Below are 54,969 nucleotides of genomic sequence, written 5' to 3' on the forward strand. Positions count from 1 at the left end.
GTGCCAGGTGCCATGGCCGAGCAGCGGGAAGATGACGACGAGGCCGAGGAACCCCGTCGCGATGGCGACGACGGTGAGCGCCAGCACGATGGCGCCCCAGGCGAGCATGACCGGCAGATTGCGGAAGGTGAGCGAAATGCTCGTGCCCATCGCGGTGAAGGCGTCCGTCTTTTCCGCCAGCAGCATAGGAATGGCAAAGGTGCTGATGGCGAAGGAGAAGGCGGCGAAAAGCCCGCCGACCGCCGTGCCGACGACGATCATGCCGAGCCCTTCCGGCGTGGAGACCAGCATGGCGACGACATGGTCGAGGCCGGGAAAGGGCCTCAGCCCGACGAAGAGCGCGTAGATGATGACGGCGGCGCGCATCCAGACCAGCATCAGCAGGCAGAGGATCGCGCCCGTATACCAGACCTGCGCGCCGGATTCGGCTTTCACGAAGATCATGCGTGCAAGGCTCGGCGTCACGCCCTCCTCGAGGTCCCGGCTCTTGCGGTAGAGGCCAATCGCCACCAGCGGGCCGACCACCATGAAGCCGGCAAGCGCGGGGAAGAGGATATAGTCGAGCTCCAGGCGGAAGAGGCCCCAGACCACCGCCAGCGACAGGAGGAAGACGGCGAAGCCATAGGCGAGACTCGGCAGCGGATTGCGCCAGAGGTCGCGCCAGCCGGCGGTGAGCCAGCCGAGCGCCGCGCCGGCCGGCAGGTTACGGCGGCGCTGTTCGGCGAGCGGCACGGGCGCGCCACCGGTCTTGTCGGTCGTTCCCATGATATTCCTTCCTCTCTCAGCAGGAGGGCCGCGCGGCGCGATACGCGCCGTCCCGGCCTTCCGTCTTCAGGTGTTGCACGCAATCGGGCTGGGACGTCAGCGCGACATGGACGAGATGCGCATTGGCGCCGGCAAAGAGCGCAAGGCCCGCCGCGACGATGAGGAACGCGGCGATCCGCCAGTTGATGCGGCCGGGCGGACGCGTCTCGCTTGCCGCGCCGTTCATCGCCCGTCCTCCGCCAGCGTGCCGACATAGAGCGCCAGCAGCTTGATATCGACCGGCGAAAGGCGGCCTTCCCAGTGGGGCATGTGGCCCTGCCGGCCGGAATAGATCGAGGTGAAGACGCTCTGCGCGTCGCTGCCGTAGATCCAGGCGGCGTCGGTGAGGTCGGGCGCGCCGGCCTCCGTGCTGCCGCGGCCGTCCTCGCCGTGGCAGGCGACGCAGTTGGCGGCGAACACCTCTCTGCCGGCCTCGACCTCAGCGGTGTTGGCCGCGCCCATCGGCAGGGCGGAGAGCGAGCGCACATAGGCGGCGACGGCCCGCACCTGCCTGTCGTCGAGGATGCCGTCGCGGCCGAAGGCCATCATCTGCGAGACGCGCGTCTCCTCGTTGGCGGCGTTGATGCCGATGCGGATCGTCTCGGCGATGGTCTCCGGTTCGCCGCCCCACAGCCAGGCCTTCGCCGCAAGGTTCGGGAAGCCCGGCCCGCCGGTGCCGCGCGTGCCGTGGCAGGCGGCGCAATTGTCGATGAAGAGCGTGCGGCCGGTCTCGCGCACATGCTGCATCAGGGTGTCGTCCGCGGCGATCTCCTGCAGGCTTGCCCCGGCGATGCGGCCGGTCCAGGCGGCGCGGGCCGCGGCGGCGTCCTCCACCTGCCGCGTCACGACATCGCGTTGGTCGATGCCGAGCAGGCCCTTGGTATAGGTGACGCCGAGCGGCCAGGCCGGCATCAGGATCCAGTAGCCGATGGCAAAGAGCGTGGTGACGGTGAGGAAGAAGACGACGACGCGCGGGATCGGCGTTTCCAGCTCCTCGATGCCGTTCCATTCGTGCCCGGTGGTGACCCGTCCGGTGGCGGGATCGTGTCTTTCGGTTGCCATGCCCTAGTCCCCCGGCCGGTCGTCTTTGTCGAGAATGCTCTTCTTGGCGCGATCGAAACGCTTCCGGTTGCCCGGCCAGAGCGCGTAGACGACGACGGCCCCGGCAAGCAGGATCAGGTAGAACAGCCCCCAGCTCTTGGCGAAGGCGACGACGCTGTTGTGATCGATCTCCATCGCCTCACTCCGCCTTTGCCGTCTGCTGCTGCGCCGCCTGCGTCAACTGGCCGACGATCTGGAGATAGGCGACCAGCGCGTCCATCTCGGTCAGGAGACCGGGATTGCCGTCGAAGGCGCGCACATTGGTCGCCTCGCCGTAGCGCTCGCTGACGCCGGAGGCGCCGGCATCGTCGGGGTTGGCCTGCGCGCGGGCGTCGGCGGTGGCGTTCTCGATCATCGCATCCGTATAGGGAACGCCGACGGCGCGCTGGGCGGCAAGGTGCGCGCTAAGATCGTCGATCCTCAGCGCATTGCGCTTCAGCCAGCCGTAGCGCGGCATGACCGATTCCGGCACCACGTCGCGCGGATTGACGAGATGGGCGACATGCCAGGCGTCGGAATACTTGCCGCCGAGGCGGGCGAGGTCCGGGCCGGTGCGCTTGGAGCCCCAGAGCATCGGGTGGTCGTATTTCGATTCCACGGCCAGCGAATAGGGGCCGTAGCGCTCCACCTCGTCGCGCAGCGTGCGGATCATCTGCGAATGGCAGGCGTAACAGCCCTCGCGGATGTAGAGGTTGCGGCCGGCGAGCTCCAGCGGCGTGTAGAGCCGCATGTCTGGCGCCTCCTCCACCGTCTCGTGGATGGTGAAGAGCGGGGCGATCTCGACGAGGCCGCCGATGGAGGCGACGCCGACGATGGCCAGCACGAAGCCGATGGCGTTGCGCTCGAGCTTGCGGTGGAAGAACTCCTTCATCGTCATTCTCCTGCCGGGGCCGCGCCGGCCTTGCCGTAGAGGGGAACGTCGCCGGCGGGCTCTGCGGCGCGCGCCCTTCGCGCCATGCGGATCGTCATCCAGACGTTGAACGCGCAGACGACGGCGCCGGCAAGGAACAGCAGTCCCCCGAAGGCGCGGGCGATGTAATAGGGATGCATGGCGACGAGGCTGTCGATGAAGGAATAGGCGAGCGTGCCGCTGTCGTTGTAGGTGCGCCACATCAGGCCCTGGATGATGCCCGAATTCCACATGGCGAAGACGTAGACGACGGTGCCGGCAAGCGCGAGCCAGAAATGTACCTCGATCAGCTTGGGCGAATACATGCGCTCCTGCTTCCACATCCACGGCACGAGGGCGTAGAGCGAGCCGAAGGTGATCATCGCCACCCAGCCGAGCGCGCCGGCATGCACATGGCCGACGGTCCAGTCGGTATAGTGCGAGAGCGAGTTGACGGCGCGGATCGCCATGAAGGAGCCTTCGAAGGTGGAGAGCCCGTAGAACACGGCCGCGACCATCATGAAGCGCAGGGTCGCATCGTCGCGCACCTTGTGCCAGGCGCCGTTGAGCGTGGCGAGCGCGTTGCCGGCGGACGCCCAGGACGGCACAAGCAGCACGATCGAGAAGGTCATGCCGAGGGTCTGCACCCATTGCGGCAGGGCGGTGTAGTGCAGGTGGTGCGCGCCCGCCCACATATACATGAAGGTGATGCCCCAGAAGCTGATGATGGAGAGGCGGTAGGAGAAGATCGGCCGCTCGGCGCGCTTCGGCAGGTAATAGTACATCATGCCGAGGAAGCCGGCGGTCAGGAAGAAGGCGACGGCGTTGTGGCCGTACCACCATTGCGTCATCGCATCCTGCACGCCGGAAAACAGCGAATAGCTCTTGGCATGGCCGAAGGAAACGGGCACGGCGAGGTTGTTGACGATGTGCAGCACCGCCACGACCAGGATGAAGGCCATGTAGTACCAGTTGGCGACGTAGATATGCGGTTCCTTGCGGCGCTGCAGCGTGCGGATGTAGATGAGGAAATAGACGACCCAGACGACGACCAGCCAGATATCGGCATACCATTCCGGCTCGGCATATTCCTTCGACTGGGTCATGCCCATCAGGTAGCCGGTCGCGGCGATCAGACAGAAGAGATTGTAGCCGATCAGCACGAACCACGGGGCGAACTGGCCGGGCAGTCGCGCGCGACAGGTGCGCTGGAGCACATGGAAGGAGGTGGCGATCAGCGCATTGCCGCCGAAGCCGAAGATGACGCCCGACGTGTGCACGGGCCTGAGGCGCCCGAAGCTCGCCCAGGCGCTGTCGACGAAGGTCAGTTCCGGCCAAGCGAGCAGCGCGGCCACCCAGACGCCGACGAACATGCCGGCCACCGCCCAGGCGAGCGACAGGATGATGCCGGCCCGCGTCGGATCGTCGTAATATTCGGAAAGCCTTTCTTCCGGCGGCTCCGGGTCAAACAGCGCGGACAGCACAACGAAGCCGAGGCCGAGGCTGAAGACCAGCACGATATAGCCGTGCACGGCCAGCGGATCTCCCCGCCCGGCCACCGCCATGGCAAGCCCCGTCAGGGCGAGCGCGCCGAGCACGAAGAGGGCCAGATGGCGCTCCGAAACTGTCAATCCCGATATCATCGATCTCTCCCCTCCGTGTCTCACGCCGCTTCGGCAATGCCAAGCAGAGGCCCGAGCGCGGCCCTGTTGCGGACAATATCCTCAAGCGTGTATTTATCGAGAACTGCAAGGAATGCGGCGAGCGCCTCGTGCAGCATACCCTTCAGCCGACAGGCCGGCGAGATGGCGCAGGTCCGCCCGCCCGCCTGCATGCATTCGGCCAGCGAGAATTCCTCTTCCGTCGCCCGGACCAGCGCGCCGACGGCGATCTTGGCGGGCGCCTTCGCCAGCTTGATCCCGCCCGCCCGCCCGCGCGTCGTCTCGACGAGGCCGAGATCGCGCAGGGTCTGCGCCACTTTCAGGAGGTGGTTGCGCGAAAGCCCGTAGGCCTCGGCCACGTCGTTCACCGTGCACACGCGGTCCGGCCGCGTCGCCACGTAGATCAGCATGCGCAGGGCATAGTCCGTGTGAAGCGTCATCCGCATGGCGTCGTCTCCCGGCCGGGGTCAAAAAAGTATTCTGGATACCACTTTAGCGCAAGCCCCGCCCGGTCGAAAGTGCAATAGCGTCGCAGGTGCCGGGATATTGTGTGATCCAACGCCGAAGCGTTGCCGCTCCGCAGCGGCGCTGCGGGATGTCAGCCGGCGCCGGTGAGGCGCTTCGTCCAGTCCTCGACCCGGTTGCTTTCCAGCCGTCGGGCGGCATGGGCGCGCCAGCCGTCGGCAAGGCGCCCGAGCGCGGCGATGCCGGCCAGTTCCGCGCGGTTGAGCGGATCGATGTAGAAGGCGCGCCAGATGCGTGCCAGCGTCCATTCCGGCGCGCGGCGCTCGCGCAGGGCGAGGCGGTCGGCGGGCGAGACGGTGCCGGGCGTGAGCACCCGGTAGTACCAGCCGGTCCGCCCGCTCGATTGCACCAGGCGTGCCATCTCCGTCCGGCCGAAGCGCTCGTTCAGCTTCCAGCAGGGCTGCCGTCCCTGGCTGACCTCGATGACCGCGGTGCCGAGCTGGAAGACGTCGCCGATCGCCACCGTGCGCTCCGTCAGCCCGGCCGTCGAGAGGTTCTCGCCGAAGGCGCCGGGGCCGGCAAGAAGCGGATGCGGCCCGAGATCGCGGGCCCAGTCGGCATAGTGCTCGAAAGGATAGTGGTACACGGCCTTTTCCGGCCCGCCATGCCGCACCGTATCGCCCTGCCTGTCGCCGGCAAAACCGGTTTCGCGAAGATGGAGCGCATGGTGGACCGGCGCCTTCACGATGCCGCTCGGCACGCCGCGCGCGCCGAGCGGTGCGACGCCGCCGATGCGCAGGCTGAGCAATGCGACCGCCGTCATGGTTCGACGACCGGAGGCATCGGTGCCGCGCAGCGGCCGTCGGCGCAGGCGCCGTCCCCGGCCGTGGCGGAAAGCGCCATGGCGATCCGCGCCCCGACGGCGATGTCGTCCTCCACGCCGAAGGCCTGGTGCAGGATGGTACCGTCCCGCCCGATCAGCACGGAGGAGGGCGTTCCGCGCAGCCTGAAACGCTGCATCGTCACCGGGATATCCGATCCTTCTTCCGCGAGGTCGACGGCGACGGGGGATTTCAGCCGGTATTCGTGGAGGAATGCCCCGAGGGTGACCGGCGACATGGCCGCATGGTGCTCGAAGACCGTGTGGATGCCGATGACCTGCAGGTCGGTATGGGCGAAGACGCGCTCGATGCGCTGGACCTGCGGAAGGGCCTGCGCCACGCAGCCGGGGCACAGAAGCTGGAAACTGTGCAGGAAGACCGGGCGGCCGCGCAGGCCGGCGAGCGTCAGCGGGGCCGGCGTGTTGAACCATTCGCTGACGGCCAGTTCCGGGGCAAGCGGCGTCTCAGGCGCGGTCATCGTCGCCTCCCTGCCGGCAGGCCTCGGCCGGGCCCGTTGCATCGCGGGGGCCAGTGGGGGTAAATCTCGGCACGTTCTTTCCTTTCATTTGCCTGGAGGGGAGGAATGGCCGGTCCGGCAATGGCAGTTGCCGGACCGGCGCCGGATCATTCGGCCGGCACGACCTTACCGGGCAGGCTGAGATCGCCCGAGGCGACCTTGAACACGTTGCTGACGCACAGCAGCGGCGCATGCAGGTTGCCGTTGACCTTCAGCCCTGCCGTCACGCCGTCGAAGGCGGCGCCCTTAATGCCGCCGATCAGCGACAGGGGAATGGCGACGTCCACCGTGTCGCCCTTGAAGCTGGTCGGGTATTGCGGGCTGTCGATGAGGAGCGGCACGCCGGGCCAGGTCTCCGGCACCTTCGGCGTGGTGCCTTCCGGGATGTCGATGACCTTGAGCCCGCCGCCGCAGGCCTTGTCCTCGGCCAGCACCACCCAGTGCGGATGCCAGACATGGCGGTTCTTGCCGCCCTTGGCCGCATCGTCGAAATCCGGATGGAAGGTGACGGCGAGCGCGACAATGCCCTGGCCCGCGTCGAAGCCGATCGCGCCGCTGTCGAGGCTCGTCGGCCAGACGTAGGCATAGACGCTGGAGCCTTCGAACCTGCCCGTCGCGTCGGGCTTGTCCTTACCGGCCTCGCCGCGCACGCGGGTGGTGAAGATCGCGCTGTCGCCCCGTGTGACGATCATCGTCTCGATGATGTCGAAGGCGGCCTCTACCGCTTCCGCAGGCTCCGCCTTGATGGAATGGGCCGAGGCTGTCGTCAGCCAGAACAGGGCCGTTCCGGCGGCGAGCGCGCCGGTTGCAAATCTGCCGAGCATGATGGTCTTCCTTTCGTTTGCCTGGAGGGTGGAACTATCCCGCTTGGAATGCATCCCAGGTGGCAGCCCGGGATGCGGGATCGGCTTCATCGTGATCGCGGCAATCGACGCGCAGGTCGCGCTGGCCGAAGGCGGCATCGACGAAATGGCAATGATGGGGGCGCGCGGCATCCGCATGCGCGAAGGGGGAGAAGTGGCGACAGGTCACGCACATGCGCTGGACGGGGATCGCCTCCGCCACCTGCAGGCGGCGGATCATCTTGACCAGCGTGAGGAGCAGGTCCTCCTGCTCGCGGTCATCGAGTGCGCCGAGGGCCGTGGCGGCAAGGCCGTCGCCGGTATCCGAGGCCTTGAGAATCGCAAGACCTTCCGCCGTCGGCACCACGCGCACCGCGCGCCGGTCGCCCGCTTCCGGCCGCTTCTCCAGACAGGCCTTGCGCTCCAGCGCATTGATCGAATCCGTCGCCGTCGGCTGCGAGACGCCGAGATGGGCGGCGATCTCGCGCACGCCGAGGCCATCCGCCCCGCGCCCTTCCAGCAGCGTCAGGATGGCAAGCTGCGTCGGGTTGAGCCCGCTCGCCTTCGAGCGGTTCCACTCGTCGATGCGCATGGCCATGCCGACGCGGGAAAGGCCTTCGCGAAGGCGCTCGGTGATCGCATGGGGGTTCCTGGGCGTTTCCATGCGGAGATTATATAGGAGTCCTATATATCTTCAAGGGTGCAGGGAAGATCGAGCCGCCCAGGGACGGGCGGCGGCCTGACACAGGAATGAGGGAAGGGGCTGCCGTGGGACGGTGCCCCGTGGTTCCGCCCGGAGCATTGCGTTTCGAGCCTTGCGCCGCGGCGGGCGCGGCGCCTGGAAGGCGTCAGAACGACGCCTTCAGTTGGCCGCCGATGTTCCAGTCCGGCTTGTCGTTTTCACGGAAGGTGGCGGAAACCGCGGTGTCGAGCTGCCAGCGTTCGTCGAACTTCCAGCCGACGCGCCCGCCGAGCGTCGCGAAGTTCTGGTCGTCTGCCTTGCCCCTGGCATCGCCCACCCAGTCGACCGAGGCCTTTGCGCCATCCTTGCCGGCAAAGGTGCGGCCGACCGCGCCGAGGATCGTGTAGTCCAGCTTCTCGTCCAGCCTGCGGCTCCAGGCGAATTCTGCGCTCACCGTATCCGAGGCCGAGCGGCCGCCCTTGATATGGCCGGCAAAGAGGTTCTTGCCGGAGGCATCCTCGTCATAGCCGTCGAGGTCGAGCCAGGCGCGGGTGAAGCGGGTGGAGAGCGCGAATTCGTTCGCCGCGTCCGGCGCATAGATCACGCCGGCCCGGCCATAGGCGCTGAACAGCGAGCCGGAGGCGTTGCCGCTGGCAAGGACGATCGAATCGAGGTTCTGGTAGCTGCGCGAGAACGAGGCCGAGATGTCGGGCGATCCCCAGGCGCCGACTTCGCCGAAGGCGCGCCAGGTGGCCGGCGCGCTCGTATAGCGCACCGCGCCGGCGAAAAGGCCAAGCGTGTCGAGCGCGACATCGGTGCGGTTCGCATGAACCACGGCCGCGCCGCCGAGAACGCTGATGCCGCTGCCGGCCTCCCAGCGTCCGTTGAAGCCGGCCGCCGCATCGGAGCTCGCGAAGGCGGCGACATAGCTGCCCTCGTCGAACCGGCTCTGCTGGCCGAGCAGGTTCTGCGCGGTGTCCATGAGGTCGAGTGCGATGGACTGCCGCTGGCGGGCGATCTGGTCGAGCGAGGCGACCACCGAGGCCGTGGTGGTGTAGCCGATGCGGGCGAAATCGATGGAATCGATCGCCAGCGTGGATTCGAAGCCGTTTTCGTCGAGCGGCCCGGTCGCGCCGAGGATCACGGCGAGATCGAGCGTCTCCGAACCCGAAACGCCCACCCTGTCGGAAATGGCGACATCGTCCTGCAGCGGGCCCTTGATCTCGTATTGCAGGATCTGCTTGCCGTCCTGCACGGTGCGCAGCGAGGCGGTCTGGCCGTCCTCGGTCGTGGCGAAGCCGCGATAGTCCACGGCATAGACCGTGTGCCCGCCCGGCTGGGTGACGGGTACGGAAAGCTTGCAGGTGGTGGTCGCGCGCCTCTTGCCCGATGCGCCGCCCGCCATCGCGGAAAAATCGTCGAAGAGAATGCTCGTCGCATTGCCGTCGGGCGAATGCGTTGCGGAAAACGTTCCGTCCGCACAGCCGTTCGCCGCATGGGCAAGCCCCGGAAGCGGGACCGAGGCGGCGGCGAGGAGGGCGAGGCGGATCGTAAGACGCATACGAAAATTCCCTGATGGAGGCCGGGCGGCGAGGGCGCCGCCCGGTTCATGAAGGTGAAGGATAGGGCGTTTTCCCCTTCAGGAAACGCGCCACGCCGGATTTAGCGGCACGTACGCCACTGCAGGCGATAGATGATCGCGGCCTTCACGTCCTGCGTATCGACCGTCGCCATGGCTTCCTGGCCGCGCGTGGTGTTGACGCGGATGCTGGAATTGGTGCGCAGGTTGATGTCCTCGCCGCAGGCCGACCAGATCAGCGATTCCGCCGTCAGCTTGTTGGAGATCAGGTAGTCCTTCTCCTGCGGGCCGGTAAAGGTCTGGCGGAACGCCGGGCCGCGCGTACCGGCGAAGAAATATTCGACGTTGAACTGCGAGCGGGCGCCGCGCGGCAGCTGGTTGAAGCCGCGATAGTCGATGGCGAGCACCGAGACGCTGCGGCCCTGCGGCACATGGACCGGGATCGCGACGTTGCAGGTCTTGCGGTCGAAGGACTTTCCGGTCTCGCCGCCGGCTTCCACGACATATTCGTCGAACAGCAGGCTGAGCGCCTTGCCGTCGGGGCTCAGCGTCGCCGAGACGCTGTTGGCCGGGCAGCCGCTGCCGCCGTAGCCGGGCTTGCCGAGCGAAATGTCGTCTGCCTGGGCAGCCGTGGCGAGAAGGAGGGATGCAAGCAGGATACCAGCGGTTTTCATGGGATTTCCTCGATTTCGAACCGAACCTGACGTTCGTTCAAGATATGACAGCGGCGACCTGAACCGTCCCTGAGCGATACGTTCATTCTGGAGTCATCCGGCTTGTGCCAATCTGTACGCTGCGCAGTTAACAGCGTTTTAAAGAAAAATGTCCGTAAACGAGCCTTTAAAGGGCAAAACCGTGGCAGCCATCCGCCCGGCCGGCCCGGAGGCGAGGAGAGCCAGATGCGTATTGTCCCCGTCATTCCAGGAATGTTCGTGATCGCTCTGGCAGGCGCCGTGCTTGCCGGCTGCACCACGGAGCGCGCGGCGGATGTCCGCCCCGGCTATTCCGGCGCGGTCTCGCCGGCCATGCGCGCGCACCAGCGGCGGCAGGCGATCCGCGCCGAGGAGGGCGGCTACCGGCGGCTCTATCGGCCGCGCGACTGCCGCTACGGCGCGCGCAATTGCGGCGGCTATTCGACGTTCGACCCGTCCTGATCCGCAAGGTCAGGCATAGACCGCTTCCGCAAGACGCCGGCAGCCGTCGATAAGGTTCGGCTCCTGCAGCAGCGCGCCGCCGACGAGATACATGACGTCCTTGCCGTAGACCGCGCGCATCTCCGGCACGCGGGCGAAATTCACGCCGCCGCCCGGCGCCGGGACGCCCGCCTTCGGCCCGCCCATCTCCGCCGAGCAGGCCTCCGCGATCGATCGGCATTCCTCGCGGGTGAAGCCGAAGCGACCGCCGAAATTCGGAAAGACCACAGCGTCCGCGCCCATCAGCCGGTGCAGCACGCCGTAGAAGGCGCGGTGCGAGAAACCGCAATCGGGCGAAACGACATTCGCGCCGGAAAAGGCGGGATGCGCGACGATGGGCAGGGAAAAATCCGGATCGGCGGCCAGCGTGCGCGCCACGTCGTAGCCGGCAAGCGCCGGGGCGATCATGACGGCGCCCGCGCCGGCGGCCTCCGCTTCCTTCGCCCTTTCGAGGATGGCGTCGGCCGGGCCGGTGATGTTGGGCACGAAGCTGGTCCGCCCGCCGCTCTTCGCATTCGCCTCGCCGACGGCCTCGACGCAGGCCTTCAGCCGCTCGGAGAAGGGCGCGGTCCTCTGGTCGACCAGTCCGTGGTCGTCCTTCACATAATGCATGCCGCCGAGCGCGAAATCATGGGCGAGGCGGGCCAGCGCGGCCGTGGAAAGGCCGACGGGCTTGATCGCCGACATGAGGAGCGGGATATCGCCGATGCCCGCGCGGGCACGGAGCCCCGTGATGCCATGGCGCGGCCCCTTGCAGAGCGAAAGAATGCCCGGCGAAAGGCCGATGTCCTCTACCTTGAGGCCCGGCTTGATCGAGCTGTTGCCGAAGACGATGTTGAGGAACTGCAGGAAGTCGCCGCCGACATCGTCTTCGGAATAGGAGATCGTCGCGAGAAAGCCCGCCCGTTCGTCCGGGGCCTGCTCCAGCGTTTCCAGCCTGCCGAGGATCTCGTCCTCCACATAGCCCTTCGGCACCACGTCGCGCGGGATCTCGACCGTCTGCTCCAGCGCGATGTCGAGCGCCCGGGCCCGGGCCTCCGCCGCATCGGCCGCGCGGACGAAGTAGCGGACGGTGAAGCGCGGCGTCATCAGAGCGCCTCGGCCTTCTGGGCCGAATGCACGTGATCGAGACGCACCTCCGCCAGTTCCTCCTCGCCGATACCAAGCGTCTTGCCGAGCAGCGCCTCGATGGCGGTGACGAGCGCCCCGGCGTCGAGCCCGTATTTCTTCATGAGATAGGGCTTCGATGCGCCATGCGCGAAGGTGTCGTCGAGGCCGAGGCGCCTGAGGCGGATGCCCAGCCCCTCCTCGGCGAGGATTTCCGCCACCAGCGAGCCGAGGCCGCCGACGATCGTGTGGTTCTCCAGCGTCACGATGCCCTTCTTGCCGCGGGCGGCCTTCAGGAGGCCGTCCCGGTCGAAGGGCTTCAGCGTCGAGGCGTGCAGGTGGTGCACGCCGACGCCGCGCGTCTTCAGCGGCTGGATCGCACGCAAGGCCTCCTCCGTGCAGACGCCCGAGGAGACGACGAGAATGTCGTCGCCCTCCGAAAGCGTGCGCAGCCGGTTGAATTCGAAGGGCGTCGAGAAGAGGCGGGGCACCTCGCCGCGCAGGACGCGCACATAGACCGGCCCGTCGATGCTGTCGGCGACGTTGAGCACGGTCTCGACTTCCGTCGCATCCCCCGTCTCGAGGATCGTCATGTTCGGCACGGCACGCAGCACGGCGATGTCCTCGATCGCCTGGTGCGTGATGCCGCCGGGCGTGGTGATGCCGGGCAGGAAGCCCATCAGCCGCACCTTGCGGTTGGAATAGGCGATGGAATTGATGAGCTGGTCATAGGGCCGGCGATAGAGGAAGACCGAGAAGGTGTGCAGGAACGGCCGGAACCCCTGCATGGCGAGGCCGCCGGCGAAGGAGAGCATGTTCTGCTCCGCCATGCCGAGCGACAGGAATTGGTCCGGATGCCGGTCGCGGAAGCCGTCGACCTCGCAGGACGAGGTGAGGTCGGCGGAAAGGCACAGAACCTCCGGCCGCGCGCTGGCGAAGGCCTCGAACGCCCTGGCATAGGGACGGTTGACGATCTCGACCATGGTCAGGCCCCTTCCATCGCGTTCACGTCGACGCCGAGTTCGGCGGCAAGTGCCGCCTGCATTTCCAGCCGCTCCTCGACGCTCTTGAAGCGGACATAGTGGAGGCGCGGAAAACGCTTCTTCAGAAAATCCATGCCCTGATAGGGCGAGGTGTTGGCGAGAATGACAAGCGGCTTGCCGACCTCGGCGCTCTTCGCCGCAGCGCGGAGCGCTTGAAGATCGTGCCCGTCCACCGCGCGGCAGGTGACGCCGAAGGCGGCGACGCGGGCGGCAAGATCGCCGAGGTCGAGCACAGAGGACATCGCCCCGTCGCATTGCTGGCGGTTCACGTCGACGATAACGCGGATATTGTCGATCCCGTGATGGCTCATCGCCGCAAGGCATTCCCAGGTCTGGCCCTCCTGGAACTCGCCGTCGGACATGTAGACCCAGACCTTGCCGGGCTCCTTCTTGCGCAGCCGCGCCCAGGCGACGCCGGAGGCCATGGAAAGGCCCTGCGCCAGCGAGCCCGTCGTCACCTCCATGCCGGGGCTGTGCTCGGCGCCGATCATCTCGACCGAACCGCCGTCCTTGTTGAAATGGTCGAGCGCATGCTCGTCCATGCGGCCCGTCTCGATCAGCGCGGAATAGATGACGAGCGCATAATGGGCGGGCGAGATGAAGAAGCGGTCGAAGTCCGGTCCGGCCGGGCCATGGTAGCCCGCGCCGGTGAAGGCGTCGGGATTGTGCGCCGAGGGCACGCCGCGAAAGGGCAAGGGCACCTTGGGCAGCGTGGGTTCGCCGAGCGTCAGAAGTTCGTTGTAGAGCAGCGCCAGGCTCTCGGCGGCCGAGCAGGCCTGGCTGAGATAGCCGCCATTGTTCTTCATCGTGTGGAAGAAGACGCGCCGGCGGATGCCGAGCGCGATGTCCTCGGTGGATTTTTCGTTCGCAAGGCTCATCGTCTCAGCTCCGTTCGGGAAAGAGCGCCTTCAGGCCTTCGGGCGAGGGCGTGGCGATGCCGCGTTCCGTGATGAGGCCGGTGATGAGGCGCGCGGGCGTGACGTCGAAGGCGGGGTTCGCCGCCGGGCTGCCCTCCGGCGAGATGCGCACGCTGGCGATGGAACCATCCGCTGCGCGGCCCTGCACGAAGCTCACCTCGTCGCCGGCCCGCTCCTCGATCGGGATGTCCCTGATGCCGTCCTCCACCGTCCAGTCGATGGTGGGCGAGGGGAGCGCCACATAGAAGGGCACGTTGTTGTCGCGCGCGGCGAGCGCCTTCAGGTAGGTGCCGATCTTGTTGCAGACGTCGCCGTTCGCCGTGGTGCGGTCGGTGCCGACGATCACCAGGTCGACGTCGCCATGCTGCATGAGATGGCCGCCGGCATTGTCGACGATCAGCGTGTGCGGCACGCCATGGCCGTTCATCTCCCAGGCGGTGAGGTAGGCCCCCTGGTTGCGTGGCCGCGTCTCGTCGACATAGACATGGACGGGAATGCCTTCCTCGACGGCCATGTAGATCGGCGCGGTTGCGGTGCCGTAGTCGACGGTCGCCAGCCAGCCGGCATTGCAATGGGTGAGGATGCGCACCGGCTCGCCCGGCTTTTTCTTCGCCGCGATCCCGCGGATCACGTCGAGGCCGTTCGCGCCGATGGCGCGGTTGAGCTCGACGTCCTCTTCCGCGATCTCCGCGGCGCGCGTATAGGCGGCGGCCGCGCGCTCGCCTTCCGGCAGCGGGCGAAGGTGCTCGCGCATCGCGTTCAGCGCCCAGCGCAGGTTGATGGCGGTCGGGCGCGTTTCGTTGAGCTCTTCCCAGACGGCGTCGAGATGCGCATCCGACGGGTCCTTCGCCATGGCGATGGCGACGCCATAGGCGGCGGTGACGCCGATCAGCGGCGCGCCGCGCACCCACATGTCGCGGATCGCGGTGGCGATGTCGGCGACGGTCGTGAGCGTCACGACGCGGAACTCATGCGGCAGCCAGCGCTGGTCGATGATGTCGACCGAGCGGCCGTCCTCGTTCAGCCAGATCGTATGGTAGTGGCGTTCTCCGACTTTCACGCGAGGATCTCCTTTTCAAGCCGCTCCACGGTCTCGCGGATGTCGCGGAGACTGTGGATGCGCTGCCGGTTGACGGCGAGGTGACGCCCGAGCTTCAGCGCCTTGGTCTCGCAGGGCGCGCGGCGGTCGGGGTCGGCGATGGTTTCGAAATCGGCGTTGTGGGCAAGGCCCAGGATGCGGCGATGGATCTCGATGCCGGCGAAACCCAGCATCTCGCGCCAGATCTCGTCGATGACGATGGCGAGCGCCTGCTCGGCGGCGAGCGGGTCGCCACGATCCTCGAAGAGGCTCGCCTGATAGAGGATGCCCTTGCGCTCCGTGCGCCAGAGATGGGCGAATTCGGCCCGGAACGTTTCCCAGAGCGTCTCGATCGTATCGAGCAGATAGGCGCGCATGCCGTCGCGCGCGCCGGGCGCCGTCTCATGGCCGGCTTGCGAAAAATAGCTCATCCAGAAATTGGCGATCAGCATGCCGACGTCGAAGCTGATCGGGCCGTAGAAGGCGAATTCCGGGTCGATGACGCGCGTTTCGTCGTCCGTCACCATGACGGAGCCGGTGTGCAGGTCGCCGTGGCAGAGCGTCTCGGCCTTGGCGGAGAAGAGGTGCTTCAGCCGCTGCGCCTCCACCTTGAGGTCGCGGTCGGCGCGCAGCTCCGCCACGATCGGGTCGAGCTGCGGCGTGGTGTGGCGGTTGAGCGCCGCCTCGAAATAGGGATCGGAAAAGACGAGGTTTTCCGTGATGTCGCAGAGCTCGACATTGTCGGCGAAGAGCGCGAGATCCGCCTTCTTCTCCCGCGTTGCCATGGAAAGGTCCGAGCCGCGGAACAGCGTGCGGGCGGCAAAGAGCCCGAGGTCGCGGCCGATCCTCGGCAGTTCGCGCCCGTCGATCAGCGCGCGGCGCAGGATGACGTGCGGCGTCAGATATTCCATGACGATGAGCGCCTGCGCCTCATCGAAGACGTAGATCTCCGGCACCATGCCCGGATCGCGCGCGGCCTGCCGCGTCAGCGCGTGATATTCGAAGAAGGAGCGCTTCAGCGGCAGCGGCCAGCTTTCGCCGACGAGCCGCACATAGGGCAGCGCCTGCTTGACGATCGCCGCGCCCCGATCCCCCGTCACGATGAAGACGAGGTTGAGGTTGCCGTCGCCGACCTCCCTGACGCTCCAATGGGACGAATCCGCCCCGATTTTCGCCTTCAGGACGGCGTTGCCGCCCAGCCGATCCGGCAATTTCTCGACGCTCAGCGCCGCGAAGACCTGGCTTTCCATATGCTTCTCCTCCTCGACGGGACGCGGCCTCCGCCGCCAGTCGTCCCACCATCCTTGCGCACAGCTAAGGCGGCATTCTGTCAAATGTCAATGGCCTTGACATTTGATGAGAGCCTATCCTAACCTGCCGTCATCGGGAGGAAAGAATGAGCGGTGAGGCGGTGTTTCGCATCGAGGGCGTGCGCAAGTCCTTTGGGCCGGTGACGGTACTCCAGGGGGTGGACCTCGACCTCCGGGCCGGCGCGGTGACGGTTCTGATGGGCGCGAACGGCGCCGGCAAATCCACGCTCGTGCGCATCCTCTCCGGCGTCTACACGCGCGATGCCGGCGCCATCACGCTCGCCGGCAGGTCCTTCGAGCCGGGAATGCCCGCCGAGGCGATCCGCGCCGGCGTCGTCACCGTGCACCAGAACATCAATGACGGCGTCGTCGCCGATCTCGACGTCGCCACCAACCTCACGCTCGACCGGCTGAACGGGCGCGGCGCGAAACTGTTCTTCAATCCGCGCCGGGTGCGCCGCGAGGCCGCCGCGGTGGCCGCCCGCATGGGCCTTGCCATCGATCTTGCCGCCAATATCAACGACCTGACGCTCGCCGACCGCCAGATGGTGGCGATCGCGCGGGCCATGGCGCACGAGCCGAAGGTGCTGATCCTCGACGAGCCGACCTCCTCGCTCTCCAGCGCCGAGGCCGACCGCCTGTTCGATCTCGTCGACCGGCTGAAGGCGCGCGGCGTCGCCATTCTCTATATCTCGCACCGCATGTCGGATATCCGGCGCCTTGCCGACAGCATCCTCTCGCTGCGCGACGGCCGCATCACCGGCCGTTTCGAAGGGCCGGAGCTCGATTACGAGGGGGCGGTCAACGCCATGCTCGGCCGCAAGGTCTCGGCCGGCGCGGTCGCCGTGCGCGAGGCGGGCGCTCCGGTCTTCAGCGTGCGGGGCCTGAAGCTCTCCGAGCAGGCGCGGCCGTTCGATTTCGACCTCGGCGACGGCGAGATCGTCGCCGTCACCGGCCTCGTCGGCGTCGGCAAGACGGCGCTCGCCGAAACGCTCTTCGGCGCCCGCGCGCCGGCGGCGGGCGAAATGACGCTCGACGGCCGGCGCTATGCGCCGAAAAGCACGGGCCAGGCGATCGCCCGCGGCGTCTTCCTCGTCGCCAAGGACCGCGCGATCAGCGGCATCGTGCCGGATTTCAACATCTACGAGAATATCAGCCTGCCGTTCCTGCGCCGGCTCTCGGCCTTCGGCGTCGCGAGCAGGCGGGCGGAGAGGGCGAAGGCGCGCCGGCAGATCGACGCGCTCGGCGTCGTCTGCCGCAGCGAGCGCGACGAGATGCAGACGCTGTCGGGCGGCAACCAGCAGAAGGTCATGGTCGGCCGCTGGCTTTCCGAGCCCGCGCGCCTCCTCATCCTCGACGAACCGTTCCAGGGCGTCGACATCGCCGCCCGCCGCGACATCGGCGAGAAGCTGCGCGCCTCGGCCGCCGGCCGCTCCACCATCCTCTTCCTGACCGAACTCGACGAAGCCTTCGAGGTCGCCGACCGCATCCTCGTGATGTCGGAGCAGACCATCGTCGGCGCGCACCGCAACGCCGATATCGACGTCGAGCGGCTGCTCTCCGAGATCGCCGGGCAATTCTATCAACAGGTCCATGCATCATGAGCAGCGAACAGAGCAAACAGGCGGCCGCCGGCCCCGTCCCGCCGCCGGCCCTCAATGTCAGGGAAGCCGCCATCAAATACGGCTTCCTCGTGCTGCTCGCCGGCATGGTGCTCTATTTCTCGCTGGTGACGGGCGGTTTCGCCTCGCCGCAGAGCGCCGTCTTCATCCTGCAGTCCGTCTCGATCACCGGCATCCTCGCGCTCGGCGTCACGGCGACGCTGGTCGTCGGCGGCTTCGACCTTTCCATCGGCTCCGTCGCCACCACGGCGATGATGGCCTCGTCCTATGTCATGGTGGTGATGGGCGGCGACGCGCTGACGGCGACGCTGGTCTGCCTTGCCGTCGGCGTGCTCGTCGGCCTCGTCAACGGCATCATCATCGTCTACATGCGCGTGCCGGATCTTCTCGCCACGCTCGGCATGATGTTCCTCCTGCTCGGCCTCCAGCGCATCCCGACCGAGGGCCGCTCCATCGCGACCGGCATGACGCTGCCGGACGGCTCGACGGCGACGGGCGCCTTCAGCCCCGCCTTCCTCGCGCTCGGCCGCCACCGCTTCGATCTGGTCCTGCCCAATCTCGTGCCGGTCTCGGTCGTCGTGCTGATCGTGCTCGCCATCGTCATCTGGTTCTTCCTGGAATACACCCGCTTCGGCCGCATGATGTACGCCGTCGGCTCGAACGAGCGGGCGGCGAGCCTCGCCGGCGCCCCCGTCAACGCCTACAAGATCTCGGCCTACATCATCTCCGGCGTCTTCGCCTCGATCGGCGGCATCCTGCTCGCCGCCCGTCTCGGCCGCGGCGACATCGCCTCCGGCAACAATCTGCTTCTCGACGCCGTCGCCGCCGCGCTGATCGGCTTCGCCGTGCTGGGCGCCGCCAAGCCGAACGCCTTCGGCACCGCCGTCGGCGCGCTCTTCGTCGGCATCCTCCTGCAGGGCCTGACGATGATGAACGCGCCCTATTACACGCAGGATTTCATCAAGGGCGCCGTGCTCGTCATCGCCCTGATCTTCACCTTTGCGCTCTCGAAAAGAGGCAAACGCTGAGACCGCTCAGCGGACAACCAAACGTTCACCAGTGGAGGAGACTGACATGAACCTTACTCGCAGAACCCTGGGCAGGATAACGCTCGGGCTGATGGGCGCGGCGGCCTTCGCCGTGCCGTCCTTCGCCGCCGACATGCCGGCGCCCTTCGACAAGCCCGGCGACGTGAAGATCGCGCTCGTGCGCTACCTTTCGACCGGCGACTTCTTCCAGTCCTACCTCGCCGGCGTCGAGGCGCAGGCGAAAGCCATCGGCGTGGAGTTGCAGGTCTTCGACAGCCGTCAGGACGCGGCCCTCCAGGCCGACATGGTCGACCAGGCGATCGCGCTCGGCGTTCAGGGCATCATCATCCAGCACGGCCTGACGGAATCCATGAAGGAGGCCGCCCAGCGCGCGGTCGACGCCGGCATCAAGGTCGTCGCCTTCGACGTCAACGTCGAGAACGAGAAGATCCCGCAGATCGAGCAGTCCGACCGCGACCTCGCGCGCCTGGCCCTCGAACAGGCGATCAAGGACAATGGCGAGAGCTTCAAGGCCGGCTATGTCTACGTCGCCGGCATCGCGCCGCTCGACCGCCGCGACGAGACCTGGAAGGAATTCAAGGCAAAATATCCGGGCATCAACGAGGCCGCCCAGTTCGGCACGATGGACAACCCGATCGCCAATTCGGTCGCCAACCAGGCCCGTTCGGTGATCTCGGCCAATCCGGACATCACCGTGATGTTCGCCCCCTATGACGAATTCGCCAAGGGCGTGAAGATCGCCGTCGACGAGGCGGGCCTCACCTCCAGCGTGAAGATCTACTCCGCGGACATCTCGACCTCCGATATCGCCGCCATGCGCGAATCCGGCTCCGCCTGGGTGGCGACGGCCGCGACGAACCCGGCCGTGGTCGGCCAGGTCTCCGTCCGCTCGCTGGCCATGCTGCTCGCCGGCGAGGATCCCGGCAAGCAGGTCATCGTCCCGCCGACGCTGATCACCCAGCAGGACCTCAACGACCAGGACATCAAGAACATGGAGGAGCTCGGCGCCAAGCTGCCGCAGTTCGCCCATGCGGACGTCGCCATGCCGGCCTGGATGCCGAAGCCCTGATTGCTGACCAGGAGAATGAAAAAAGGGGGCGGTCCACAGGCCGCCCCTTTTGCATATATATTGAGGAGGGGCGGAGCAGACTGTGTGCCCCGCTCGAAACTCAGCGCATCGCCGCCGCGATATTGCCGCCGTCGACGGTGGTCACGTCGGCGGTCGTGCGTTCGGCGAGCGCGTGGTGCACGAAGGCGCGGGCGACGTCCTCGGCGGTCACTTCGAGGCCGAGCAGGTTGCCGCCCATATAGTCCTTGACGGAAAGGCCGCGGGCCGCGGCGCGGCGCTCGATCATCTCGTCGTTGAGCAGGCCCGAGCGGATGCGGTCGGCGTTGACGGCGTTGACGCGGATATGGTCGGCGCCGTGCTCCAGCGCGTATTGCCGCGAGAGGAACAGCGTCGCGGCCTTGGGCAGGCCGTAGGCGCCGAATTTCGCCCCCGGATTGACCGCCTGCTTGGAGGCGTTGAAGAGCAGCACGCCGCCGGTCTTCTGCGCCTTCATGATGCGCACGGCGTTCTGCGCGACGCTCTGGTGGGCGAAGAAGTTCAGTTCGAAGCTCTTGCGCAGCAGCGCGTCGTCCATCGTGGCGATCGGGCTTTCCCATGCCGCGCCCGCATTGGAGACGACGATGTCGACGCCGCCGAAGGTGGCGACGGCCTGATCGAAGGCGGCGCGCACGGAGGCGGGATCGGTGATGTCGGCGGCGATGCCGATCGAATGGTTGCCGGCGGCCTTCGCCACCGCGGCCGCCTTCCCGCCGTCGAGGTCGAGCACGACGGCATGCGCGCCTTCCGCCACGAAGGCCTTGACGATCGCCGCGCCGATGGCGCCCGCGCCGCCGGTGACGAGCACGACCTGGCCGGTGAACGGCTTCGGCCTGGCGCCCGCCAGCTTCGCCTGCTCCAGCGACCAGTATTCGAGGTCGAAGAGGTCCGGCCGGCTGACCGGCTCGAAGCGGCCGACGGCTTCCGCGTCGCGCGCCGCCTCGATCCACATCTCTCCGACATCGACGGCGATCGTGGCGTCCTTGTAGGTGCGGCCATGGCCGAACATGCCGAGGCCGGGCACCAGCGTCAGGCGCGGCATCGGATCGAGCATGACGCGCTTGACGTCGTCGCGGGCGTCGTTGCTGCGGAAATAGTCGGTGTAGTCGGCCGCGAAGGCGGCGACCCGTTCGTCGATCACGGCGCGATAGAAGGCAAGGTCGTCCTTCGCCGGGGCCGGCAGCACCATCGGCCCCGTCTTGATGCGGATCGAGAGGTCGGGCGTCGAGACGCCGCGGGCGGCCATGTCCGCGACTTGCGCCGCGTTGACGAAATCAAGGATCGCCGGGGAGGCGCGGAAGACGCTGACCATGCGGTCGTAGCGGCCTTCGCCCCTGTCGACGGCGACGGCGCCGCGCAGCATCGGCGCGATGTCGCCGGGGTCGGCGAGCGCGGCGGGAAGGGCGGCCGGCGTAAACGGGTTGCGGCCGTTCCGCTTCACATGATCCTCGGCCAGCGTGACATGGTGGATCATCCGGTCATAGGCTTCCTTCGCCGTCTCGCCGAAGGTGAAGATGCCGTGCTTGTCGAGGATCAGGCCCTCGACCGTCGGATCCCGGTCGAACACCTCGGCGGCCGCCTTGGCGAGGGCGAAGCCGGGCATGATATAGGGCACGAAGCCCATCTTCCTGCCGAAGAGCTCGGCGCACATGCTTGCGCTCTCCGCCTGGTCGGCGATGGCGAGGATGGCGGTCGAATGGGTGTGGTCGACGAACTTGTGCGGCAGGAAGGCGTGCAGCAGCGCCTCGACGGACGGGTTCGGCGCGCCGGGATCGATGAGGTTGGCGCGCAGCAACGTCACCATGTCCTCGTCCGAGAGTTTGGCGAGCTTGCGGCTCTTCAGCAGCGGGCCGATCTTCACCGCAGGCAGGCCCGGCGGCTCGATCGTGCCCATGTCCCAGCCGCTGCCCTTGACGCAGAGCACGGCATGCACGTCGCCGACGAGGTCGGTCATCTCCGTCTTCACCGAGGTGTTGCCGCCGCCATGCAGCACGAGCCGCGGCTCGCCGCCGAGAAGCCGCGTCGTATAGGTGCGCAGCGCCAGGTCCCGGTTGACGCCCTTCGCCGCATAGCCGGCGACGACCTGTTCCGCCTCGTCGTCGCGCCAGAGATTTTCCATCGTGTTCAGCCTCCCGATAAACCGGCCCGGCCGGCATCGGCGGACCGCATATTTTCCTGGCTCAGCGCCCGGCCTTGCCGAGCCCCTCGCGGTTCCAGCGGTCCAGCACCCGCCGCGCCATCGATGCCGTGACGATGAGATGCGAGGCGAAGCCGCCCTTCAGCGCCGCCATCAGCGGTTCGAACTTGCTGTCCTCCTGCACGACGAGCATGCGCTTGCGGATCGCGCGGATGGAGGCGAGGTCGGCGGAGATGCAGCGCCGGTTGTGCTCGCAGTCCATCCACTGGCCATCGTGGTCGATGAGCTGCCCGGCGATGACGCCGGCCGCGCCCCGCTCGCCCATCGCGTGCATGTCGGCGGCCGAGAGCGCACCGCATTTGACGAGATGGCTGTCATCCTCGATGCCACCGACGGAATAGAGCGCGAGCTGGCAGTCGGAAATCGTCGCGAGCTGTTCCCGGATGACCGGCTCGCCGCGCAGCTCCTCGGCCAGCCGCTCGGAGGACAGCACGAGCGGCGCGTAGAAATTGATGCCCTCCGCATTGAGGCGGCGGGCGATTTCCGTGGTGCACTGGTCGGGACGATAGGAATAGGGCGCGCCGAGATTGCCGCAGAGTTGCACGACGGTGACGCCGCTGAGATCGGCGAAGGGCATGACATCGGCGATGTGGTAGACGGTGCGGCCCCAGGCGACGCCGATCCGGTCGCCCTTGTTGATGAGTTCGAGGAAGACCGAGGCGGCGACGACCGGCATTTCGGCGGCCGGGTCCATGGCCTGCCGGTCCTCCGGCACCAGCCAGGCCGTGGTCAGCCCCGTGGCGTCCTCCAGTTCGCGGGCGAGAACGTCGTCGGAAAAGAGGTCCGTCGAGGTGGTGATGGTGACGATGCCCATCTCGCGCGCCTTGCGCAGATACATGGCGATGGAGGCGCGGGAGATTTCCAGCTTCTGCGCCACTTCATCCTGCCGCAGCCCATGCGTATAATAGAGCCAGGCGGCCTTGTGGATGATCTGGTCGTTGGCGCGGATGGGCATTGAGGGTCTCTCGCGAAGGGGTTCTGACATTATTCATTGTCGCTGACAAAAGTCAATGCGCCGGAAACGCGCTGCCCGGAAGCCTCACGGCTATGCGTTTTCCTTCACACGAAAACAGCGGAAGGGCATCGGCCACTTCCGCTGTCCGGGTCTTCCATGAAAGGCGCGCCGCGCGTCCTATGCGTTGGTGCCGCCGTCGATGACGTGTTCGGCGCCCGTCACGAAGCGGGCCTCTGGCCCTGCCAGCCAGGCGACGAATGCCGCGATGTCGTCCGGGCTGCCGAAGCGCGGGATCGCCATCGTCGCGCGCTGCATGTCCGCCGTCTCCCCTTTTGCCGGGTTCATGTCCGTGTCGGTGGAGCCCGGATGGATGATGTTGGCGGTGATCCCTCTTGGCCCGAGGTCGCGGGCGATGCCGCGCGTGAAGCCTGACAGCGCCGCCTTGCTCAGCGCATAGAGGCTGATGCCCGGCCAGGGCACGCGCTGCGCCAGGTTGCTGCCGATGGTGATGATCCGGCCGCCATCGGGCATGTGGGCGATGGCCTGCCGGGTGGCGACGAAGACGGCGCGCACATTGACGTCGATCGTGCGGTCGAAATCCTCCAGCGTCAGGTCGGAGAGCGGCGCGGCATGGAAGATGCCGGCATTGTTGACGAGGATGTCGATGCGGCCCTCGGCCTTCGCCGTTGCGTCGACGGCCGCCGCAAGGGCCGCGGCGTCGCGATTGTCGGCCTTGATGGCGACGGCCTTCCCGCCGGCGGCCTCGATGGCCGCAACGGTGGCCGCGGCTGCCGCCTCCGCGCTGGCATAGGTGAGAGTGACGCGCGCGCCTTCCTGCGCCAGCCGCCGGGCGATCGCCGCGCCCATGCCCCTGCTGCCGCCGGTGACGAGGGCGGTTTTTCCGTCGAGATTTGCCATGTCCTATCTTTCTGTATTGATCGATACATAATTACTGGTCGTCTTGCCGAAGCGCGTCAAGTGAATTATTTATCGGTCGATACAAAAAGGAGGCGAGAATGGCGCCACGCGGCCGACCCCGGGCGTTCGACAGGGATGCGGCCCTGCGCAAGGCCATGGAGGTCTTCTGGGCGAAGGGGTATGAGCGCGCCTCGCTCGCGGATCTCACCGAGGCGATGGGCATCAACGCGCCCAGCCTCTATGCGGCGTTCACCAGCAAGGAAGCGCTGTTCCAGGAGGCGCTGGCGCTCTATTCCGCAACGGAAGGCTGCGACATCTGGGAAGGCGTGCCGGCCGCCCCGACCGCGCGAGCCGCCTGTGCGCACCTGCTGCGCGCCACCGCCGAGGCCTTCGCGCGCGACGAAAAGCGCCGCGGCTGTCTGGTCGTGTTGTCCGCACCGCAGACGGAAGGGTCCAGTCCCTCCATATGCGAGACGCTGAAACACCATCGCGCGGCGACCACGGCCGTGCTGCGCGAGCGCCTGCGGCGGGCGGTTGCGGAGGGCGACCTTCCCGCGACGGCCGATGTCGAAGCCATCACGGCCTATGTCGTCACCGTGCAGCACGGCCTCTCCATCCAGGCGCGCGACGGCGCGTCCCGCGAGACGCTGCTGGCCATCGCCGACTGCGCGATGGCGGGCTGGGAGAACCTCGTGTCCGTCGGCCGCCCGCCGGCGGCGTAGTTGTCAGCGGAGCAGTTTCAGGGAACCCGTCAGGGATTTGATCCATCGGCTTTCGCCGACGAGCCCGAGCCCGTCGATGCTCTCCTCGCCGAGATCGCGCTCGGGGAACGTCGCCTCGTAGTCGGCATAGCTGTGCAGTGCGCGCGCGAAGGACGGGAAGGCGACGATGACGCGGCCGTCCTGCCGCGGCAGCGCCTTGGCCAGCAGCGCGCCGATCGTCCGGCTGTCCGCCTGCAGCACCGGCACGGGCCTGTTGGCGCTGATGTCGATCGTCGCCTGCCGGCGGTCGGTGAGCTGGCGGGCGCCGAGCGCCGGCATGGCCGCACCCATGCCGATCGAGACGGCCGCGATCGTATTGGCGAGATGGCCCGGCGGCAGGTCGGGATTGACGATGATGGCGAGGCGGATGTCCCGAAGCATGATGGCCTTTCTCCTGGTTGCGGTGCCGGCAAGACTACAGGGGGAAGGCGGGCAGGTTCTTTCTGATCTTGCTAGAAAGAGCGAAATAAAGGTAGGTTCTGCCCGTTGTAGTAAATATAGGGGCAGGATATGCCGGATACGCTCGCCGCATCGGATGTGAGGATCCTGAAGGCGCTTCAGGAGGACGGGCGCTTGAGCAACCAGGCGCTTTCGGGCGCGGTGGGCATGTCCGCCTCGCCGTGCTGGCGGCGGGTGCGGCAGCTGGAGGACGAGGGGATCATCCAGCGCTACATGGCGGTGCTGGGCCGGCGGGAGATCGGCCTCGGGGTCCTCGCCTTCATCCGCGTCAAGATCGACAGCCACACCGAGGCGGAGGCGGAGGCCTTTGCCAGCGAGGTGATGAAGCTCGATTGCGTCGTCGCCTGCTACAGCATCGCGGGGGATGCGGATTTCCTGCTGCAGGTCGTCTCGCAGGATCTCGACACCTATTCCGACTTCGCCATGAGCGTCGTGCGGCGGCTGCCGGGCATCAAGGAGATGCAGACCACCTTCGTCCTCAAGGAGATCAAGCCCTTCAGCGGCCTGCCCTTGCCTGCTGAAAGCGCCCGCCGCGGCCGGTAAGGTCTTCTCGGGGCGTCAGTCGCGTTCGCCCGTGCCGTATTCCAGCGCCTGTTTCAGGTGCTGGCGCAGCAGGGCCTCGGCCCAGTCGAGATCGCCATTTTCCACCGCGTCGAGAATGGCGAGGTGCTCGCGGCAGGACTGCTCGATGCGTTCGGCCGGCAGCTCGAAGAAGGCGGCCGATTCCTGCATGCGGCGCAGGTTGTTCTGGTGGCGGATCGCGTCGGTGAGGAACCGGTTGCCGGAAAAGCCGGCAAGGTTCTCATGGAAGAAGGCGTTGACGCGGAACCACTCGTCGCTGCCCGAGCGGCTGGCGGGATCGTCAAGGATGCGTTCGTGCGCGCGGCGGATCTGCGCGGCGATCTCCCTGTCCACCTTGAAATACGGCGTGCGCAGCGCCGAACATTCGACGATGGTGCGGAACTCGTAGCTCTCCCGATAGGCGTCGTCGCCGACCAGCGTATCGACGAAGCGCCAGCCATGGCCGGGCAGGCGCTGCGCCAGTCCCTCGGCGGCAAAGCGCATCAGGAGCTTGCGCACGGTGCCGCGCGACACGCCGTAGCGCGGCATGAGCTCGGCCTCCGACACGTCCTGCGGCAGGGCGCCCTGTGCCCGCTCGCGCAGCATGCGCCGGTAGAGGTCCTCGATCGGCGAGACCGGCAGGATTTCGGCAAGGTCGAGCGTCGAGACGTCGCGCGCGACGCGCAGGCCCCGTTTCTCCATCGGCTGCAGCACGCCTTTTTCCACGAGCAGATCGAGCGCGCCCGCTATCGGCGAGCGCGATACGCCGAAGAGCCGCGCCAGCTCGGGCGCCGAAATGCGGGTGCCGACCGTCAGGTCCGCATCGCGGATCCGGTCGATGATCCGGCGGGCCAGATCGAGTTGCAGGGTGCTGGGGCCGTCCGCCTGCTCGGCGTCCGAAAGGTCCGTATCGTCCATGGGTCCCTCATGATTATTTGCATTATAGCGCGAACACAACGCAATGCGACCCGATAAATTTCCAAAATTAGTGCTTTTCATATCTATAAAGTGCATTAAGCTGCGATCCAAGACGGAAACGAGGCAGCGGCATATGGCAGAGATCACCCCTTTTCCCCTCATCGAGATCAGCGGCCCGCCGCGCGAGCGTGGCCGCCTGTACGGCGAGAAGGCGCGTGAGCGCATCCGCCTCTCGGCCGGCCTCTACACCGGCCAGCTCCACAAGCTCGGCTTCGACGACGCCAATATCGAGCGCCTTGTCGCCGCCTTCCTGCCGCGCATCCGCGACTGGGCGCCGGACCTGGTGACGGAGATGGAGGGTATCGCCGAAGGGGCGGGCATCGGCCTCTCGGCCATCGTTCTCGTCAATGCGCGCACCGAGGTGCTGCAGCTTGCAAGGCTGGAGGCGGGCGCTGCCGACGAGGAGCCGGACGGCTGCACCGGCGCCGTGCTGCTGCCGGAGGTGACGCGCGACGGCACGGTCATCCACGGCCAGAACTGGGACTGGCGCGCCGAATGCGCCGATACCTCCGTCGTGCTGCGCATCCTGCGCGACGACGGGCCCGACATTCTGACCTTCACCGAGGCCGGCGGCCTTGCCCGCAGCGGCTTCAACGCCGCCGGCATCACGATCACCGCCAACTATCTCGAGAGCGACCGCGATTACCGCGAGATGGGCATTCCGCTGCCCTTCATCCGCCGCCGGGCGCTGGAGGCGCGGCATTTCGCGATGGCGCTGCGCGTCGTCGCCATCACGCCGAAATCCGGCTCCAACAACATGATGCTGAGCACCGCCGAGGGTTATGCGGTCGATCTCGAATGCGCGCCGGACGAGGCCTTCCCGATCTACCCGCAGGACGGCATGATCGTGCATGCCAACCACTGGCAGAGCGCCGTCGCCCTTTCCAAGCTGAAGGAAACCGGCCTTGCCAATGTGCCCGACAGCCTCTACCGCGATCACCGCGTCCTGACGGTCCTGCGGGAAAGCGGCGGCAAGCTCGGCGTCGAGGACCTGAAGCGCGCCTTCTTCGACGATTTCGCCGCGCCCTTCTGCGTCTGCCGCGCGCCGCTCGCCAAGGAGGGCGGCAATCTCTCGGCGACGGTGGCGATGATCCTCTGCGAGCCGGCGAAGGGCGTCATGGAGATCGCCCCGCTGCCGGCGATCAACCGCACCTTCACGCGCTATGAGCTGGCCATGGACGGCGACGCCTTCGCCCGCGCGGCCGGCGCCGCCGATGAAACGCTCGGCAGGGGGAAACGATGGTCCGCTTCCTCCTGACCCGCATCGCCACGGCGATCCCCACGCTGTTCCTCGTCTCCGTCACCGTCTTCGCGCTGATGCGGGCGATCCCCGGCGATCCGGCGGCCCTGATGCTGGGGGACCTCGCCCAGCCCGGCCAGCTGGAGGCGCTGCGCGCCGAGATGGGCCTCGACCAGCCGATCATCGTGCAATATCTCTACTGGCTCGGCGACGTGCTGAGCGGCGATTTCGGCCGGTCGATCGCGACGCGCCAGCCGGTGCTGCCGCTGATGCTGGACCGCTTCTCCGTCTCGGCCACCATCGTGCTCGTCGCCGTCTTCTTCGCGACGCTGATCGCGGTGCCGGCCGGCATGTTCGCCGCCTGGCGGCAGAACCGCGCCGGCGACATCGCCGTCATCGCCACCTCGACGCTGCTGCTCTCCATCCCCAGCTTCTGGCTCGGGCTGATGCTGCTCTTGATCTTCGGCCTGCAGCTCGGCTGGTTGCCGGTGGTCGGCTACGTGCCGTTCAGCCGCGATTTCGGCAGCGCGCTGCTCTACATCATCCTGCCCGTCGTGACGCTGGTCCTGGTGGAATCCGGTTCGATCACCCGCATGGCGCGGGCGAGCACCATCGAGGTGGCGCGGCTGGAATACATCACCCATGCGCGGGCCAAGGGGCTTTCGGAGGCGACCGTCATGTGGCGCCATGCCTTCAAGAACGCCTTCGCTCCCACCCTGACGCTGATCGGCCTCGTGCTCGGCAGCCTGCTCGCCAACATCGCCGTCATCGAGACCGTCTTCACCATTCCCGGCCTCGGCCGTCTGCTGGTGGATGGCATCTATGCCCGGGACTATCCCGTCGTGCAGGGCTGCATGCTGTTCACCGCCTTCCTCTACGTGGTGGTCAACCTCCTGGTCGATCTCCTCTATCCGCTTCTCGATCCAAGGGTGACGGCATGATCGCGCGGGCATTCGGCCTTCCGGCACTGCGTTTCAACGGCCTGATCGGCATCCTCGTCGTCGGCCTCCTCCTCCTCGTCGCGGTCTTCGGCCCGTGGCTCGCGCCCTACGATCCCCTGAAGCTCGACCTCATGGCCCGCCTCAAGGGCCCGTCCGCAGCGCACCTGCTCGGTGCCGACGAGTTCGGCCGCGATCTCCTCAGCCGGCTGATCCACGGCGCGCGCACCAGCGCCTGGATCGCCTTCGCCACCGTGGTCTTCGCCATCGTCTTCGGCACGATCCTCGGCGTGCTCGCCGGCTTCCTGCGCGGCTGGACGGACCGCATCCTGATGATGGTCAACGACGCGCTGCTCGCCTTTCCCGGCCTGCTGCTCGCGCTCGGCTTCATGGCGGTGTTCGGTGCCAGCCGCAACGGCATCATCGTGGCGCTCGGCATCGCCTACATGCCCGTCGCCGTGCGCGTGGTGCGCGGCACGGTGCTGTCGATCCGCGAGCGGGAATTCGTCGAGGCCTCGCGGGTGATCGGCAACAGCGGCATCGTCACCATGTTGCGCCATGTGCTGCCCAACTGTCTCGCGCCGATCATGGTGCTGGCGACGACGATGTTCGGCTGGGTCGTGCTGTCGGAAAGCGCGCTCTCCTTCCTCGGCCTCGGCGTGCCGCCGCCGGCGCCGAGCTGGGGCAACATGCTCTCCACCGGCCGCCCCTACATCAATCAGGCGCCGCATATCATCATCCTGCCCGGCCTCTGCATCTCCATCACGCTGCTCGGCGTGAACCTGCTTGGCGATGCGGTGCGCGACTGGCTCGATCCCAAGATGCAGGATTGATCCCATGGCTGGCATCGAGACCGTGCTTTCCGTCGAAAACCTCTCCGTCCGCATGGGGCAGGCCGGCCTCACCGTGGTCGACCGCCTCGACTTCTCCCTGCCGGCCGGCGAGATGCTGGCGCTGGTCGGCGAGTCCGGCTCCGGCAAGACCATGGCCGCCCGCTCCGTGCTCGGCCTGTTGCCGCCGCCCTTCATCGCGACGCCGGAAAGCCGCATCCGCTTCAGGGGCACGGACCTCGTCAGCGCCCCGCCGGAGACGCTGCGGCAGATCCGCGGCGCCGGCATCGGCATGGTGTTCCAGGAGCCGATGGTCTCGCTCAACCCCGCCATGACCATCGGCCGGCAGATGGCCGAGGGGCTGGCGCTGCACAGGAAGCTCGGCAAGGCCGAGATCCGCGACATGAGCCTTGCCATGCTGGAGCGCATCCGCATCCAGGATCCGGCACGCTGCCTTGCCGCCTTCCCGCACGAATTCTCCGGCGGCATGCGCCAGCGCATCATGCTCGCCTCCGTCATGCTGCTGAAGCCGGCGCTGCTCATCGCCGACGAGCCGACGACGGCGCTCGACACGCTGATCCAGCGCGACGTGCTCGACCTGATGGTGGAGCTGACGCAGGAGAACAACACCGCGGTCCTCCTCATCAGCCACGACCTCGGCATGGTCTCGCACTATGTCCGCAACGTCGTCGTCATGCACAAGGGCAGGGCTGTGGAGCACGGCGACAGCCGGGCGGTGCTGCACGCCCCGAAACACGACTACACCCGGCGCCTCGTCGACGCCCTGCCGCGCCGCAGCGCCGGCGGCAGTCGGTCGGGGGGCGCGCCGGCCGAGCCGCTGATCGAGCTCAAGGACGTGGTCATCGATTATCCCGGCCGCGCAAGGCTCTTCGGCCGGGCGGAGGGCAAGCGCGCCGTGCACGGCGTCGATCTTGCCATCAACCGCGGCGAGACGCTGGCGCTGGTCGGCGCTTCCGGCTCCGGCAAGACGACGCTCGGCCGGGCGATCGTCGGGCTGGTAACGCCTTCCGGCGGCACGATGGCCTTCCGCGGCGCGCCGCTCGCCTACCGGCGCGATGCCGGCGGCCGGGCGCTGCGCCAGGCGATCCAGATCGTCTTCCAGGATCCCTATTCCTCGCTCGACCCGCGCCAGCGCATCGCCGGCATCGTCGGCGAACCCTTGAAGCTCGATTCGGTGCTGGACCGGACGCAGCGGCAGGCGCGGGTGGAGGAGGTCTTTGCCGAGGTCGGGCTTGCCCCGGAACTCGCCGACCGCTTCCCGCACCAGCTTTCGGGCGGCCAGCGCCAGCGCGTGGCGATCGCCCGCGCCATCGTCAGCCGCCCCGCCTTCGTCGTCGCCGACGAACCGGTCTCCGCGCTCGACATGACCGTGCAGAAGCAGATTCTGAAGCTCTTCCGCGACCTTCAGACCCGCTACGGCTTCGCCTGCCTGTTCGTCTCGCACGATCTCGGCGCGGTGGAGCAGGTGGCCGACCGGGTGGCGGTGATGGAGAACGGCCGCATCGTCGAGACCGGCACGCGCGACGAGGTCTTCGACCGGCCGCAGCACGCCTATACCCGCCGCCTGCTCGACGCCGCCATGCTGCTCGACCGCACCTTCGCGGGCGCGGATGGCGCAGATGGCGCGGGCGGTTCGCGCCTCCTGTCGGGTACGGCGGGCTCATAGATTTTCGATACGGAGAGGAGACCATCCATGCGCAATGTCAGCGGTCACGGCCGGAAACTGTCCTATTACGATTTCGGCCACACGACCGTCTATGCCTCGCGGCTCGACCAGCGTTTCCCCTATTGCGCCTATGTGCCCGACGACTACGAGGAGGACGGCGAGAAGACCTATCCGCTCGCCGTCATCGTGCACGGCACGGAGCGCGGCATGCAGGCCTATCGCGATGCCTTCGCCGATTTCGCCGAGGCCAACGGCGTCATCGTGCTGTGCCCGCTGTTTCCCGCGAACATCTGCTTTCCGGGCGATCTCTCCTCCTACAAGATGCTGCGGGACGGCGACCTGCACTATGACGCCGTCATGCTCGATATGATCGCCGAGATGCAGGAAAAGTACCGCATCGCGGGCGACCGGGTGATGATGTACGGCTTTTCCGGCGGCGGGCACTTCACCCACCGGTTCCTCTACCTCCACCCCGAGCGCCTGCTCGCCGCCTCGATCGGCGCACCCGGCGTCGTGACGCTGCTCGATTTCGACCACGATTTCTGGGTCGGCCTGCGCGATTTCGAGAAGGTCTTCGGCAAGCCGGTCGATCTCGAGGCAATCCGCAAGGTCGCCGTGCAGATGGTGATCGGCGGCGACGACCGGGAGACCTGGGAGATCACCATCACGCCCGACGACGCCTGGTACATGCCCGGCGCCGACCTTGCCGGCGCCAACCGCAACGATCGCATGCGCGCGCTGAAGAAGAGCTTCGAGCAGCACGGCATCGCCGTGCGCCACGACATCGTGCCGGGCATCACCCACGACGACCGCCAGCTCATAGGCAAGGTCAAGGACTTCTTTGCACAAACGCTGGACGCAATCCGCGAGCGCTCCTGACGATAACGAAGCGGGGAACACCAGGAGATCACCATGAAACGCACATTCCTGATTTCGACGGCGCTGGCCGCGGGCCTGCTGCTCGGCGCCTCGGCCGAGGCGGCAACGCTGAACATCCGCATCAACGCCGATATCCGCGGCACGGAAGGCATCGACCGCGACGCCAATACCGACACCGTGCTGCACCATATCTTCGAGACGCTGGTCGGCTTCCGCGCCGATCTCAGCATCGGCCCCGCGCTCGCCGAGAGCTGGACGGTGTCGGAGGACGGCAGGGCCTACACCTTCACCATCCGCGAGGGCGCGACCTTCCATAACGGCGATCCCGTCACGTCGGCGGATATCAAATGGAACTGGGACCACCGCGTCGCGGCGGGCGCCGAATGGTTCTGCAACGGCTTCTTCGACGGTTCGCAGGGCCTGAAGGTCGAGGCGCTGGAAACGCCCGATCCCCGCACCGTCGTCTTCCGCATCAACGAGCCGAACGCGCTCTTCCTCGCCCAGCTCGCCAACATCCAGTGCAACGGCTGGGTCGCCAGCCCCAAGAATGCCGGGCCGGACGGCAAGTGGATCGACGGCAGCGCGATCGGCAGCGGCTCCTTCAAGCTGAAGGAATGGGTGAGAAGCCAGTACATCACGCTGGAGAAATACGACGGCTACACGCCGCCGAAGGAAAAGGCGAGCGGCTATGCCGGCGACCGCACGGCACTGGTCGACGAAGCGAAATTCCTGATCATCCCCGATACGTCGGCCGCCGAGACGGCGCTCTTCGCCGGCGAGATCGACGTGCTGCCGAACTTCGAATCCCAGCGCATCGAGGATGCCAGGGCGCGCGGCCTGAAGGTTATGACGACGTCGGGCCTTTCCCTGACGCCGCTGCTCATCCAGACGACCGACCCGTTGATGTCGAACGTTAAGCTGCGCCAGGCGATCGCCCGTGCCATCGATTTCAAGCAGATCGCCGCCGCCCGCACGGCGAACCTTGCCGATTTCAACCCCTCCGGCGTGCCGCAGGCGAGTGCCTTCTTCGATGAGGATTTCCTGAAATGGCCGGAATACGATCCGGAGGCCGCCAAGGCGCTGCTGGCTGAAGCCGGCTACAAGGGCGAAGTGATAAAAATCCAGACCAACACCCGCTATCAGGGCATGTATGAAAACAGCATCCTGGTGCAGGCCATGCTGGCCGGCGCCGGCATCAATGCCGAGCTGGAAGTGCTGGACTGGGCCGCGCAGCTCGACAATTACCTCGCCGGCAAGTTCCAGATGCAGTCCTTCGGCTATTCCGCCCGCCTCGATCCTTCGCAGTTCTACGGCGTCATCATCGGCGACAAGAAGGCCGAGCCGACGGCACAATGGGACAATCCCGAGGCCTGGCAGCTTTACCTGAAATCGACCAAGACGACGGATTTCGAGGCGCGCAAGGCCGTTTTCAAGGAAATCCACGCGCTGATGGCGAAGGACCTGCCGATCTTCGGCCTCTATTATGAGCCCGTCGTCGCGGCGGTGGGCGCCAGGATCGAAGGCTTCGACGTCTGGGCGGCCGACAAGGAGCGGGCCTGGGGCGTGAAGAAGGACTGATCCCGGAGCTTGCGTCGGGGCTTTCCGCGCCCCGACGGCCGTGTCCTGTCTGGAGGAAACCATGCGTACCGAAGATCTTCCCGTCATCGATTGCCCGAAGGCGCCGCTTGCCCGCGGGCGGGCGCATGGCGAGGCGCTGCGCGGCACGATCGCCGAAAAGATCGAGCGCTGGCAGGCGGCGATCGGCAAGGCCTATGGCCGGCCGGCGGCGGCCTTCCTGCCCGTCTTCCTGTCGGTGACGGACTTCCGCACGGCGATCGCCGCCCATGTGCCGGATCTCCTGGAGGAGGTGCGCGGCATTGCGGAAGGTGCCGGCATTTCCGAGGAGACCGCCTATGCCCTCCAGCTTATGGACGAGGAATGGTGGTTCGGCGGCTTCGACGGCGAGGGCCATTGCAGCAGCCTTGCCGTCGCGCCGGTGGCGGGGCGCGGCACGATCGTTGGCCAGACCATGGACCTGCCGCGCTGGCACGATGGCGCGCAGGCCGTGCTGCGGCTCGATGACGGTGACAGCGAAATGCTGGTCTACACCTCCGCCGGCCTGATCGGCCTGATGGGCGTCTCCGGCCGCGGCCTCGGCATCTGCGTCAACACGCTCGCCCAGCTCGCCTACAGCCCGCGCGGGCTTCCCGTCTCCTTCGCCATGCGCGGCGCGCTGGCGCAGGAAAACGCGGCCGCGGCCGCGGACTTCCTTTCCCGCGTCCCGCATGCCTCCGGCCAGACCTACCAGATCGGCGACCGCGACGGCATCCGCACGCTCGAATGCGCGGCCGGCAGTGTTGCCGAAATCGCCATTGCCGGCGGCCTCTCGCTCCACACCAACCACCCGCTCGCCAACACGTGCGTTGCGCCGAATGCCAGGCTGTGGAGGGCAGCGGCGATTCGCGAACCCGCCTTCGCAGCCTGCACACCGATTTCTCGCGCGGGCCGGCGGATGCCGAGACCGCAAGACGCGCCCTTGCGGCGCAGCGCAAGGGCGGCGCCGTCTCCATCGTGCCGAAGGGTCTGCCGCGCAGCGATACCAGGCTCGGCCTCATGCGGCAGATGACGGTCGGCGCCGTCGTCTACGAGATCGGCAGGACGGTGTCGCTCTCCGTCGCCGCCGGGCCGCCGAGCGTTGAAAGCTGGCGGCGGCTGGCGGTGCGCGGCGGCCGCGGCTGATGTACACGTCCCGGCATTTCGCCATGGCGGATGAACGCGACATGCGTGCCGCCATCGCGCGCTACGGGCTGGCGACGCTGGTCTCGCACAGCCCGTCCGAAGGATTGCAGGCGACCGCCGTGCCCGTGCTGTTCGACCCGGATGATCCATCGGGACAGCGCCTGATCGCGCACATGGCGCGGGCCAATCCCCATTGGCGCGCCATCGCGGATGACGAGGCGGTGCTCCTGCTCTTCCGGGGACCGGATGCCTATGTCAGCCCCGGCCATTACCGGATGGAGGAGGACGTGCCGACCTGGAACTACTCGGCGGTGCAGGTGCGGGGCAGGCTCGCTCATGCACGCGATGCGGCGGAAAACCGCCGCGTGCTGGAGCGTACGGTGGAGCATTTCGAGGCAAGGCTTGGCACCGGCTGGCACCTGTCGGGTATCAGCGCGGCGGTGGTGGAGATGTATGCCCGCGGCACCGCCTCCTTCTCGGTTGTGATCGACAGGATGGATGCGGCACACAAGATGAGCCAGGACAAGCTGCGGGAGGATGTCACGGCGGTTATCACGGGCCTGTCCGCCACCGAGGACGAACAGGCTCGCGCGGTCGCGGAAGTGATGACGTCGGTGACACTGGTCCCCGGCCGCCATCGTTGAGGCACTTGCGGCGAGGTTCGTGCAGTTCCAGCAGAAGTGCGCAGCGGTTTGCGTCTGGAATTGCGTTAAAACAAAAGTTGGAGCGGTCAGGTCGGCAGGGCCTCAAGGAGGGCGTCGTAAGTCGGGGCGAGCGCCCGCAGGTGCGCGGCGGCGGTTGCATCGTCCCGGATGACCAGCGGATATTGCAGAGAGCCGATGAGCCGGGCCTGCCGGTCGAGGATCGCCGCTGCCCGCGCCTCGCCGATCTGCATGAGGCAGGTGGCGGCGTCCGCGGTGCGGCGGGCGCCGACCCGGACGGCGAAATGGATGAGGTGGTTGCGCAGGTCCTCCTTCATGTCCTTTTCGACCATGGCCGCAAGAGCCTCGGCCGCCGTGCCGTTGCCGATCGTCCCCGGCGGCACCTCGCTGGTGCCGGTGCAGGACAGCCATTTGCGCGCGGCGGGCAGGGCAGCGCGGATGACATCCGCGCTGGAGCGCGCGTTGATCCGGCGGAAGCCGCAACGCAGGGTGAAGGGTGTGCCGTAGTCGAGGGTTTCCGTCCGCCAGGCCTTCAGGAAAAGGTCGAGCGGCAGTCGCGCATAGGGAAAGCCCTCCGGATCGTGCATCAGGACCGATGTCTCATCCATCTCGATGACGACGACATAGTGATCCGCCCCGATCGGTCCCACCCGTCCCGGCTGGTGCCCGAGATGGCCCATCTCCACGGGGCCGATCCAGACCGGCCCATCGGCCAGCGCCGCCTTGAGCGTGTCGAGCGCCGATTGCGGATCGTCGCCGCGCACGAGGTCGGATGTCCAGCCCAGTGCCGCCAAGGCATCGTCGAAGCTTGCTTCCGGCGTCCAGCCGTAGGGATCGAAAAACGGTAGGGTCCCCCCGAGCAAATGCATGCCGAAAGCGCTGCTCGTTGCAAATTCAATTACATTGGGCGGCGGCGACATTTCGCCGAACATCATGGCGAAGGCGTTTGAATAACAATAAGGTCCGGAGCCGGTATAGGAAAAATGTTTCATTCTTACTGTCTCCTGTTTGAAAGAGACGGAGATAGAAGAAGAAATTCACAAATTTTGTCAACGGACGCAAATTTCTTTCTTTTCGCTGCATCAGGGAGAGACGGACGATGGGACGGTCCGGGGTCTGTGGGAGCCCGGCTTCGGGTCGCAAGCGGGCCGGCCGGGACCGCGTTCCCTGACGATGCCGGGCCAACCGCGAAGGCCGCAGGTGGCCCGGCATGGTCTCAGAATTCCTCCCAGTCGCTCTTGGTGTCGAGCGCCGCATTGCCGCTGAAGGCGGCCGCGACCTTGCGGCCAAGCGTGCGGGCGGGGGAGGCGATGGCAGGGTCGACGCTCCGGGCGGTGCGCGGCCCGCCGGCCTGGGCAGCGGAGGTGCCGTCCAGCCGGAACTGGCTGACCAGTTCGCGCAGGCGCACCGCCTCGTTGGCGAGCGTGTTGGAGGCCGCATTCGACTGCTCCACCATCGCCGCATTCTGCTGCGTCGTCTGATCCATGGCATTGACCGCGGTGTTGACCTCGGCAAGCCCGACGGACTGCTCCTTGGCCGATGTCGCGATCGATTCCATATGCGTGTTGATCTCGACGATGAAGCCGCTGATGGTTTTCAGCGCCGAGCCTGCATCGCGCACCAGCTTCACGCCGTTGCCGACTTCCGTCGAGGAGTTCTGGATCAGGCCCTTGATTTCCTTGGCCGCCTGGGCGGAGCGCTGGGCAAGCTCGCGCACTTCCTGGGCCACGACGGCAAAGCCCTTGCCCGCCTCGCCCGCGCGGGCTGCCTCCACGCCCGCATTCAGGGCGAGCAGGTTGGTCTGGAAGGCGATCTCGTCGATGACGCCGATGATGTTGGAAATCTGCTGCGAGCTCTCCTCGATCTTGCGCATCGCCTCTTCGGCATGGGACACGACCTCCGCGGATGCGGCCGCCGATTGGTTGGCGCGGCCGGCGACGTCCTTGGCCTCCTCGGTGCGCTTGGAGGAGTTGGCGACGTTGACGGTGATCTCGTCGAGGGCTGCTGCGGTTTCCTCCAGCGAGGCGGCCTGCTGCTCCGTCCGCTTCGAAAGGTCGTCCGTGCCGACCGCGATTTCACGGGTACCGGTGTCGAGCGTCGAGATGGAGCCGGAGATTTCCAAAAGCGTGGTGCGGAGCTGGGCGACCGAGCGGTTGAAATCGTGGCGCAATGCCTCGAAATCCTGGGCGAAGGCGTCGTTGAGCTGGAAGGCGAGGTCGCCGGAGGCGAGGCGTTTCAGGCCGGCGGCAAGACCGGAGGTCGCAATGCGCAGCCGCTCGGCGGCGTCGGCCTCGGCCTTCTCCTGCATGGCGATGCGCTCGGCTTCCGCGCGCTTGCGGTTTTCCGTTGCCTCCTGCTCCAGCCGCCGGTTGGCGATGGCGCCCTGGCGGAAGATTTCCAGCGCCTTGCCCATGTCGCCGATCTCGTCGTTGTTCTTGGCAAGGTCGATCTGCGTGTCCAACTGGCCATCGGCCACAAGACCCATGGAATTGCCGAGTTGGTACATGCCGCCGATGATGCGCTTGAAGGTCACGTAGCCGACGATGGCGAGCATCAGCAGGAGCGCGCCCAAGGCCGTGAGGGTCAATGTCCAGTAGAAGGCGGCGCGGGCGTTCGCCGCGTCGACGGCGCCCTGCGTGCGGTGTTCGAGCTTCACGAAGAAGGCATCGACCGGCTTCATGATCTCGGCCTTGAACTTGTGATACTCGGGCGAAGCGAGCATCTGCGCCGCCTTGGCCTTGGCCTCCGGGCCCAGCGTGGCGGTGCTGTCCACGAGGTTCATCGCCTCGGTCTCGAGCTTGACCAGGGCATCGGAGCGCTTGCCGGCCTTATCGAGCAGGGCGAATTCCTCGTCGGCGAAACCGGCCTGTTTCATCAGGTCGAGGATGGAGATGGCGGGTCCGTCGGGACGGGGCTTGGCTTCTCCGCCCGCGACGAAATCCCAGTAGATGCGGTGGTAGTCTTCCGGGCGCGGCCGCGTGCCGTTGCGGATCTCGATGACGGCGTTGTACTGGTCCTTGTAGGACGCATCCCCCGTTTCGGCATAGGTGCGCACCAGGCGGGTCAGATCGTCGGACGACTGGCGGAAACCGTCGGCGAGCAGATAGGACCGGTATTTCTGGTCATAGGCGTTCGTGACGTCGCCGGCCGCACCGGCATATCCCCACAGGCTGCCCGCAAGGCCGGCAATGGCAATGCCGGTGGCCGAGGCGAGAATGAGGAATTGGGTCTTGATTCTCATGATGGACAGTTCCTGACGTGGACATGCCTCTTCTGCCGCGCCGAACTCATTTCTGACGTCATGAAGTCATGCCGCACATGAGTGCTATACCCGACGCCATCGTCGGAATGCATACAGGATTTGCTCTATAATAGTTAGGGAATTGATAATTCCTCCTGATGTTCTTCTAATGTCAGTATTTTTACAGTATGCACCTGTTGCGTGTATTGCGTATTTCGGAGGCCACAATGAATTATGACAATTGTTATTTCAGAATTCTGGATTTTTTGTCATTTATTTTTCATGTTCAGGCATGACGCTGAAGTTGTATTTTTGATTACATTCAATGTTGGCGAATATTAGAATTTAAGAAAAAAGGAATTCGAAGCAGGTCAAGCCGATGGAATTCCGGTTCTATTCCGGTTTTCCCGGATGCCATGGCGCAAGTGCGGGGGATATCTTCATTCGGTAGCCTGTCCTGAAGGACGACGGTGAGGGTTATTGTCGAAGGATGCGGTAACCCCGCCATGCGGAAGAGGCGCGCGAAACCCGCAAGGGACGGGCGTGAGCGCAGGGGGCGAAGATCTTGCAACGCGTGGCTGCGCGCCATTGCCGATTTCGGCATGTTTTTTCACTGCTGGTGCACCTGGACGCGGTCAATTTTTTGCGTCGGAGCGGTCCGAACGCGCCTCAGCCGCTCCGCGCCGTGCGATAGCGGGCGGGGTCGGGGATCGGCACGGCGGCCATCAGGTTGCGCGTGTAGGCGTCGGCCGGGGCCTCGAACACCTGCCGGCGCGGGCCGATCTCGACGATGCGCCCGCCGCGCATGACGGCGACATGGTGCGACATCTTCTCGATGACGGCCATGTCGTGCGAGATGAAGAGATAGGCAAGGCCCATCTGCTCCTGCAGCTCCAGCATCAGGTCGAGCACCCGCGCGCGGACCGAAACGTCGAGCGCTGCCACGCTCTCGTCGGCGACGATCAGCTTCGGCTCCAGCGCCAGCGCCCGGGCGATGCAGATGCGCTGGCGCTGGCCGCCGGAAAACTCGTGCGGATAGCGGCTTCCGGCATCCGGCGGCATGCCGACGCGCCTGAGGAGCGCCGCCACGCGGTCTTGCCGCTCGGAGGCATTGCCGACGCCATGGATGACCAGCGGCTCGGCGATCGCCGCGCCGACCGTCATGCGCGGGTCGAGCGAGGCATAGGGGTCCTGGAAGATCATCTGCGCGACACGGCGCACGGGGCGCATGGCCGCGGGCTTCAGGCCGCGGGTTTCCCGCCCGTCGATCGAAACGCTGCCTTCGAAGGGAATGAGGTTGAGCACGGCCTTGCCGGTGGTCGATTTGCCCGAGCCGCTTTCCCCGACGAGGCCGAGCGTCTTGCCCGCCTTGAGGACGAAGGAGATGTCGCTGACGGTTGCGGGAGCGATGCGCGACCGGTTGAACCAGCCGGCGCGCGCGCCATAGGTGACGCTGAGGTCCTTGACGGCGAGGATCGGCCTTTCTGCCGGCGGGGCCGCGGCCTGCGTCAGCCGTGGCGGTCCGTCCGTTCCGGCATGGGCGCCGAGGCGCGGCACGGCGGCCAGCAACTGGCGCGTATAGGGCTCTGCCGGGCGCGCGAAGATGTCGAGCGCGTCGCCGGCCTCGACGATCCTGCCTTGCTGCATGATGGCCACCCGGTCCGCCATCTCCGCGACCACGCCCATGTCATGGGTGATCATCAGGATGGAGGTCGAGAATTCGCGCCTGAGCTCGCGCATCAGGGTGAGGATCTGCGCCTGCACGGTCACGTCGAGCGCGGTGGTCGGCTCGTCGGCGATCAGCACCTTGGGCCGGCAGGAGAGCGCCATGGCGATCATCACGCGCTGGCGCATGCCGCCGGAAAGCTCGTGCGGATATTGCTTCAGCCGGCGCGGCGCCTCGCTCATGTGCACGGCGTCGAGCATCGCGCGGGCGATGGCCTCCGCGCCCTCGGATATGTCCTCGCGGTGCTCGCGGATGGCCTCCACCATCTGGTCGCCGATGGTCATCACCGGGTTCAGCGAGGTCATCGGCTCCTGGAAGATCATCGCGATGTCGCCGCCGCGGATCTTTCTGAGCGCCCGGTGCGGGATGCCGAGGATGTTGCGGTCCTCCAGCCGGATTTCGCCGGACGACACCTTCAGCGAGGCCTTCGGCAGAAGGCCCATGATGGCAAGCGAGGTGACGGACTTGCCGGACCCCGATTCCCCCGCAAGGCAGAGCGTCTCGCCGGCGGCAAGGTCGAAGCTCACGCCGTCGAGGATGCGCTTCAGCCCTTCGGGCGTGCGCGCATCGACGGAGAGGTTGCGGACGGAGAGAACCGGGGCGGCCTGGTGCGATGTCACGCGAAGACGATCCTCGGGAAGTAGAAGGAGACGACCCAGTTCGGCATGTCGACGATCTCGCTGATCCTGAGATCGCCGCAGACGGAGCAGAGCATGTAGGCATCGACGGGACTGTAGCCGTGCTCGGCGACGAGGAGGTCGATCATGCGCATCAGCGCCTCGCGGGCGCCGGTCATCAGGTCGGGGCCGATGCCGGTCGTCACCTCGTAGCCGTCGCCGTCGAGATGGCGCGTCACGGGCTCGCTCGTCGTGAAGCGCGGCGTCTGGAGGTTGGCGCCCTTCACGAGGTCGAGCGTGAGTTCGACATTCATCTGGCTCTCGATCGCGGTGCCGCAGACCTCGCCGTCGCCCTGCGCGGCATGGGTGTCGCCGACGGAGAACAGCGCGCCCTCCACCTCGATCGGCAGATAGAGCGTCACGCCCGCCGTGAGGTCGCGGATATCCATGTTGCCGCCGACGCGGCGCGGCGGCACGACGGAGTGGAGGCCGGCTTCGGCCGGGGCGACGCCGATCGTGCCGGTGAACGGCTTCAGCGGCACGCGGCCGCCGGGGCCGAAGGCGGAGGGCGCCATGCTCGCCGTGTCATAGGACCAGATGTGCAGCGCCGGCTCCTTGAACTGGTCGGCGAGCAGGCCGAAGCCGGGAATGTTCGCCGTCCAGCCGTGGCCGGACGGGTGGAACTTGCGGATCGTCACCTTCAGCGCATCGCCGGGCTCTGCGCCTTCCACATAGACCGGGCCGGAGACCGGGTTCACCTTGGCGAAATCGAGTGCGGCAAGCGTTTCCAGCGTCGAATCCCGGCCGAGCTGGCCGCCGGAGGAATCGAGGCATTCGAAGAGGATGGTCTCGCCGGGCCTCGCCGTCAGTGCGGGCGGAAAGGCGCGGTCCCAGCCGAAATTATGCTGCGCGCGGTGGATGGTGTGGGTGCAGGCGACGCACATGAAAGGCCTCCCGGTCGTTTGTTGTTCTCTTGTCTGCAACGCCCCGTGGAGGCGGGGCATATGCGTTTCGAAAGCCGGCGATATCCCCTCTGCCTGCCGGCATCTCCCCCACAAGGGGGAGAAAGCTTGCAGCCTGCTTGGCGCCCGAAATTTCGCCGCCGCCGCCGGGCAAGCCGTCCCCCTCATGGGGAGGGGTCTTCGCATCGACCGCCTTACGGCTTCACGAAGATCGCGTCGTAATTGATGACGCGCGTCGGATCGATATAGATGTTGTCCGGCCCGCCCATGCGCAGCGACTTGGCGACGACGCGGCGCTCGTTGATGACGGGCACCCAGGGCGCATCCGCCATGATGTCGGTGAAGATCTTGCCCCAGGCGGACTGGCGCTCCGCCACCTTGGCGGGATCGGACATGGCGTCGGCCTCCGCCGCGCGTTTGTCGATCGCCTCGTTGCAGTACCACGGCCAGTTCCAGCCGCCGGAGACGGCGCCCGAGCAACCGAGGATCGGGCCGTAGAAGTTGGACGGATCGGGGAAGTCGGCGATCCAGCCCATGCCGCCGGACCAGATCATCGGCGCCTCGCCCTCCGTGCCACCGGCGGCGATCACGTTGCCCTGCGCCAGCGCCCGCACCTCGGCCTTGATGCCGATGGCGGCGAGATCCTGCTGGATCGCCTGGGCGATGCGCGGCTGCGGGTCGGTGTTGGTGGAATAGAGCACCGTCTCGAAGCCATCCGGATGGCCGGCCTCGGCGAGCAGCGCCTTGGCCTTCTCCACGTCATAGGTATAGCCGGTGAAGGCCTTGTCGTAGCCGGGCATCAACGGCGGCAGGATCTGCGTGGCGGCGGTCGCGCGGCCGTTCAGGATGCGCGTGATGCGCTCCTTGTTGATCGCCATGTTGACGGCCTGGCGCACCTTCACGTCGTCGAAGGGCTTCACCTTGGTGTTGAGCGTGACGTAGCCGGTGTGCAGTTGCTCGCCGTCGACGATCATCGCCGCGCCGTCGGGCGAGTTCTTGATCTCCAGGAACTTTGCCGGGGGAATGCCGTCGCCGGCAATGTCCACCTCGCCCTTCTGGAGCCGGAGGAGCGCGACGAGCGGCTCCTGGCCGACCTCGATCGTCACCTTGTCGACATGCGGCACGTCCTTGACGAAATAATCGGGGTTGCGCTCGAAGACGAGTTTCTGGCCGATCGTCCAGTCCTTCAGCACCAGCGAGCCGGAGCCGACCGGCTTCTTGCCGAAGTCGCCGGCGGCCGCGTCCACCGCCTCCTTCGGCACGACGGAGGCGAAGTTGATCGCCATGACATGCAGGAAGGTCGCGTCGGGCCGCGACAGGTGGAAGACGACGGTCGCATCATCGGGCGTCTCGATGCCCGAAAGCACCTCGGACGTGCCGTTCGTCAGGTCGTCGAAGCCCTTGATCGGGCCGAAGAAGCCGGCGCCGGGGCCCTGCGTCTTCGGGTTGACGGCGCGCTCGATGGAATATTTCACGTCGGCAGCGACGATCTCGCGGCCATTGGTGAACTTCACGCCCTTGCGCAGCTTGAACGTATAGGTGAGCCCGTCGGGCGCGACCTCGAAGCTTTCGGCCAGCGAGGGCACGAGATTGGCGGTGCCGGGCTCGTAGTCCATCAGGCGCGAGAACAGGCTCTTGATCATCGACCAGTTGACCCAGTCATAGCCGATATGCGGGTCGAGCGTGGTAATGTCGTCCTTGTAGGTGACGACGATCTCGCCGCCCTGGGCGGGCGTTTCGGCCTTGGCCGAGAGTGCGGACAAGGCGAGCACGGCCGCCGTCGTCGTTGTCAGTAACCAGCGATTGAACATTTTTCGTTCCCCTTTTTGGTTTCAATGCGAACGGATGCGCGGATCGATCATCGGCGCGATGAGGTCTGCGACGAGATTGCCGAGGATGATGGCGAAGGCGGAGGTGAGCGTGACGCCCATGATGATCGGGATGTCGACCTGCTGGATCGCCTGCCAGGCGAGCTGGCCGATGCCCGGCCAGCCATAGACCGCCTCCACCACCACGACCCCGCCCATGAACTGGCCGATATCGATGCCGATCATCGCGACGACGGGCAGGATGGCGTTGGGCAGGGCATGGCGCAGCACGACGCGCCGGCCGGAAAGCCCCTTGGCGCGGGCGGTGCGGATGAAGTCCTGGTTGAGCACGTCGATCATCGCCGAGCGCGCCATGCGCGCATACCAGCCGGCGCCGAGAATGCCGAGCGTCATGGCGGGCAGCACGACATGGGCGATAGTGCCGTAGCCGCTCATCGGGAACCAGCCGAGCGTCGCGGCGAAGACATAGAGCAGCAGCAGGGCGACGACGAATTGCGGGGCGGAAACGCCGACGAAGGCCGATGCCATGACGAAGCGGTCGAGCGCCCCGCCGCGGTTCAGCGCGGCGACGATGCCGAAGGTGAGGCCGAGCAGCACCTCGACGAAGATGCCGGCCGCCATCAGCGTCAGCGTCGCCGGCAGGCGGGCGGCGATCAGCGTCGCGACCTCGGTCTTCTGCGCATAGGACCGGCCGAGATCGCCCTGCACGAGATTGCCGAGATAGGCGAGGAACTGGGTCAGCAGCGGCTGGTCGAGGCCGAGCTCGCGGCGGATGTTCTCCACGGTCTGCGCCGTCGCGCTGCGCCCGGCGAGCATGCGCGCGGGATCGGCGGGCAGCGCATAGAGCAGCACGAAGGTGATGGCGGCGACGCCGAAGAGGATGAGGCACGACTGGACGAGGCGCCTTGCGAGAAGTCTTGCCATCAGCCGCGGCCCCGCTGGGTCGGGTCGAGGATGTCGCGCAGCGCATCGCCCACCAGGTTGAAGGCGAGTGCCGTCAGCAGGATGACCGCGCCGGGGAAGAAGACGAGCCAGGGCGCCGCCTGGAAATAGCTCTGGCTCTCGAAGATGATGTTGCCCCAGGAGGGTTCCGGCGGCTGCACGCCGATGCCGAGGAAGGAGAGGGTGGCTTCCAGGAGCACGGTCGTCGCGATGCCGAGCGTGCCCCAGACGATGGCGGTCGGCACGAGATGCGGTAGGACGTGCCTCAGCACAATGCGCGCATTGCCGGCGCCGAGCGCCCGTTCGGCCATGATGAAGTCGCGTTCCACCAGCCCGCGCGTCTCCGTATAGACGATGCGCGCCACCTGCACCCAGTTGACGAGCGCGATGACCATGGCGACGATCCACAGGCTCGGCTTCAGGATGGCGGCGAGCACGATGGCGAGCAGCAGCGCCGGAAAGGCCATCATCAGGTCGGTGAAGCGCATCATGGTGCCGCCGACCCAGCCGCGCATGTAGCCCGCCGTGACGCCGACGAAGAGGCCGATGGCGACGGCGACGCCATTGGCGACGAGGCCGATGATCAGCGAGGTGCGCGCGCCGTAGAGGAGGCGGGAGAGCAGGTCGCGGCCGAGCGTGTCGGTGCCGAGCAGGAAGTCTTCGCCCGGCGGCATCGGCGCGCCCTCGAGCGTCAGGCCCTCGAACATCTGGTTGTCGGGCGCATAGGGCGCCAGCCACGGCGCGGCGATGGCGGCGATGACCACGGCAAGAACGATGACGAGACCGAACACCGCCGCGGGCTGGCGGCACAGCTCCTTCAGCACCCGCATCAACCGACCTCGCGCAGGGATTCCGAGCCGCCCAGGAAGAAGGCGGCGAGCTGTTCGATCGGCAGGCGGCGGCGCATGGCGCAGTCGCGCAGGATCGCATAGGCGCGCTCCTCGTCGATATGGCGTTCGGCGGCAAGGCGTTTCACGGCGGCGAAGACGAGCGGGCGCAGCTTCAGCCGCTCCTCCAGATGGGCGATGCGGCGGCGCGCCTCCAGGCGCTCCTCGTGCAGCGAGACGGCGAGCACCAGGGCCGGATAGACGGTGGCGGCGGAGACCGGCTTGGGGATGATCGCGCCCGCGCCGTGGCGCAGCGCCCAGGCAATGCGGCCCGGCGCTTCCGAGCCGAGCAGCGCCACGACCGGGCAGGCCGGCGCGGCGTCGGAGAAGGGTAGCAGCTCGTCCCAGCCCCGGTCGGCGTCGATCAGCACGAGGTCCGGCAGGTCGGCGGCGGAAAGCGGCGTCCACTGCACCGCCACCGAAACGCCGAGCAGGCCGAGCTGGCGGCGCAGGCGGTCCGTGTTGCCGTCCGCCTCGCTGAGGACGACGGCGCGCCAGCCGGTGAAGTTCGGGGTCTTCAGCGTCATGACACGATCCTCAGGCGCGGGGCGGGCCGTGTCGTGGCGCCCGTCAGATAGGGATCGGCGGCAAGCGCCGGGGCGGACGCGATGACGTCGAAGCCGTGCCGCTCGTTGATGCGGCCGAGCAGGAAGGGCAGGGCCGCATGGTTGGTCGCCGCATCCACCCGCATGTCGCCGAAGAGCGAGGGCCAGTCGCGGGCCAGCACCTCGGCGCGCACGTGCTCCGGCGCATCGGAGCCGGCGGCCTCGATCGCGGCGATGCACAGGCTGACGGCGGTATAGGCGCTGGCGAACAGGCTGGAGACGATGCGCTCCCCGCCGCTCCAGTCCTTCAGTCGCACCTTGAAGGCATGGTTGCCGGCCGTGTCGAGCGTATCGAAATAGGAGGCCGCGCAGAGCTGGCCGGTGGCGACGCCCGCGCCGATGTCCGACAGTTCGCATTCCTGCAGGTCGCAGCTCGCGACGGGGCAGTTCTCCGGCAGGAAGGCGGGGTCGCGCGCGCCGAGCGCCCGCATGGCGGCAAGGAAGGCGTAGCTGGAGGGGCCGACGAGGTTGTTGAGCACGAAGCTCGGCCGCTTTTCCGCGATGTCGGCGACGATGCGCTCGACGGCGGTCTCCTCCAGCGGCAGGTAGCGCTCGCCGAGCACCGTGCCGCCGGCATTGTGGATGAGCTCGCGGGCCAGCCGGTTCATCTCCCAGCCCCAGACATAGTTGGCGCCGACGAGATAGGGCCGCGCGCCGTGGCGGGGCAGGAGATAGTCGAAGAGCGGGATGAGGTGCTGGTTCGGGCAGCCGCCGATATAGATGACGTTCTCGTTGGCCTCGAAGCCCTCGTAGGGACACATGTACCAGAGCAGGCCGTCATGCTTCTCGACGAGCGGGATGACCTCCTTGCGCGCCGTCGAGGTGATGGTGCCGATGATGTGCCGGCAGCCCTCGTCGCGGATCAGGCTGCGCGCGCCCTCCAGGTAGGCGGCCAGGTCCGCCCGCGGGTCGAAATAGGCGGGCTCGATGCGCTCTCCGCCGCGCTGGCGATAGTCGTGGAAGGCGAATTCAGCGCCCTCGCGCGCATCCCTTCCCATCGAGCCATAGGGTCCGGTGGTCGAATAGAGGATGCCGATCTTCACGCGGTCTACCATTGGCCACCAATACAAAAAGCCCACAGCGATGGTCCCGGAAGCCGGGTCGCTGTGGGCGCTATTGCCCTTCGACAAACGAGGTCATGTGAAAGCGGCGGGCAAGGCCGCCCGCGCATTGAAAACGATTGAAATACGCTGAAACCGTCTTTGTCAAGCACCCCGCCGCACGCGGCGGGGGCGGGTCAGGCGAGGCCTTCGGCCGCCGCGTAGGCGCTGAGCACGTCCTTGATGTTGCGGTCGTCCTCGCGCGGCAGCAGGGCGCGCGTGGTGATGGAATCGAGATGGTGCGTCATCAGCTTCGAGGCGACGTCGGCGTTGCCGGCGATCAGGCTGTCGAGCAGTTCCTGATGCTCGGAAACGGCGCATTCGGAGGAATGCGGCCGGCCGTAGAGCGCCAGGATCAGCGAACTGCGGGCGACGAGCTCGTTCACGTAGCGGATCAGGCTGGCATTGTTCGTCATCTGCGCCAAGAGGGTATGGAACTCGCCGGCAAGGCGGATGGAGGTGGCGTGTTCCTTCTTGGCGGCGTCCTCGGCCTCTATGTGGGCGGACAGCGTCTCGATCTGGTCCGGCGTCAGCCTGCCGGCGAGGGTCTCGACGACGAGGCGTTCCAGCGCGGCGCGCGTCAGGAACAGGTTGCGGCCCTCCTCGAGCGTCGGCCGCGCCACGGTCGCACCCTTGTTCGGCCTGAGGTCGACGAGGCCTTCCTCGCTGAGGCGCACCAGCGCCTCGCGCACCAGCGTGCGGCTGACGCCCAGCCGCTCGCCGATCGAATCCTCCGGCAGCTTGGCGCCGGGCGACAGGGCCTGGTCGAGAATGGCGCGCTTCAATGCACGGTGAACGGCCTGCGAACGACCGCGGCCGGATTCGCCAACTGTCTTTGCCATGCGGCAGTCTCCAGAATCGCAAAAGTGGCGTGCAAATTGCACACAAACGGCAGGCCTGTCCACCGGTGCGCACTTCGGTGCCGGCGATCCGGCCGGTTCCGCCAACCGGGCGGCCTTCGGCCGTGTCCGGATCTCGTCGACGGCTGCAGATTTTGAAAGTGCAGGAGTGTAGATATATTGCATACAATAATTGCATCCTATAAATAGAGATATCGCATGCGTGGCTGAGGCTGGCAACTGGCCGTCTTCGGCGCCGGCGAGCGAAAGCCGGAGAGGAGCGCCGATGGATAGCCGCAGCACCGAAATCGAGAAGGGCGAGAGGACCGCCTTCGACTTCACCAAACTCAGCGCGCGCGAGCGCTACAAGCTGATGATCGGCACGATCATCCCGCGCCCCATCGCACTGGTGACGACGGTCGACGAAAACGGCCGCTACAACGCCGCCCCCTTCAGTTTCTTCAACTGCCTTTCGGCCGACCCGCCGATCCTTGCCATCGGCGTCGAGAACAATCCGGACATGTCCTTCAAGGACACCGGCCACAACATCCGCGTGACGGAGGTCTTCACCGTCAATATCGTCTCGCGTGCCATTGCCGAGGCGATGCATGTCTGCGGTGCTAAGTATCCGCGCGGCATAGATGAATTGAAGGAGGCGGGCCTTACCGCCATGCCCGGCGAGCGGATCGCCGCGCCCTGGATCAAGGAGGCGCCGGCGGCTTTCGAATGTCGCCGCCATGTCACGCTGGAGCTTGGCAAGTCGCGCCAGATCATCATGGGCGAAATCCTTTTCGCGCATTACCAGGCGGGCGCCGTGGACAGCGCCATGCATGTCGATCCGAACGTCATCGACGCCATCGCGCGCCTCGGCGGCGACACCTGCTCGACCATCCGCGACCGGTTCGAGATGCTGACCCCCAAGCTCGGCTGATCCGCGCCGTTGCTCTCCGAACCGCTCCACGCCCCGCATCGGCCCGCCGGCCCGCGGGGCGTCGTCTTTTCGCCGAAGACGGCACGCGAAAATCGGATTCTTATATTGTCAGTTAATTGACAAAAAAATTGTATACGTTATAAAGCTGACATCGCCCGTCGAAACGGGCCGGCCGCGGGGAGTGCGGCCGCAGGAGGAGCAGCGATGATTGAAAAACGGTGGCTGACCGCCCCCGGCGGAGGCGGCTTGCCTGCCGTACGGGGAGGCGCCTGATGCAGGGTCCGTCCTTCCTTGATCTTGTCGGTTTCGGCCCGGAGGGCTGGGGCGCCGCGCTCTTGATGGCGACCGGCATGACGCTGGCCGTCGCCACCGGCGGCTTTGCGGCGGGTTCCGTCATCGGCGCGGGCGTCGCCGGCGCAAAGCTGTCCCGCAGCCGGGCGCTGCGCGCCTTCGGCGACGGTTATACGACCGTGCTGCGCGGCATTCCCGACCTGCTCGTCATCTATCTTTTCTATTTCGGCGGCAGCGCCGCGCTCGGCGTGGTGGGGCAGCTTTTCGGCGCGGACGGGTTTATCGGCATGCCGGCCTTCCTGACCGGGGTCCTCGCCATCGGCGTCGTTTCCGGCGCCTACCAGGCGGAGGTCTTTCGCGGGGCGTTCAACACGATCAGCCGCGGCGAGCTGGAAGCCGCCCGCGCGGTCGGCATGCGAACGGGGCTGCGGCTGCGCCGCATCATCGTGCCCCAGGTGCTGCGCTATGCCATTCCCGGCCTCGGCAACACCTGGCAGCTCGTCTTGAAGGAATCGGCGCTGATATCCGTCACCGGCCTCGTCGAGCTCCTGCGCCAGTCGCAGATCGCCGCCGGCTCCACCCGCCGGCCGTTCGACTTCTACATCACCGCCGCCGTGCTCTATCTGGTGATAACCGCCGTCTCCTCCTACCTCTTCCGCCAGGCGGAAGCCCGCGCGCTGCGCGGCGTCAGGAGGGCGTGATGGATTTCACCTTCCTCTGGGAAACGTTCCTCAAGCTTCTCTCCGGCGTGCCGCTGACGCTCAACCTGGCGCTCGTTTCCACGGCCTTCGGCGCGCTGCTTGCGGTGCTCCTGACGCTGATGCGGCTGTCGTCCTGGCGCCCGGTCGGCTGGGTCGCGCAGTTCTACGTCTTCGTCTTCCGCGGCACGCCGCTGCTCGTGCAGATGTTCGTCATCTATTACGGCCTCGGCCAGTTCCGCCCGACGCTGCAGGCCTGGGGCCTGTGGGTGTTCTTCCGCGAGCCCTACTGGTGCGCCATCTTCGCGCTCAGCCTCAACACGGCGGCCTACGGTTCGGAAATCCTGCGCGGCGGCCTGCAGGCCGTGCCGCACCGGGAGGTCGAGGCGGCGCGGGCGAGCGGCATGTGGGGCTTCCTGCTCTATCGCCGCATCGTCTTCCCGATCGCCATCCGCCAGGCGCTGCCGGCCTATGGCAGCGAGATCATCCTGATGGTCAAGGCGACCTCGCTCGCCTCCGTCATCACCATGCTGGAAGTGACGGGCCTGGCCGCAAAGCTCATCTCGCAGTCCTACCGGGCCGTGGAGGTCTTCGTCGTCGCGGGTCTCATCTATCTCGCGCTGAACTTCGCCATCACGCGCCTTATCGCGCTCATCGAATGGTGGCTGTCGCCACATCTGCGCCCCGCCCCAACCGTGTCTTCCGGAGCTGCGTTGCACCATGCTTGAACCTGCGCCCCTTACCGCCGCCACCACGCCGGCCATCTCCGTCCGCAACCTGCGCAAGAGTTTCGGCGCGCTGGAAGTGCTGAAGGGCATTTCCTTCGACGCGCGGGAGGGCGAGGTCATTTCCGTGCTCGGTTCGTCCGGTTCCGGCAAGTCGACCATGCTGCGCTGTATCAACATGCTGGAAGTGCCGAGCGAGGGCGAGGTCCGCATCGCGGGCGAGGCGATCCGCCTGAAGGACGGCCGCCACGGCCGCCAGCCCGCCGACAACAGGCAACTGAGCCGCCTGTGCACGAATGTCGCCATGGTGTTCCAGAGCTTCAATCTCTGGTCCCACATGACGATCCTCGAAAACGTCATGGAAGCGCCGGTCCATGTGCAGAAGCGGCCGAAGGCGGAATGCCGGGAGGAGGCGCTGGACCTGCTTGCCAAGGTCGGCATCGCCGACAAGCGCGACTTCTACCCGAGCCATCTTTCCGGCGGCCAGCAGCAGCGCGCGGCGATCGCCCGGGCGCTTGCCATGAAGCCGAAGGTCATGCTGTTCGACGAGCCGACCTCGGCGCTCGATCCGGAACTGGTCGGCGAGGTGCTGCGCGTCATGCGGGCGCTGGCGGACGAGGGGCGCACCATGCTCGTCGTCACCCACGAAATGGCCTTCGCCCGCGACGTCTCCAACCGCGTCATCTTCCTGCACCAGGGCCTGGTGGAGGAGGACGGCGATCCGGCCGACGTCTTCACGGCGCCGCGCTCGGACCGCTTCCGCAAGTTCATCTCGTCCCATGGCTAGAGCAATTCCAGCAAAAGTGCGCAGCGGTTTTGCGTCCGGAATTGCGCTGAAACAACGCGCTAGGGCATCGCGGGCGATGATGCCGCTATTTCGGACCCCGGCTGTAGCCGACGAAGCTCTCGTAGAGGCTGGCGACGCTGTTCAGCCGCTCCTCGACCGAAGGCCCCCGGTGGGCGAAGACGCTGTTGAGCAGCAGCTGCATCAGCGTCCACATGCCGGAGGTCGCATCCCAGAAGAGGTTGAGGTCCGTCGGCACGGCGAAGACCTCGTCGCCATAGCTTGCCGCCCAGTCGCAGTAGAGGTCGGTGACGATGGTGATCGGCATGCCGCGTTCGGCCGCCTTGGCGGCCAGCAATTGCGACTGGCGGGAATAGCGCCGGGCATCGATCAGTACCAGCGTGCAGCCGGCGGGATCCGTCAGCAGCACCTCGGCGAAGTTGCCGCCGGCAATGTCGACCAGTTGCACCTCGTCGCGCAGGTAGCGCAGCATGTGCACGAAGGCCTCGGCGAGGCCCCGTTCGGTCTGGAAGCCGGCGACGAACACCCGGTCGGCCTCCGCGATGCGCTTGGCCGCGCGGTTCCAGGCCTCGGTATGGGCGTGTTCGTAGACGCGCACGACCGAGGCGACGGCAAGCTCCAGGCTGCGGGCGAGGGCGGCGTCGGTGCTGCTCTTCTGCTGCAGGTCGCGCAGCCGGTCGCCGATGAGCCAGGGGCTGTCGCTGATGTCGTCCTTCAGCCGCTCCTTGAGGTCCTTGAACCCGTCATAGCCGATCGAGCGGCAGAAGCGGCCGACGGTCAGCTCGCTGACGCCCACCTTGTCGGCGACGCTGCGCGAGGTCTCGAAGGGCAGGCTGCTGATATTGGCCAGCATGAAGTTCGCCAGCGCCTTGCCGGAGGCCGAGGCCTCCGTGAGTGCCGCGGTGAGCCGCTGCCGCACCGAGCTGTTGTCCATCCAGTTCTCGTTCCGCATGTCGCGCCCGTCCGCCCTTCGTCACCGCCTGTTCCCCGAATAGCACGATGCGCGGCAAGGTCCAGCACGGCCCGCGGCCTTCGGAGGAGGCCGGTTTCGGAAATGTTATATAGTTGACTTTTAATGAAATAAAGTCAGAAAACTAACATTTCCTCCCCTCCAGAACGGATTGCTGCCATGACCCCGACAGATCGCCCCGACAAAGACGTGCTCGTGCTTGGTGCCGGCATTATCGGTGTTTGCGTGGCCCTGCATCTGCAAAGGCGCGGAAAGTCCGTGCTGCTCGTCGATCGTCGCGCGCCCGGCGAGGAGACGAGCTACGGCAATGCCGGCCTCATCGAGCGGGCGAGCGTCATTCCCTACGGCTTTCCGCGCGAGATCCCGACGCTGCTGAAATATGCGACGAACCGCTCCGCCGACGTGCGCTTCCGCTGGACCTTCCTGCCGAAGCTCCTGCCCTGGATCGCCCGTTTCTGGCGCGAATCCTCCAGCCGCCGCCTGCACCGGGCGGCCATGGACATGCTGCCGCTGATCGAGCGTTCCGTCGTCGAGCATACGGACCTGATGGCCGAGGCGGGCATCCTGCACCGCGCCCGCCGCACCGGATGGATGGAGGCCTACCGCACGGAAAAGGCCTTCGCCGCCGCCAAGGCTGCCGCCCGCGCGCTGGACGAATTCGGCATCCGCTACGATTTTCTCGGGCCGAAGGAACTGCAGGCGCGTGAGCCGCATCTTGCCGGCAGCTTCGCCGGGGCCGTGCACTGGCTCGATCCCGTGACGCTCGCCGATCCCGGCGGGCTGGTGAAGGACTATGCCGGCCTCTTCCTGCGCAAGGGCGGCGAGATTATCGAGGCCGATGCGGCCACCCTTGCCGAGGGCGAGGGCGGCTGGAGCATCCGCGCGAAGGGCGGCGAGGTGCGCGCCCGCGAGGCCGTGGTGGCGCTCGGCCCCTGGTCGGATGCGGTCTATCGCCGGCTCGGCTATCGCGTCCCGCTCGCCGTCAAGCGCGGCTACCACGTGCATATCGAGCCGGCGGGCGATGCCGTGCTCAACCACCCCGTCGTCGATGTCGAGCGCGGCTACCTGCTGGCGCCGATGACGAAGGGCATCCGCCTGACCACCGGCATCGAGTTCGCCAAACGCGACGAAGCCCCGACGCCGGTCCAGGTCGACCAGACCGAGCCCCATGCCCGTGCGATCTTTCCGCTCGGCCGGCGCGTCGAGCCGGCGCCGTGGATGGGCGCGCGGCCCTGCCTGCCCGACATGCGCCCGATCATCGGCCCGGCGCCGCGCCACAAGGGCCTGTGGTTCGCCTTCGGCCACAATCACCATGGCCTGACGCTCGGCCCGGCCACCGGGCGGCTCCTGGCGGAAATGATGACGGGCGAAAAGCCCTTCGCCGACCCGGCACCCTACGCAATGAGCCGGTTCGGCTGAATTTTCGGAGATTAGGAGACAGCAATGCGGGAAGACTTCGTTCTCATCAATGTGCGGCCGAATGGTGAGGCGGCGAAGGATGTCGTCGTCAGGGACGGGCGTTTTGCCGACATCGTTGCGCACGGCTCCCGCGCCTTCCACGGGATGCGCGTTGTGGATGGCGAAGGGCTCCTGCTGCTGCCCGGTCTCGTCGATGCCCATACCCATCTCGACAAGACCCTGCTCGGCATGCCCTGGTATCGCAACGATGTCGGCCCCGAACTGATCGACCTCATCGAGAACGAGCGCCGCATGAAGCGCGCGCTCGGCATCGATCCGCGGCGCCAGTCCGCCGCCCAGATCGAGCGTTCCGTCGCCAACGGCACCACCCATATCCGCACCCATGTCGATATCGACACGGAATACGGCCTTGCCGGGCTCGAAGGCGTGCTGGCCTCGCGCGAGCGTTACCGCGACATCGTCGACATCGAGATCGTCGCCTTCCCGCAGAGCGGCATGCTGATCCGCCCCGGCACGGTGGAACTGATGGACCGGGCGATGCGCGAGGGAGCGGACGTGGTCGGCGGGCTCGACCCGTCCGGCGTCGACCGCGACCCGAAGGGTCATCTCGACACGGTCTTCGCCCTTGCCGAACGCTACGGCAAGCCGGTCGACATCCATCTGCACGAGCCCGATTCGCTCGGCGCCTTCGCGATCGAGCTGATCGTGGAGCGCACGAAGGCGCTCGGCATGG

Annotated in this window: 55 protein-coding genes (2 of these 55 cut by a window edge); 21 read left to right on the forward strand and 34 right to left on the reverse strand. The window is 66.9% G+C overall.

What is annotated here, in order from left to right; all coding sequences use genetic code 11:
- From shn_RS02975 to shn_RS03035, 13 genes are all read right to left on the reverse strand, one after another.
- Window positions 1–765, reverse strand: partial view of a DUF2189 domain-containing protein gene (locus shn_RS02975; RefSeq protein WP_064329074.1) — the 5' portion only. 21 nt of this gene lie to the left of the window's left edge; only the first 765 of its 786 coding nucleotides appear in the window; its start codon is at window positions 763–765; the stop codon falls past the left edge of the window.
- A gap of 16 nt (window positions 766–781) precedes the next feature.
- Complete coding sequence (locus tag shn_RS02980; protein WP_064329075.1) at window positions 782–991, reverse strand: hypothetical protein; 210 nt, start codon at window positions 989–991, stop codon at window positions 782–784.
- Window positions 988–1,866, reverse strand: a complete 879-nt coding sequence (gene ccoP, locus shn_RS02985) for a cytochrome-c oxidase, cbb3-type subunit III (protein WP_064329076.1) — start codon at window positions 1,864–1,866, stop codon at window positions 988–990. Before ccoP ends, shn_RS02980 begins: the two co-directional genes overlap by 4 nt.
- Before the next feature lie 3 nt (window positions 1,867–1,869).
- Window positions 1,870–2,040: a cbb3-type cytochrome c oxidase subunit 3 gene (locus shn_RS02990; RefSeq protein ID WP_064329077.1), complete on the reverse strand. Its 171-nt coding sequence runs from the start codon at window positions 2,038–2,040 to the stop codon at window positions 1,870–1,872.
- A gap of 4 nt (window positions 2,041–2,044) precedes the next feature.
- Window positions 2,045–2,776, reverse strand: coding sequence for a cytochrome-c oxidase, cbb3-type subunit II (gene ccoO / locus shn_RS02995; protein WP_064329078.1), 732 nt, complete (start codon window positions 2,774–2,776; stop codon window positions 2,045–2,047).
- Between the two features lie 2 nt (window positions 2,777–2,778).
- Entirely contained in the window at window positions 2,779–4,437 is a 1,659-nt protein-coding gene (gene ccoN / locus shn_RS03000) for a cytochrome-c oxidase, cbb3-type subunit I (RefSeq protein WP_064329079.1), read from the reverse strand.
- 20 nt (window positions 4,438–4,457) lie between these two features.
- The gene (locus shn_RS03005; RefSeq protein ID WP_064329080.1) at window positions 4,458–4,901 is read right to left on the reverse strand and encodes an Rrf2 family transcriptional regulator; all 444 of its coding nucleotides are present in this window, start codon (window positions 4,899–4,901) and stop codon (window positions 4,458–4,460) included.
- A 152-nt stretch (window positions 4,902–5,053) separates the two neighbouring features.
- Entirely contained in the window at window positions 5,054–5,743 is a 690-nt protein-coding gene (locus tag shn_RS03010) for an MOSC domain-containing protein (RefSeq protein ID WP_064329081.1), read from the reverse strand.
- Window positions 5,740–6,279 (reverse strand): redoxin family protein, encoded by a 540-nt coding sequence (locus shn_RS03015; RefSeq protein ID WP_084437727.1) that lies wholly within the window; start codon window positions 6,277–6,279, stop codon window positions 5,740–5,742. The genes shn_RS03010 and shn_RS03015 overlap by 4 nt, the downstream gene beginning before the upstream one ends.
- Window positions 6,280–6,425: 146 nt before the next feature.
- Window positions 6,426–7,142, reverse strand: coding sequence for a hypothetical protein (locus shn_RS03020; protein WP_064329083.1), 717 nt, complete (start codon window positions 7,140–7,142; stop codon window positions 6,426–6,428).
- 34 nt (window positions 7,143–7,176) lie between these two features.
- Entirely contained in the window at window positions 7,177–7,824 is a 648-nt protein-coding gene (locus shn_RS03025; RefSeq protein WP_064329084.1) for a MarR family winged helix-turn-helix transcriptional regulator, read from the reverse strand.
- 184 nt (window positions 7,825–8,008) lie between these two features.
- On the reverse strand, window positions 8,009–9,403 hold the full coding sequence (locus shn_RS03030) for a DUF4360 domain-containing protein (protein ID WP_064329085.1): 1,395 nt from the start codon (window positions 9,401–9,403) through the stop codon (window positions 8,009–8,011).
- A gap of 101 nt (window positions 9,404–9,504) precedes the next feature.
- On the reverse strand, window positions 9,505–10,095 hold the full coding sequence (locus shn_RS03035) for a DUF4360 domain-containing protein (protein WP_064329086.1): 591 nt from the start codon (window positions 10,093–10,095) through the stop codon (window positions 9,505–9,507).
- Between the two features lie 225 nt (window positions 10,096–10,320).
- Here shn_RS03035 and shn_RS03040 point away from each other — a divergent pair, with 225 nt between their 5' ends.
- On the forward strand, window positions 10,321–10,575 hold the full coding sequence (locus shn_RS03040; RefSeq protein WP_145925852.1) for a hypothetical protein: 255 nt from the start codon (window positions 10,321–10,323) through the stop codon (window positions 10,573–10,575).
- Window positions 10,576–10,584: 9 nt separating this feature from the next.
- On the opposite strand, the gene shn_RS03045 is transcribed toward shn_RS03040, so the two are convergent.
- The 5 genes from shn_RS03045 to mtnK are packed head-to-tail and all read right to left on the reverse strand — an operon-like array spanning window position 10,585 to window position 16,009.
- Window positions 10,585–11,703, reverse strand: coding sequence for a RuBisCO large subunit C-terminal-like domain-containing protein (locus shn_RS03045; RefSeq protein ID WP_064329088.1), 1,119 nt, complete (start codon window positions 11,701–11,703; stop codon window positions 10,585–10,587).
- A complete protein-coding gene (locus shn_RS03050) occupies window positions 11,703–12,704 on the reverse strand; it encodes a transketolase family protein (protein WP_064329089.1) in 1,002 nt (333 codons plus the stop codon). The genes shn_RS03045 and shn_RS03050 overlap by 1 nt, the downstream gene beginning before the upstream one ends.
- A gap of 2 nt (window positions 12,705–12,706) precedes the next feature.
- On the reverse strand, window positions 12,707–13,642 hold the full coding sequence (locus shn_RS03055; RefSeq protein WP_064329090.1) for a transketolase: 936 nt from the start codon (window positions 13,640–13,642) through the stop codon (window positions 12,707–12,709).
- 4 nt (window positions 13,643–13,646) lie between these two features.
- Complete coding sequence (gene mtnA / locus shn_RS03060) at window positions 13,647–14,741, reverse strand: S-methyl-5-thioribose-1-phosphate isomerase (RefSeq protein WP_064329091.1); 1,095 nt, start codon at window positions 14,739–14,741, stop codon at window positions 13,647–13,649.
- Window positions 14,738–16,009, reverse strand: a complete 1,272-nt coding sequence (gene mtnK, locus shn_RS03065) for an S-methyl-5-thioribose kinase (RefSeq protein ID WP_064329092.1) — start codon at window positions 16,007–16,009, stop codon at window positions 14,738–14,740. Before mtnK ends, mtnA begins: the two co-directional genes overlap by 4 nt.
- 146 nt (window positions 16,010–16,155) lie before the next feature.
- Between mtnK and shn_RS03070 the strand changes: the two genes are divergently transcribed.
- Genes shn_RS03070 through shn_RS03080 form a run of 3 tightly spaced genes read left to right on the forward strand, consistent with a single transcriptional unit; the run spans window position 16,156 to window position 19,809 of the window.
- Window positions 16,156–17,673, forward strand: a complete 1,518-nt coding sequence (locus shn_RS03070; protein ID WP_064329093.1) for a sugar ABC transporter ATP-binding protein — start codon at window positions 16,156–16,158, stop codon at window positions 17,671–17,673.
- Complete coding sequence (locus shn_RS03075; protein WP_064329094.1) at window positions 17,670–18,719, forward strand: ABC transporter permease; 1,050 nt, start codon at window positions 17,670–17,672, stop codon at window positions 18,717–18,719. The genes shn_RS03070 and shn_RS03075 overlap by 4 nt, the downstream gene beginning before the upstream one ends.
- Before the next feature lie 46 nt (window positions 18,720–18,765).
- Window positions 18,766–19,809 carry a substrate-binding domain-containing protein gene (locus tag shn_RS03080; RefSeq protein WP_064329095.1) on the forward strand — a complete coding sequence of 348 codons (1,044 nt, stop codon included), beginning with the start codon at window positions 18,766–18,768 and terminating at the stop codon, window positions 19,807–19,809.
- A gap of 100 nt (window positions 19,810–19,909) precedes the next feature.
- On the opposite strand, the gene shn_RS03085 is transcribed toward shn_RS03080, so the two are convergent.
- From shn_RS03085 to shn_RS03095, 3 genes are all read right to left on the reverse strand, one after another.
- The gene (locus tag shn_RS03085; protein WP_064329096.1) at window positions 19,910–21,964 is read right to left on the reverse strand and encodes a bifunctional aldolase/short-chain dehydrogenase; all 2,055 of its coding nucleotides are present in this window, start codon (window positions 21,962–21,964) and stop codon (window positions 19,910–19,912) included.
- Window positions 21,965–22,025: 61 nt separating this feature from the next.
- Entirely contained in the window at window positions 22,026–22,997 is a 972-nt protein-coding gene (locus shn_RS03090) for a sugar-binding transcriptional regulator (protein ID WP_064329097.1), read from the reverse strand.
- A gap of 177 nt (window positions 22,998–23,174) precedes the next feature.
- Window positions 23,175–23,915 carry an SDR family NAD(P)-dependent oxidoreductase gene (locus tag shn_RS03095; protein ID WP_064329098.1) on the reverse strand — a complete coding sequence of 247 codons (741 nt, stop codon included), beginning with the start codon at window positions 23,913–23,915 and terminating at the stop codon, window positions 23,175–23,177.
- 98 nt (window positions 23,916–24,013) lie between these two features.
- Between shn_RS03095 and shn_RS03100 the strand changes: the two genes are divergently transcribed.
- Complete coding sequence (locus tag shn_RS03100; RefSeq protein WP_064329099.1) at window positions 24,014–24,637, forward strand: TetR/AcrR family transcriptional regulator; 624 nt, start codon at window positions 24,014–24,016, stop codon at window positions 24,635–24,637.
- A 3-nt stretch (window positions 24,638–24,640) separates the two neighbouring features.
- On the opposite strand, the gene shn_RS03105 is transcribed toward shn_RS03100, so the two are convergent.
- Window positions 24,641–25,057 (reverse strand): DUF2000 domain-containing protein, encoded by a 417-nt coding sequence (locus shn_RS03105; protein ID WP_064329100.1) that lies wholly within the window; start codon window positions 25,055–25,057, stop codon window positions 24,641–24,643.
- 129 nt (window positions 25,058–25,186) lie between these two features.
- Here shn_RS03105 and shn_RS03110 point away from each other — a divergent pair, with 129 nt between their 5' ends.
- Window positions 25,187–25,678 (forward strand): Lrp/AsnC family transcriptional regulator, encoded by a 492-nt coding sequence (locus shn_RS03110; protein ID WP_064329101.1) that lies wholly within the window; start codon window positions 25,187–25,189, stop codon window positions 25,676–25,678.
- 15 nt (window positions 25,679–25,693) lie between these two features.
- Here shn_RS03110 and shn_RS03115 read toward each other — a convergent pair whose 3' ends face one another.
- Window positions 25,694–26,614: a GntR family transcriptional regulator gene (locus tag shn_RS03115; protein ID WP_064329102.1), complete on the reverse strand. Its 921-nt coding sequence runs from the start codon at window positions 26,612–26,614 to the stop codon at window positions 25,694–25,696.
- A gap of 133 nt (window positions 26,615–26,747) precedes the next feature.
- Here shn_RS03115 and shn_RS03120 point away from each other — a divergent pair, with 133 nt between their 5' ends.
- From shn_RS03120 to shn_RS03155, 9 genes are all read left to right on the forward strand, one after another.
- Window positions 26,748–27,932, forward strand: coding sequence for a C45 family peptidase (locus shn_RS03120; RefSeq protein ID WP_084437730.1), 1,185 nt, complete (start codon window positions 26,748–26,750; stop codon window positions 27,930–27,932).
- Window positions 27,914–28,855: an ABC transporter permease gene (locus shn_RS03125; RefSeq protein ID WP_064329103.1), complete on the forward strand. Its 942-nt coding sequence runs from the start codon at window positions 27,914–27,916 to the stop codon at window positions 28,853–28,855. The genes shn_RS03120 and shn_RS03125 overlap by 19 nt, the downstream gene beginning before the upstream one ends.
- Complete coding sequence (locus shn_RS03130) at window positions 28,852–29,685, forward strand: ABC transporter permease (RefSeq protein ID WP_064329104.1); 834 nt, start codon at window positions 28,852–28,854, stop codon at window positions 29,683–29,685. The genes shn_RS03125 and shn_RS03130 overlap by 4 nt, the downstream gene beginning before the upstream one ends.
- Before the next feature lie 4 nt (window positions 29,686–29,689).
- Complete coding sequence (locus shn_RS03135) at window positions 29,690–31,369, forward strand: ABC transporter ATP-binding protein (RefSeq protein WP_064329105.1); 1,680 nt, start codon at window positions 29,690–29,692, stop codon at window positions 31,367–31,369.
- A gap of 27 nt (window positions 31,370–31,396) precedes the next feature.
- Window positions 31,397–32,248 carry a hypothetical protein gene (locus shn_RS03140; RefSeq protein ID WP_064329106.1) on the forward strand — a complete coding sequence of 284 codons (852 nt, stop codon included), beginning with the start codon at window positions 31,397–31,399 and terminating at the stop codon, window positions 32,246–32,248.
- 33 nt (window positions 32,249–32,281) lie between these two features.
- Entirely contained in the window at window positions 32,282–33,826 is a 1,545-nt protein-coding gene (locus shn_RS03145) for an ABC transporter substrate-binding protein (RefSeq protein ID WP_064329107.1), read from the forward strand.
- A 61-nt stretch (window positions 33,827–33,887) separates the two neighbouring features.
- On the forward strand, window positions 33,888–34,874 hold the full coding sequence (locus tag shn_RS03150; protein ID WP_245337356.1) for a C45 family peptidase: 987 nt from the start codon (window positions 33,888–33,890) through the stop codon (window positions 34,872–34,874).
- Entirely contained in the window at window positions 34,862–34,987 is a 126-nt protein-coding gene (locus tag shn_RS37390) for a hypothetical protein (protein WP_256388497.1), read from the forward strand. Before shn_RS03150 ends, shn_RS37390 begins: the two co-directional genes overlap by 13 nt.
- Window positions 34,987–35,631, forward strand: coding sequence for an FMN-binding negative transcriptional regulator (locus shn_RS03155; protein ID WP_064329108.1), 645 nt, complete (start codon window positions 34,987–34,989; stop codon window positions 35,629–35,631). The genes shn_RS37390 and shn_RS03155 overlap by 1 nt, the downstream gene beginning before the upstream one ends.
- Window positions 35,632–35,717: 86 nt before the next feature.
- Here the strand turns inward: shn_RS03155 and shn_RS03160 are convergent, their stop codons facing one another.
- The 10 genes from shn_RS03160 to shn_RS03205 form a co-directional block, all read right to left on the reverse strand.
- Window positions 35,718–36,641, reverse strand: a complete 924-nt coding sequence (locus tag shn_RS03160) for a hypothetical protein (protein ID WP_064329109.1) — start codon at window positions 36,639–36,641, stop codon at window positions 35,718–35,720.
- A 224-nt stretch (window positions 36,642–36,865) separates the two neighbouring features.
- The gene (locus tag shn_RS03165; protein ID WP_245337357.1) at window positions 36,866–38,890 is read right to left on the reverse strand and encodes a methyl-accepting chemotaxis protein; all 2,025 of its coding nucleotides are present in this window, start codon (window positions 38,888–38,890) and stop codon (window positions 36,866–36,868) included.
- Between the two features lie 669 nt (window positions 38,891–39,559).
- Complete coding sequence (locus shn_RS03170; protein ID WP_064329110.1) at window positions 39,560–41,236, reverse strand: ABC transporter ATP-binding protein; 1,677 nt, start codon at window positions 41,234–41,236, stop codon at window positions 39,560–39,562.
- Window positions 41,233–42,177 carry an acetamidase/formamidase family protein gene (locus shn_RS03175; protein ID WP_064329111.1) on the reverse strand — a complete coding sequence of 315 codons (945 nt, stop codon included), beginning with the start codon at window positions 42,175–42,177 and terminating at the stop codon, window positions 41,233–41,235. Before shn_RS03175 ends, shn_RS03170 begins: the two co-directional genes overlap by 4 nt.
- 212 nt (window positions 42,178–42,389) lie before the next feature.
- Entirely contained in the window at window positions 42,390–44,006 is a 1,617-nt protein-coding gene (locus shn_RS03180; RefSeq protein WP_064329112.1) for an ABC transporter substrate-binding protein, read from the reverse strand.
- Between the two features lie 21 nt (window positions 44,007–44,027).
- Window positions 44,028–44,948 carry an ABC transporter permease gene (locus shn_RS03185; protein WP_064329113.1) on the reverse strand — a complete coding sequence of 307 codons (921 nt, stop codon included), beginning with the start codon at window positions 44,946–44,948 and terminating at the stop codon, window positions 44,028–44,030.
- Window positions 44,948–45,796 (reverse strand): ABC transporter permease, encoded by an 849-nt coding sequence (locus shn_RS03190; RefSeq protein ID WP_064329114.1) that lies wholly within the window; start codon window positions 45,794–45,796, stop codon window positions 44,948–44,950. The genes shn_RS03185 and shn_RS03190 overlap by 1 nt, the downstream gene beginning before the upstream one ends.
- Window positions 45,796–46,380, reverse strand: coding sequence for an ANTAR domain-containing response regulator (locus shn_RS03195; protein WP_064329115.1), 585 nt, complete (start codon window positions 46,378–46,380; stop codon window positions 45,796–45,798). Before shn_RS03195 ends, shn_RS03190 begins: the two co-directional genes overlap by 1 nt.
- Window positions 46,377–47,513, reverse strand: a complete 1,137-nt coding sequence (locus shn_RS03200; RefSeq protein WP_064329116.1) for a transporter substrate-binding protein — start codon at window positions 47,511–47,513, stop codon at window positions 46,377–46,379. Before shn_RS03200 ends, shn_RS03195 begins: the two co-directional genes overlap by 4 nt.
- A 182-nt stretch (window positions 47,514–47,695) precedes the next feature.
- Window positions 47,696–48,400 carry a GntR family transcriptional regulator gene (locus shn_RS03205; RefSeq protein WP_064329117.1) on the reverse strand — a complete coding sequence of 235 codons (705 nt, stop codon included), beginning with the start codon at window positions 48,398–48,400 and terminating at the stop codon, window positions 47,696–47,698.
- A 283-nt stretch (window positions 48,401–48,683) separates the two neighbouring features.
- On the opposite strand from shn_RS03205, the gene shn_RS03210 reads away from it, so the two are divergent.
- From shn_RS03210 to shn_RS03225, 4 genes are all read left to right on the forward strand, one after another.
- Window positions 48,684–49,328 (forward strand): flavin reductase family protein, encoded by a 645-nt coding sequence (locus tag shn_RS03210; RefSeq protein WP_064329118.1) that lies wholly within the window; start codon window positions 48,684–48,686, stop codon window positions 49,326–49,328.
- Between the two features lie 272 nt (window positions 49,329–49,600).
- Entirely contained in the window at window positions 49,601–50,320 is a 720-nt protein-coding gene (locus shn_RS03215) for an ABC transporter permease (RefSeq protein WP_064329119.1), read from the forward strand.
- Window positions 50,320–51,045 carry an ABC transporter permease gene (locus shn_RS03220; protein WP_064329120.1) on the forward strand — a complete coding sequence of 242 codons (726 nt, stop codon included), beginning with the start codon at window positions 50,320–50,322 and terminating at the stop codon, window positions 51,043–51,045. Before shn_RS03215 ends, shn_RS03220 begins: the two co-directional genes overlap by 1 nt.
- A complete protein-coding gene (locus shn_RS03225) occupies window positions 51,038–51,829 on the forward strand; it encodes an ABC transporter ATP-binding protein (RefSeq protein WP_064329121.1) in 792 nt (263 codons plus the stop codon). Before shn_RS03220 ends, shn_RS03225 begins: the two co-directional genes overlap by 8 nt.
- Before the next feature lie 85 nt (window positions 51,830–51,914).
- On the opposite strand, the gene shn_RS03230 is transcribed toward shn_RS03225, so the two are convergent.
- On the reverse strand, window positions 51,915–52,781 hold the full coding sequence (locus tag shn_RS03230; protein WP_064329122.1) for a MurR/RpiR family transcriptional regulator: 867 nt from the start codon (window positions 52,779–52,781) through the stop codon (window positions 51,915–51,917).
- Between the two features lie 195 nt (window positions 52,782–52,976).
- Here shn_RS03230 and shn_RS03235 point away from each other — a divergent pair, with 195 nt between their 5' ends.
- Complete coding sequence (locus shn_RS03235; protein WP_064329123.1) at window positions 52,977–54,236, forward strand: FAD-binding oxidoreductase; 1,260 nt, start codon at window positions 52,977–52,979, stop codon at window positions 54,234–54,236.
- Window positions 54,237–54,260: 24 nt separating this feature from the next.
- Window positions 54,261–54,969, forward strand: partial view of an amidohydrolase family protein gene (locus shn_RS03240; RefSeq protein WP_064329124.1) — the 5' portion only. 488 nt of this gene lie beyond the right edge of the window; the window shows 709 of its 1,197 coding nt (coding positions 1–709); the start codon lies at window positions 54,261–54,263; its stop codon lies beyond the right edge, outside the window.

The organism is Shinella sp. HZN7, from assembly GCF_001652565.1.
GTDB classification, from domain to species: Bacteria; Pseudomonadota; Alphaproteobacteria; order Rhizobiales; family Rhizobiaceae; genus Shinella; species Shinella granuli.

Excerpts from the sequence above, each read along its gene's own strand:
- shn_RS02980 (WP_064329075.1), bottom strand. The coding sequence starts at position 991 with ATGAACGGCGCGGCAAGCGAGACGCGTCCGCCCGGCCGCATCAACTGG.
- ccoP (WP_064329076.1), bottom strand. The coding sequence starts at position 1,866 with ATGGCAACCGAAAGACACGATCCCGCCACCGGACGGGTCACCACCGGG.
- shn_RS02990 (WP_064329077.1), bottom strand. The coding sequence starts at position 2,040 with ATGGAGATCGATCACAACAGCGTCGTCGCCTTCGCCAAGAGCTGGGGG.
- ccoO (WP_064329078.1), bottom strand. The coding sequence starts at position 2,776 with ATGAAGGAGTTCTTCCACCGCAAGCTCGAGCGCAACGCCATCGGCTTC.
- ccoN (WP_064329079.1), bottom strand. The coding sequence starts at position 4,437 with ATGATATCGGGATTGACAGTTTCGGAGCGCCATCTGGCCCTCTTCGTG.
- shn_RS03005 (WP_064329080.1), bottom strand. The coding sequence starts at position 4,901 with ATGCGGATGACGCTTCACACGGACTATGCCCTGCGCATGCTGATCTAC.
- shn_RS03010 (WP_064329081.1), bottom strand. The coding sequence starts at position 5,743 with ATGACGGCGGTCGCATTGCTCAGCCTGCGCATCGGCGGCGTCGCACCG.
- shn_RS03015 (WP_084437727.1), bottom strand. The coding sequence starts at position 6,279 with ATGACCGCGCCTGAGACGCCGCTTGCCCCGGAACTGGCCGTCAGCGAA.
- shn_RS03020 (WP_064329083.1), bottom strand. The coding sequence starts at position 7,142 with ATGCTCGGCAGATTTGCAACCGGCGCGCTCGCCGCCGGAACGGCCCTG.
- shn_RS03025 (WP_064329084.1), bottom strand. The coding sequence starts at position 7,824 with ATGGAAACGCCCAGGAACCCCCATGCGATCACCGAGCGCCTTCGCGAA.
- shn_RS03030 (WP_064329085.1), bottom strand. The coding sequence starts at position 9,403 with ATGCGTCTTACGATCCGCCTCGCCCTCCTCGCCGCCGCCTCGGTCCCG.
- shn_RS03035 (WP_064329086.1), bottom strand. The coding sequence starts at position 10,095 with ATGAAAACCGCTGGTATCCTGCTTGCATCCCTCCTTCTCGCCACGGCT.
- shn_RS03040 (WP_145925852.1), top strand. The coding sequence starts at position 10,321 with ATGCGTATTGTCCCCGTCATTCCAGGAATGTTCGTGATCGCTCTGGCA.
- shn_RS03045 (WP_064329088.1), bottom strand. The coding sequence starts at position 11,703 with ATGACGCCGCGCTTCACCGTCCGCTACTTCGTCCGCGCGGCCGATGCG.
- shn_RS03050 (WP_064329089.1), bottom strand. The coding sequence starts at position 12,704 with ATGGTCGAGATCGTCAACCGTCCCTATGCCAGGGCGTTCGAGGCCTTC.
- shn_RS03055 (WP_064329090.1), bottom strand. The coding sequence starts at position 13,642 with ATGAGCCTTGCGAACGAAAAATCCACCGAGGACATCGCGCTCGGCATC.
- mtnK (WP_064329092.1), bottom strand. The coding sequence starts at position 16,009 with ATGGAAAGCCAGGTCTTCGCGGCGCTGAGCGTCGAGAAATTGCCGGAT.
- shn_RS03070 (WP_064329093.1), top strand. The coding sequence starts at position 16,156 with ATGAGCGGTGAGGCGGTGTTTCGCATCGAGGGCGTGCGCAAGTCCTTT.
- shn_RS03075 (WP_064329094.1), top strand. The coding sequence starts at position 17,670 with ATGAGCAGCGAACAGAGCAAACAGGCGGCCGCCGGCCCCGTCCCGCCG.
- shn_RS03080 (WP_064329095.1), top strand. The coding sequence starts at position 18,766 with ATGAACCTTACTCGCAGAACCCTGGGCAGGATAACGCTCGGGCTGATG.
- shn_RS03085 (WP_064329096.1), bottom strand. The coding sequence starts at position 21,964 with ATGGAAAATCTCTGGCGCGACGACGAGGCGGAACAGGTCGTCGCCGGC.
- shn_RS03090 (WP_064329097.1), bottom strand. The coding sequence starts at position 22,997 with ATGCCCATCCGCGCCAACGACCAGATCATCCACAAGGCCGCCTGGCTC.
- shn_RS03095 (WP_064329098.1), bottom strand. The coding sequence starts at position 23,915 with ATGGCAAATCTCGACGGAAAAACCGCCCTCGTCACCGGCGGCAGCAGG.
- shn_RS03100 (WP_064329099.1), top strand. The coding sequence starts at position 24,014 with ATGGCGCCACGCGGCCGACCCCGGGCGTTCGACAGGGATGCGGCCCTG.
- shn_RS03105 (WP_064329100.1), bottom strand. The coding sequence starts at position 25,057 with ATGCTTCGGGACATCCGCCTCGCCATCATCGTCAATCCCGACCTGCCG.
- shn_RS03110 (WP_064329101.1), top strand. The coding sequence starts at position 25,187 with ATGCCGGATACGCTCGCCGCATCGGATGTGAGGATCCTGAAGGCGCTT.
- shn_RS03115 (WP_064329102.1), bottom strand. The coding sequence starts at position 26,614 with ATGGACGATACGGACCTTTCGGACGCCGAGCAGGCGGACGGCCCCAGC.
- shn_RS03120 (WP_084437730.1), top strand. The coding sequence starts at position 26,748 with ATGGCAGAGATCACCCCTTTTCCCCTCATCGAGATCAGCGGCCCGCCG.
- shn_RS03125 (WP_064329103.1), top strand. The coding sequence starts at position 27,914 with ATGGTCCGCTTCCTCCTGACCCGCATCGCCACGGCGATCCCCACGCTG.
- shn_RS03130 (WP_064329104.1), top strand. The coding sequence starts at position 28,852 with ATGATCGCGCGGGCATTCGGCCTTCCGGCACTGCGTTTCAACGGCCTG.
- shn_RS03135 (WP_064329105.1), top strand. The coding sequence starts at position 29,690 with ATGGCTGGCATCGAGACCGTGCTTTCCGTCGAAAACCTCTCCGTCCGC.
- shn_RS03140 (WP_064329106.1), top strand. The coding sequence starts at position 31,397 with ATGCGCAATGTCAGCGGTCACGGCCGGAAACTGTCCTATTACGATTTC.
- shn_RS03145 (WP_064329107.1), top strand. The coding sequence starts at position 32,282 with ATGAAACGCACATTCCTGATTTCGACGGCGCTGGCCGCGGGCCTGCTG.
- shn_RS03150 (WP_245337356.1), top strand. The coding sequence starts at position 33,888 with ATGCGTACCGAAGATCTTCCCGTCATCGATTGCCCGAAGGCGCCGCTT.
- shn_RS37390 (WP_256388497.1), top strand. The coding sequence starts at position 34,862 with ATGCGGCAGATGACGGTCGGCGCCGTCGTCTACGAGATCGGCAGGACG.
- shn_RS03155 (WP_064329108.1), top strand. The coding sequence starts at position 34,987 with ATGTACACGTCCCGGCATTTCGCCATGGCGGATGAACGCGACATGCGT.
- shn_RS03160 (WP_064329109.1), bottom strand. The coding sequence starts at position 36,641 with ATGAAACATTTTTCCTATACCGGCTCCGGACCTTATTGTTATTCAAAC.
- shn_RS03165 (WP_245337357.1), bottom strand. The coding sequence starts at position 38,890 with ATGAGAATCAAGACCCAATTCCTCATTCTCGCCTCGGCCACCGGCATT.
- shn_RS03175 (WP_064329111.1), bottom strand. The coding sequence starts at position 42,177 with ATGTGCGTCGCCTGCACCCACACCATCCACCGCGCGCAGCATAATTTC.
- shn_RS03180 (WP_064329112.1), bottom strand. The coding sequence starts at position 44,006 with ATGTTCAATCGCTGGTTACTGACAACGACGACGGCGGCCGTGCTCGCC.
- shn_RS03185 (WP_064329113.1), bottom strand. The coding sequence starts at position 44,948 with ATGGCAAGACTTCTCGCAAGGCGCCTCGTCCAGTCGTGCCTCATCCTC.
- shn_RS03190 (WP_064329114.1), bottom strand. The coding sequence starts at position 45,796 with ATGCGGGTGCTGAAGGAGCTGTGCCGCCAGCCCGCGGCGGTGTTCGGT.
- shn_RS03195 (WP_064329115.1), bottom strand. The coding sequence starts at position 46,380 with ATGACGCTGAAGACCCCGAACTTCACCGGCTGGCGCGCCGTCGTCCTC.
- shn_RS03200 (WP_064329116.1), bottom strand. The coding sequence starts at position 47,513 with ATGGTAGACCGCGTGAAGATCGGCATCCTCTATTCGACCACCGGACCC.
- shn_RS03205 (WP_064329117.1), bottom strand. The coding sequence starts at position 48,400 with ATGGCAAAGACAGTTGGCGAATCCGGCCGCGGTCGTTCGCAGGCCGTT.
- shn_RS03210 (WP_064329118.1), top strand. The coding sequence starts at position 48,684 with ATGGATAGCCGCAGCACCGAAATCGAGAAGGGCGAGAGGACCGCCTTC.
- shn_RS03215 (WP_064329119.1), top strand. The coding sequence starts at position 49,601 with ATGCAGGGTCCGTCCTTCCTTGATCTTGTCGGTTTCGGCCCGGAGGGC.
- shn_RS03220 (WP_064329120.1), top strand. The coding sequence starts at position 50,320 with ATGGATTTCACCTTCCTCTGGGAAACGTTCCTCAAGCTTCTCTCCGGC.
- shn_RS03225 (WP_064329121.1), top strand. The coding sequence starts at position 51,038 with ATGCTTGAACCTGCGCCCCTTACCGCCGCCACCACGCCGGCCATCTCC.
- shn_RS03230 (WP_064329122.1), bottom strand. The coding sequence starts at position 52,781 with ATGGACAACAGCTCGGTGCGGCAGCGGCTCACCGCGGCACTCACGGAG.
- shn_RS03235 (WP_064329123.1), top strand. The coding sequence starts at position 52,977 with ATGACCCCGACAGATCGCCCCGACAAAGACGTGCTCGTGCTTGGTGCC.